Below are 56,151 nucleotides of genomic sequence, written 5' to 3' on the forward strand. Positions count from 1 at the left end.
CGTGACGGGGGCGGAGATAGCCATCAACGGCGGCCAACACATGCGTTAGGTCGTTTCAAAAAGCCCGTGGCGTCGTTTTCGCTGCGCCTCGCGGCGCAGCCGCCTCGCCGTGCCAGCGCACTGCCTTCGTCGCCACGCCTAGCCACAGTCATTTTGAAACAACCTTTGTAGGGTTAGCGGTGGGGTTTTTCCTCGCGCGTCTGGCAGGCGATGCACAGGCGCGCTTCCGGGCGTGCGTTCAGGCGCGAGTAGCCGATCGGATCGCCGCATGATTCGCACAGGCCATAGCTGCCGTCGTCGAATTTGGCCAGCGCGTGACGCACCACTTGCAAGTGGCGCGCCGTGTGTTCGGCCGCCTCATGCACCAATTCATTGAGCGTGCGGTTGCTGGCGTTGTCGGCCGGCGACGCTTCCACTTCCAGCACGGGCGGCGCCAGCACGTCGGCGCCCGGGTCGAGGTCGTCGGCCAACTGGCTCAGCAGGTCCAACCGGGCTTGCTCAAGCCGGGTTTGCAAGGCCTTGCATTGTTCCTGTTCCAGACCGTTCATGACCGCCTCACTGGCTGATAGACAAGGACGCACCCGCGCAGGGCGCGCAGGATAGCGTTCGGTCCATTGTACTGCAATCGCCGGGCTGCGGCAGGGCGACCGCGCGGCGCGGGCGGCGTGTGGTCAAACCGGTGGCGGGAGCGCCGGATCGCGCAGGTCCGCCAGGTGCTGCTTGATTTTCTCCAATGGCGCGGCCAAGTGCTCGGGCGTGCCGCTGGCGACGGCCGCGCCCAGTTGCAGCAATTCGGAGGTCAGGTCGATCAGGTCGCGCAGGCGGTCCAGCGTGCGGATGCGTTCGGCCGCCTGCGCGGTGAGCGCCAGCAACTGCTGCTGGGCGCCCGCCAGGCCGCCGGCGGCCAGCACGGCCGCGTCCAGGTACAGCCCGTTGGCGCGCTGGCGCAAGGCCACCTCATTTTCGAACAGGGCTTGCGCCGCCCCTTGCGACAGGCCCTGGTCGATGGATGCACCGCGCGCCGGCGGCGTGGCGGCGGGGCCGGAGACGACGGGGGCGGGCGTGGTTGTCGCGGCGCGAATGGCCTTCATCAGGCGCGCATGCAAGGCGTCGGCGCAGGCCGACAGGCGGTCGGCCAGCGCTTCAATGTCGCGCGCGCCGGATGGCGGGGGCAGGGGAGTGGACATGGTGGTTCCTTGCGCGATGGTGGCTGGTTGGCGGGGCGGCTGGTTTGCCGGGCTGGCTGAGCGGCGCTACAGGGGGCGGTGACTCAGGGTGCCCGTGTGGCGGACCAGGCTTCGTCCGCCGCGCGCTGGCTGGCGCGCACCGTGGCGCTGGCTTGGGCCAGGCTGACGACGCTATCGTCGCCAGGCTGGGTCAGCTGGGCCAGCAGCGTCTTGTGGCCGGCCGCGATGGCGTCGATGTTGTGCGCCGTGAGCGTCAGGCGGCGGCCGATCAGCTGGTATTCGCTGCGCAGCGCGCGCAATTGCACCTTGGCCAACGTGGCCAGCAGGCGCTGGTCGGGCGTGTTCTGATAGGGAATGCTCACTTCCAGCAATCCCGTGACGATGGCTTGCTCGTTATCGTTGCTGCCGGCATAGGTGCGCAGCAGGATGCGCATGGCCTCCAGCATTTCCTGCAACGGCGCGTCGCCGGCCTGCACCAGCTCGCGCACGGCCTGTTCCTGGTGGCGCCCGCCAAGCACGTGGACCAGCAGCCGGGTCAGCCCGGCATAGGCGTTCACGTGGCGGTCCTGCAAGCCGCTGTCGGGCCAGGCCTTGATGGCGGTGCTGGCCGATTTGACCTGGTCCTCCAGGTCGTACTGGTTGTCGCCGGCCAGCGTGCCCAGGGTCTGCATGTACAGTTGCACGCTACGGCCGATGCGTACGAAGTCGGCGCTGGCGGCGCGCCGGGCCGCATCCTGCGCGCGCTCGCGGGCGTCCGCCTGCGGACTCAGGTAAGGTTGCTCGCGCGCGTAAGTGTCGCGGTAGCGCTCGGTCAAATCGCTCCAGGCGCCCAGCTTGGCCGACTCGGCCGCCAGGTCGCGCACTTGCGCCATGCGCGCCGTGCTGCTGGCGCAGCCACCCAGCGTGGCGGCCAGCGACAGCGCCAGCAGCAAACGTAACAAACTGAACGGCATGGCCAGGCGCAGCGGTTTCATCGCATCCTTTCGCGGAGGTGTCGGGACTATTGTTGTGCTACAGCTGAGGATTGATTTTGCGGATACGCAAGTTCAACGTCAGGTGGTGAGCGCGTCCCGCCAGCCCAGGCCGCTGGCCGTATCGTTCAGCGGCACGTATTCGCAGCCGATCCAGCCCTGGTAGCCCATGGCGTCGAGCTGCTGGAACAGGAAGCGGTAATTGATCTCGCCCGTGCCTGGCTCGTGGCGGCCCGGCGTGTCGGCCAGTTGCATATGGCCGATCAGGGGCAGGTTGGCGCGGATGGTATTGGCCAGTTCGCCTTCCATGCGCTGCATGTGATAGATGTCGTATTGCAGGAAGATGTTGTCGCAGCCGCTGGCCGCGATCAGCTCGCGCGCCTGCCAGCTGTGGTTGAGGAAATAGGCGGGGATGTCGTAGTGGTTGATCGGCTCGATCATCAGCGCGATGCCGTGCGGGCGGCATCGTTCCGCCGCGTAGCGCAGGTTGTCCAGGTAAGTGTCGCGCGCGCGGGCAGGTTCCAGTCCGGGCGGGACGATGCCGGCCATGCAGTGCAGGCGCGGCGTGCCCAGTTCGACCGCGTATTCGAGGCCCAGCGCCACGCCGGCGCGGAATTCCTCGATCCGGCGCGGATCGCACGCCATGCCGCGGTCGCCTGCCGCCCAGTCGCCGGGCGGCAGGTTGTACAGCACCAGTTGCAGTTGATGGCGGCGCAGGCGCTCGGCGATCTGCTGCGCGTCATAAGCGTAGGGGAACAGGAATTCGATGCCCTCGAAGCCGGCCTCGCGGGCCAGCGCGAAGCGGTCGAGGAACGGCGCTTCGGTAAACAGCATGGTCAGGTTGGCGGCGAACTTAGGCATGAAGACTCCCGGAGACGTGAGCCGCTATCGTAATCGAAAAGCGCCAGGGCCGGCCACCACGGAAAGAAAATCGGGGACAGACCCGAATTTCCGCGATGCGAAAATAAGGGTCTGTCCCCGATTCTGTATTTGCGCCTGAGCTTGTGCGCGAACGTTGGCACTGACTCCGGCGCTTGCTATGCCTGGTGCTTAGCGGCCGCGGCCGCCAGAGCGATGCTGGGCGGCCGAGCGCGAGCTGCCTGGACGGCCAGCGCCGCCACCACCGCCGCCAGCGCCACCACCACCGGCGCCGCGCGGCTTGGCGCCGCCACCGGTCTTGACACGCACCACCTGGCCGCCACCGCCGCCGCCGCCGCTGCGGGCGCCGCCACCGCCACCGCCACTGCGATTGCCGGGATTGCGGTGGCCAGGGCCGCCGCTGCGCAGTTGCACCGGTTGGGCGCGCGCGTTCGGATCAGGCTCGAAGCCAGGAATCACGGCGCGTGGCAGAGTCTGCTTGATGAGCTTTTCGATGTCCTTCAGCATGTCGTGCTCGTCCACGCACACCAGCGACACGGCTTCGCCGGTGGCGCCGGCGCGGCCGGTACGGCCGATACGGTGCACATAGTCTTCCGGAATGTTGGGCAGGTCGTAGTTGACCACGTGCGGCAGCTGGTCGATGTCGATGCCGCGCGCGGCGATATCGGTCGCCACCAGCACTTGCAGCTTGTTGTCCTTGAATTCGGCCAGCGCCTTGGTGCGCGCCGACTGGCTCTTGTTGCCGTGGATGGCCATGGCGCCGATGCCGTCGCCGCCCAGCTGTTCGACCAGCTTGTTGGCGCCGTGCTTGGTGCGCGTGAACACCAGCACCTGGTGCCAGTTGTTGCTCTTGATGAGGTGGGCCAGCATCGGGTGCTTCTTGTCGCGGTCGACGGGGTGGATCTTTTGCGCGATCACTTCCACCGTCGAATTGCGGCGTGCCACTTCGATCGTGGCTGGCTTGTTCAGCAGGCCGTCGGCCAGGGCCTTGATCTCGTCCGAGAAGGTGGCCGAGAACAGCAGGTTCTGGCGCTTGGCCGGCAGCGCGGCCAGTACCTTGCGGATGTCGCGGATGAAGCCCATGTCGAGCATGCGGTCCGCTTCATCGAGGATCAGGATTTCGACTTTCGACAGGTCGACCGTGCGCTGTTCCATGTGGTCCAGCAGGCGGCCCGGGGTGGCGACCAGGATGTCGACGCCATGCTTGAGCTGCTTGATCTGGGGATTGATGCCGACGCCGCCGAAGATCACGGTCGAATTCAACTTGGTGTACTTGCCGTAGATGCGCACGCTTTCCTCGACCTGGGCCGCCAGTTCGCGGGTCGGGGTCAGGATCAGGGCGCGGATCGGGCGCTGCGAGGTGTTGCCGGTCATGGCCGCGCCGTTGGCGTCGGTCGACAGGCGGTGCAGCACGGGCAGGGTGAAACCGGCCGTCTTGCCGGTGCCGGTCTGGGCGCCGGCCAGCAGGTCGCCGCCATTCAATACGGCAGGGATCGCCTGCGCCTGGATCGGAGTCGGGGTGGTGTAACCCGTTTCGGTTACAGCACGGACGATAGCGTCGGACAAACCGAGTTTGGAAAAGGACATGATAACTTTATGTAAAGATCGGCCTGTCGCCACGGATGACGCCAGTCGCAGGCAATCGGATTAGGTAAGACAGCGGCAGAGGACTGGTCAGGGCGCCGCAGGCCGGAGTATAACAGCATCCTTCGCCAATTGTTTCGCCACGGAAATGAAAAAGGGAGCAAATGCTCCCTTTTTTTGTAACAAAACTTCTCTTTCAGCCGCGGGCCGTGCGATCTCAGATAAACGGGGTCAGCAGGCTGACCATCTGGCCGAAGACCTTGGGGCTGGCGGCGATGATGTCGCCCTTGTACAGGTAGTCGGACTCGCCGCTGAACTCGCCGACGATGCCGCCCGCTTCCGTCACCATCAGCGCGCCGGCCGCGATGTCCCAAGGCTTCAAGCCTTTTTCGTAGAAGCCGTCCAGGCGGCCGGCGGCCACGTAGGCCAGGTCCAGCGCGGCGCTGCCGGGGCGGCGCACGCCATGGCAGCGTTCAGCCATGATGCCGTACATCTTCAGGTATTCATCGAGCGCCTTGGCCGAGCCGGCCACGTAGCCGGTCGACAGCAGGGCGTTGGCCAGGCGGTCGAGCTTGGTGACGCGGATACGCTTGTCGTTCAGGTAGGCGCCGGCGCCCTTGGTGGCCGTGAACAGGTCGTTACGTACCGGGTCGTAGATCACGGCCTGGGTGATCACGCCGCGCTGCGACAGCGCGATCGAGATCGAGTACTGGGGGAAGCCGTGCATGAAGTTGGTGGTGCCATCGAGCGGGTCGATGATCCAGGTGAATTCACTCTCGTCGTTGGCGTTCTTGGAAGCGCCCGATTCCTCGGCCAGGAAGGCGTGGTCGGGGTAGGCCTTGGACAGCACTTCAATGATGGCCTGTTCGGCGGCCTGGTCGACATCGGTGACGAAATCGTTATGTTGTTTCTCGGTCACAGTGATGCGATCGAGGTCGAAGGAGGCGCGGTTGATGACGGCGGCGCCGCGGCGGGCGGCTTTGATCGCCGTGTTGAGCATTGGGTGCATGTAAGCTTTTCCGTTAAAAGAACGCCATCACCCGCCCGGACGAAACGATCCCGGCGGCGCAATGGGGTACAAGAATGAATTAAAGAGCGATGCGGCGGCGACAGGGTAAAATCCGGGTCTGCGGGCCGTCATTGCTGACTGGCTTGCAAGATTGAAATTTTTGCATCGATACCGCGCGATAGCGCTATTTTAAATGAACCTGCCCGAAATCAACACGACTCTTTTTCAACGGCTGCGATTTATTCTGGTCCAGACCAGCCGTGCGGGCAATATCGGGGCCGTGGCCAGGGCCATGAAGACCATGGGCTTCACCGAGCTGGTGCTGGTGTCGCCCCGTTTCGACGGCATGCTCGACGACCCGGAAGCGGTGGCCTTCGCCAGCGGCGCGCTCGACATCCTGCAGGGCGCGCGCGTGGTGGACAGCATGGCCGAGGCGCTGGAAGGCATCAACTTCGCGGCCGCCGTGTCGGCCCGGCTGCGCGAGTACTCGCCGCCCGTGCTCACGCCGCGTGAACTGGCCGGCCAACTGGTGGCCAATGGCGAACTGCGCGCGGCCGTCATTTTCGGCAATGAACGTTTCGGCTTGCCCAACGAGGTGGTGGCGCAGTGCAACGTGCTGATCAACATTCCCGCCAATCCCGATTATTCGTCGCTGAACTTATCGCAGGCGGCCCAGGTGCTGGCCTACGAGTGCCGCATGGCGGCGCTGGATGGCCAGCGCGCGGCCACGGAAGTGGGCTTCCAGGGCGAAGCGGCCAGCCTGGCCCAGATCGAGGGCATGTACACCCATCTGGAACAAGCGCTGGTGGAGATCGGCTTTCTCGATGCCAGCAACCCGCGCAAGCTGATGCCGCGCCTGAAACGCTTGTTCTCGCGGGCCGGGCTGGAAACGGAAGAGGTCAACATCTTGCGCGGCATTTCGCGCCGGATGGCGGCTGTGGCGCAGGGCAAGGGCGCGCGCCGCCGCTGAATTACACCACTTCGAATGGCGCGTCCGCGCCGGCATAGATGTTCTCCATCGCTTGCTGTTCGCGGCCGACGATGGTGGTCACGAATTGCTCGGCCTGCTTCATGCGCTTGAAGGCCGTGAAACCGCGCTCCAGAAATTGCTGCAAGTCACCCAGTCCGGCCAGCTTGGCGGGGCCGCGCATCATGTGCAGCGTGGCGTTCAGGAATGGAATTCGCACCAGTTCGCACAAGGACATGCCCAGCGCCCGCACCAGCCCCAGTTGGCGTGCGCGGTCGGGCGCCGTGGTGTGGGCGCGGTAGGCGGCCACGTAATCGTCGAGATCGAATCGGGTGCCCAACTGGCGCGCCATGGCCGTGTCCAGCCGTTCCGACAGGGCGTCGAGCATGATCGCTTCCGTGATGGTCTGCAATGCGTTCACAGGCAACAAGCGTTGCATGGTGGGGATGATGCGTTCCAGGTCCGCATCGCGCTGGCTCAGGTCGTGCGCGCCGTACAGCTCTTCAAGGAAGAACAGCGCCGCCTCGCGTGAATTGGGCGCGGCCAGCAGGTCGGCATGGGTGGCGGCCAGCCGCTGCGACTGGAATTGCTTGAGCGCCGTACGGGCCGCCAGCAGGGCTGGATCGCGCTTGGCGCCTTGTCGTTCCGACTGCACGGCATGCAGTTGCTGTTGCAGCGTCTGTACCAAATCTTCTTTCTTCATGTCACCGTTTTACCAGAAGCCGGTAGACGCGGCACTCTATTTTTCCGCGCAAAATCAAGCTTGCCTTTGACGTACACTAGAAAAATAGGCCATACACCTCATTAAAATAACACCAGAACTGGATGGAGACATGACCACTTCCCGCAGATCGTTCTTGAAGATCGGCATCATCGGCGCGGTGACGCTGGCCGCTGGCGGCGCGCTGTACCGCGCCGTGCAGGGGCCGGCCCAGCCGCACGCGTTCGCGCTGGACGACAACGCGCGTGCCGTGCTGACGGCGCTGATCCCATCCATGCTGGGCCCCGTGCTGCCCACTGCACCCGAGGCGCGCACGGCCGCCGTGGCCAACACGGTGGAGCGCGTGGCCGGCGCCGTGCACGGCTTGCCGCTGGCCACACAGAAGGAAGTGCAGGACCTGTTCGGCCTGCTGTCGCTGGGACCGGCGCGCCGCTTCCTGGCCGGTGTGCCGGCCAGCTGGAACGAGGCCACCCCGGCCCAGATCGACGCTTTCCTGCAAAGCTGGCAGCATCATCGCATCGCCATGCTGGTCACGGCCTACCAGGCCTTGCATGACCTGATCGCCGGTGCCTGGTATTCCGATCCCGCGCATTGGGATGCGATCGGCTATCCCGGCCCGATCAAGGAATTGAGCTGAACTGTCCGCCACCTTTCTGGAAGCTGCAATGATCAAAACGAATATCCCCATCGCGCCCGTCACGGGCCGCATTCCCGATCCCATCCAGGCTGGCCTGGCCGCCGGCTGGGACGTCACTGATTGCGCCCGGCTGGACGGCGACCGCACGCTGGAAGCGGACGTGGTCATCGTCGGCAGCGGCGCCGGCGGCGGTGTCACGGCCGAGATCCTCGCGCTGGCCGGCGTCAAGGTGCTGATCGTGGAGGAGGGCGCGCTCAAGTCGTCCAAGGACTTCAAGATGCGCGAGGCGGACGCCTATCCCGCGCTGTACCAGGAGTCGGGTGCGCGCAAGACGCGCGACAAGGGCATCAACATCCTGCAGGGCCGCACAGTGGGCGGCACCACCGTCGTCAACTGGACCACCAGCTTCCGCACCCCGCCCGGCACGCTCAATTACTGGACCGAACGCTTCGGTTTGAAAAGCTACACGCCGGAAGCGCTGGCGCCGTGGTTCGCCATGATGGAGGAGCGGCTCAGCATCCACGAGTGGAATACGGCGCCCAACGCCAACAACGACTTGCTGCGCCAGGGCGCGGCCAAGCTGGGCATCCCGACTTCCACCATCCACCGCAATGTGAACGGCTGCTGGAATCTCGGTTACTGCGGCATGGGCTGTCCCACCAACGCCAAGCAATCGATGCTGGTGACGACTCTGCCGTCGGCCCTCAAGCGCGGCGCCGTGCTGCTCACCCGTTTGCGCGCGGAGCGCTTCGTGTTCAAGGGCGACCGGGTCGAGCAGCTCGACTGCGTGGCGCTGGACGCTCCCGGCCTGGCCACCACCGGCCGCAAGGTGACGCTGCGCGCCAGACATTTTGTGCTGGCGGGCGGCGCCATCAATTCGCCGGCGCTGCTGATGCGCTCGGCCGCGCCCGATCCCCATGGCCTGCTGGGCAAACGCACCTTCCTCCATCCCACCATCATCTCGGCCGGTTTATTCGAGCAGCGCGTGGATGGCTACGCGGGCGCGCCGCAGTCGGTGTACTCGGATCACTTCCTGCACACCGGCCCCATCGATGGGCCGATCGGCTACAAACTGGAGGCGCCGCCGCTGCACCCACTGCTGCTGTCGTCCACCATGCCCGGCTTTGGCGCCCGGCATGCGGACATGATGCGCCAGTTCCCGCATCTGCAAGGCATGCTGGCGCTGCTGCGCGACGGCTTCCATCCCGAGTCCGTGGGCGGCAGCGTCATGCTCAACAACGGTGCGCCCGTGCTCGATTACCCGATTACTGATTTCCTGTGGGACGGCGTGCGCCGTTCGTTGCTCACCATGGCCGAGATCCAGTTCGCGGCTGGCGCCAAGAGCGTCACGCCGGTGCATGAGCAGGCCGACAGCTACAGCACGCTGGCGGCGGCCAAACAGGCCATCAACAGCTTGCCGTACCAGGTGTTGCAGGCCAAGGTGGTGTCGGCCCACGTGATGGGCGGCTGCACGCTGTCGGACGACGAGCGTCAGGGCGTGGTGGGGGCCGATGGCCGCTACCATGGCGTGGCCAACCTGTCGGTGCATGACGGTTCGCTGTTCCCTACCTCGATCGGCGCCAATCCCCAGCTGTCGATCTACGGCATCACGGCGCGCATGGCCAGCGCGCTGGCGCAGCAACTGACGGGCAAACCGGCGCCGCGCGCCAGCGCGTAGCGTCGCCAGGGAGCGGCGCCAAGGCCGGCGCCGCATTGAGAGCGAGCATGTTGAAACGTATCCTGATCGTGTTGTTGCTGGTGCAGGCCGCCGCCGCGCTGGGCGTGGCGCTGGCCGCGCAACAGGCCTGGGGACTGGGCCTGTGGCCGGCGCTGGCCGTCGGTGTGGGCGCCGTGCTGGTGCTGCGGCTGCTGATCTCGCTGCACAATTTCTACCTGAGCTGGCGCGCCGGCAGCATGGTGCCGCCCGCGTTCAAGGTGACGCCGCTGGGCTGGCTGCGTCTCGTGTTGTATGAATTCCATGCATCTTTAGCCGCTTCTTCCATACATATGCTGCATAGTACGGCGCCCCATGTGGCGGCCGGCACGCAGCAACTGCCCGTGTTGCTGCTGCACGGCTATGCCTGCAACAGCGGCTACTGGACCCAACTGAGCGCCCGGCTGCGCCAGGCCGGCATCAGCCATCTGGCGCCGGACCTGGAACCGCTGGGGGCGGACATCGATCATTACGTGGCACAAGTGCGGGCCGCCATCGAACAACTGTGCGCGGCCACTGGCGCGCGGCAGGTGGTGATCGTGGCCCACAGCATGGGCGGGCTGGTGGCGCGCGCCTATCTGCGCCGCCATGGCGAGGCACGGGTGGCGCGCGTGATCACGCTGGGCACCCCCCACCACGGTACGGCGCTGGCCAGTTGGGGCCTGGGCCGCAACGCGGCGCAAATGCGCCACCGCAGCGCATGGCTGCGGGCGCTGGACGCGGCTGACGCAAATTCGCAACGCGGCTTGATTACTTCCATTTATTCCCATCACGACAACATTGTTGCGCCACAGGACTCCAGCCAGCTGGCCGGCGCGCACCATGTGGCGGTGGGCGCCATCGGCCATGTGGCGCTGGGCCGCCATCCCGCCATCCTGCGCCAGGTGCTGGCGGAAATCGCCGCCGTCCCCTTGGCGGCGCGGCGCGTGGACAGCCCCGGCCAGCTTCGATAGACTGTTGTTGACGCGTGGGCAAAGTCACACTTGTGGTGGCTGCTCAGTTTTTACGGCTGGTGCGTGATTTTCTGTGAGATTTTCGCTTGTGCGTTGCTGTATGGTTAATCCTAAGCAGCGCGGCACGCTGGGTTGCAGGCCGCATGGCTCGCGAGCCGCGACTTCCTTCCCTCCAAGGCGCGACGATGGCAACAGACTTCGGTACCTTGATCCTCAACGAAACGCCAGACGCGGTGATCCTGACCTCGCCCGCGGGAGAGGTGCTGTGCTGGACACCAGGTGCGCAGGCCGTGTTCGGCTACAGCGCCGAGGAGGCCCTCGGCCACCTGCTGCACGAGCTGATCGTGCCGGCCGACCGCGTCAGCGAGGAAACGGCCGTGATGCGGCAGACCCTGGACACTGGCGCGGCTACCTATGAAACCGTGCGCCGGGCCAAGGATGGCACGCTGGTCTACATCGACAGTTCCAGCAAGGTGATTCAGCACCAGGCGGGCGCTGTCCAGTACATTTTGTGGAGCAAAAAAGACGTCACCCAGCTCAAGGTGACGCGCGACGCCAAACTGGTCGAGGCGCGTTTCGGCGGCTTGCTGGAATCCATGCCGGACGCCATCATCATGGCCAACGCCAGCGGCCGCGTGGTGCTGGCCAACCGCCAGGCCGAAACCCTGTTTGGCTACGGCCGCGGCGAATTGCGCGGCACCTTGCTGGAGCAATTGATGCCGGCCCGCTTTCGCGGCAGCCACGTGGGGCACCGCAGCGATTACTTCACCCAGCCCCAGGTACGCCCCATGGGCTCGGGCCGCGACTTGTACGGCTTGCGCAAGGATGGCAAGGAGTTTCCGGTCGAGATCAGCCTGAGCCCGATCGAGACGGGCGAGGGCATGCTGATCATGAGCGCCATCCGCGACAGTAGTGAGCGCCGTCATATCGAACACACTTTGCATGAAAAAAATATTGAGCTGGCCAACGCCAACGCGGCCAAGGACCGTTTTTTGGCCGGCATGTCCCATGAATTGCGCACCCCGCTCAACGCGATCATCGGATTTACGGGTACTATGTTGATGAAGTTGCCTGGCCCCATCAACAGCGAGCAGGAACGCCAGTTGCACACCATCCAGGGCAGCGCCCGTCACTTGCTGTCGCTGATTAACGATCTGCTGGATTTGACCAAGATCGAGTCCGGCAAGGTGGAGCTCAATTTCCTGCCGCTGCAAGGCCGGCCGCTGATCGAGGAAGTGCTGCAGTTGTTCCGCCAGCCGGCCCTGCAAAAGGAGCTGGCGCTGAGCTTCGACAGTGAACCGCACGACGTGGCCTTGATGACGGACCGGCGTGCGTTGCAGCAGATTTTGATGAACCTGATTAACAACGCGATCAAATTCACGGTGCAGGGGGAGGTGGCGGTGCGGCTGGACGTGGTCACGCGCGATGGCGCGGCCTGCGCCCGGGTCAGCGTGCGCGACACGGGGCCGGGCATCGCGCCGGAGCAGCAGGGCCGGCTGTTCCAGGCCTTCGCCCAGCTCGACGCCAGCAACACGCGGCCGCAGGAGGGCACGGGGCTGGGCCTGCACCTGAGCCAGAAGCTGGCCGGCCTGCTGCATGGGCATATTGAATTTGAAAGTCAGTACGGCGTGGGCAGTACCTTCACGCTGGTGTTGCCGCTCGATTGAAGGCGGTGCAACGATGAGGCGGGGTGTGGCTGCCCCGCTGGGCAAGTGGATCAACCTGGAGCGCTAACGTGTCGGCACGCATCCTTATCATTGAAGACAATCCCACCAACATGGAGCTGATGGTGTATCTGTTGCGCGCCTTCGGCTATACCCCGCTCACGGCCAGCGATGGCGAGGCGGGCGTGGCGGCGGCCCGACAGGAATTGCCCGACCTGATCATCTGCGACGTGCACTTGCCCAAGCTCGATGGCTATGGCGTGGTGGCCGCGCTCAAGGGCGACCCGGCCCTGCGCGCCATCCCGACCCTGGCCGTGACGGCGCTGGCCATGGTGGGCGACCGGGAAAAGCTGCTGGCGGCCGGCTTTGACGGCTATATCGGCAAACCGATCGAGCCCGATACCTTCGTGACCCAGCTCGAGTCTTTTTTGCCGGGGGCGTCGGCCCCCGGTAAAAGCGAGGTTGCCACCATCCTGATCGTGGATGACCACGTGCTGAACCGCGAGTTCCTGATGACGCTGCTCGGCTATGGCGGCCACCGGCTGCTGGAGGCGTCCAACGGCGCCGAAGGCTTGAAGATGGTGCATGCCGAGCGTCCCGACCTGGTGATCTCCGACATCCTGATGCCCAATATGGATGGCTACGAGTTCGTCACCCGCATGCACGCCGACCCGGCCACGGCCGACGTGCCCATCATCTTCTACACGGCCACCTACCGCGAGCGCGAGGCGATGGCCGTGGCCCAGTCCTGCGGCGTGCGCTGGGTGCTGCCCAAGCCGTCCGATCCCGACGTGATCCTGCGCACCGTGCACGAGGCGCTGGGCCTGTCGATGGAAGTGGAAACCATGCCCTCGTTCGCGCCGGAACCGCCGTCCGAAGGCCGCTTCCACGGCATCGACCACAAGGTGGCCGAGTACCTCGATGTGCTGGAGGCGAGCAGCCAGCAGATCACGCAACTGGCCAACGCCGGCGACGGCGACGAGCCGGCGCCGGAACATCTGTCGCTGATGACGGCGCGCTTGTCGAGTTCACTATCGAGCTTGCAGGCGGTCAGCTTGCGCCTGACGGCCCTGATCGAACTGGGCATCGAACTGGGCGCCGAACGCGATCCGCAGGCGCTGGTGGAGATCGGCTGCCGGGTGGCGCAGAATATTTGCGTGTCCAAGTACGCTTGCATCGGCGTACTCGACAACGGTGCTGCCGAGCTCAGTTTTTTCGCCGCCTGCGGCACCGGCCAGCAAGTGCGGGTGGTGGCCGGCGCGCCGCGCGCGGGTGTGCTGCGCGGGCTGCTGGAACAGCGCCTGCCGGTCCGCATCAACGACGTCGACGGCGATCCCGGCCGCATCGGGCTGCCGGCCGGCCATCCGCCCGTGCACTCGTTCCTGGGCGTGCCGATCGCCTCGCGCGAACGCACCCACGGCTGGCTGTATCTGGTCGACAAGCTGGGCGCCGATGAATTTTCCGAAGTCGATGAACGGGTGGCCGCCACGGTGGCGGCGCAGATCGCCGTGGCCTACGAAAACCTGCTGCTGTACGATCAGATCAAGCGCCACCACGCCCAGCTCACGCTGGACATGAACGCCCGCATCCGGCTCGACGAGGACTTGCGCCGCTTCCGGCTGGCCATGGACGCCACGGCCGACGCCATCTTCCTGGTGGACCGGGCCGGCATGTGCTTCGTGGACGTGAACGTGACGGCGTGCCGCATGCTCGGCTACAAGCGCGAGGACTTCCTGGAGGTGGGGCCGGACAAGAAGCCGTCCGGCGACCTGAGCCGGCTGGAGGACTTGTATGACAAGCTGCTGGCCGGCGACCAGAGCGGCGCCATGACGGAACTGCTGCTCACGCGCCATGACGGCACGCCGCTGTCGGTGGAAGTGCAGCGCCGCACGCTGCGTTCGGGCCAGAGCTGGATCCTGGTGGCCGTGGCGCGCGACATCACGGAACGCAAGGAGGCCGAACAGCGCCTGCTCAAGCTGGCCCATTTCGACACCTTGACCGGCCTGCCCAACCGCAGCCAGTTCTACGATTCGCTGACCCATTCGCTGCACCAGGCCGGCGAGCACAAATGGGCGCTGGCCGTGCTGTTCCTGGACGTGGACCGCTTCAAGAACGTCAACGACACCCTGGGCCATACCATCGGCGACGAACTGCTGCGCCAGTTCTCCAACCGGCTGGTCGATTGCCTGCGGGTGCGCGATACCATCGGGCGCTTCGGCGGCGACGAGTTCGCGGCCATCCTGATGCTGCCGGAGGGCGCGCAGAACGCCATCGCCGTGGTCGACAAGATCCGCGAAGCGATGCGCCGTCCGTTCGATTTGAAGGGGCATGAAGTGACGGTGACGGCCAGTATCGGCATCTCCGTGTTCCCCGACGACGGCACCGACGCCGACACGCTGATCCAGTACGCCGACACGGCCATGTATCGCGCCAAGGAAGCCGGGCGCGACGCGTTCCGCTTCTTCACGGCCGAGATGAACGCGCAATCGCTGGCGCGGCTGGACCTGGAGAACGCGCTGCGGCGCGCCATCGAGAACGACGAATTCGTGCTGTTCTTCCAGCCCAAGGTGGATATCGGTTCCGGCCGCATCAGCGGCGCCGAGGCACTGATCCGCTGGCAGCGTCCCGGCCACGGCATGGTGTCGCCGGCCCTGTTCATCCCCATCCTGGAGGAGACAGGCTTGATCGTGCGGGTCGGCACCTGGGTGCTCAACGAGGCGTGCCGCAAGATCGCCCAATGGAGCCGCAGCAATATCGGCCCGGTGCATTTGTCCGTCAACGTGTCGGGCATCCAGTTCTTCGTCGGCGGGCTGGAGGAAGAGGTGATGAAGGCGATCAAGGAAAACGACATCGCGCCGGAGTTGCTGGAGCTGGAGCTGACGGAAAGTTCGCTGATGTCGAACGCGGAAGACACCATTACCGTGCTGCAGAACCTGAAGGCGCTGGGGATCCAGATTTCGATCGACGATTTCGGCACCGGTTATTCCAGCCTGGCTTACCTGAAGCGCTTCCCGATCGACAAGCTGAAGATCGACATCGCTTTCGTGCGCGAAGTGACCAGCAATCCGGACGACGCGGCCATCGTGCTGGCCATCATCAACATGGCGCACAGCATGAAGCTGGAAGTGATCGCCGAAGGCGTGGAAAAGGATGCGCAACTGGCCTATCTGCGGCGTCATGGATGTGACGAAATGCAGGGCTATTATTTCAGCCGCCCGTTGCCGGAAGAGGAGTTCGAACAAATGCTCAGCGAAGGAAAATCCCTGCAGGCGCCAGTCGACGAGACGGTGCTCGAGCAGCAGACCTTGCTCATCGTGGACGACGACGCGTTCATGCTGGACGTGCTGACCGACTTCCTGGCCCAGGATGGCTACCGCATCCTGACGGCGCAAACGGCGGCCGAGGGCTTCGACGTGCTGGCGCGGCACCGGGTGCAAGTGATCCTGTGCGACCAGTGCATGCCGCTCATGAGCGGGACGGAATTCATGGAGCGGGTCAAGAACCTGGCGCCGGACACCTTCCGCATCATGCTGTCGGCCTATGCGGACCTGACGCCCATCATGGCCGCCATCAACCATGGCGCCATCGACCGCTTCTACACCAAGCCGTGGAAGGGGGCCGTGCTGCGCGAGAACATCCGCGAAGGCTTCCGCCTGCACGCCCAGCTGCACGGCCCCAGTGCCGTGCTCAGCGGCTGAGCGGCGCCGCTGCCGTGTGCTCGTCTGGCCGGCAGTGCCGGGGAGGGGTTATGCGGCTTGCAGCAGGAATTCCACTTTCACGGCGTCATAGGGGAAGATGATGCCGCCGCCCGGTCCATGTTCGAGCACGCCGGCATGCAGCAGGGCGGTAACGTCGCCATGAACGGCCTTGACGTCGCGTTCGGCACGGCGCGCCGCTTCTCGAATTGAAACCTCCCCGGCGCCGCACAGAATCTTCAGCAATTGCCAGCGCCTGGCGGTCAATACTTGCCACAACAGTTCCGGCGCGGCGAAACTGATGCGGGTGCCGCGTTGCGGCTTGCCCGTATTCCATGCGGTGGTGAAGTCGGCCATGGCGTCGGGCCTGGCGCGCACATCAAGAACGACGGTCTTCATCATTCCACCTCGCTATATCGTGCTGAAAGTCGGCGACCAGCTGTTCCGGGGTGCTGAACGCATAGTCGTATTGCTTACCACGCCAGTGCCGATGGTCGCCTTTGCCGGATTCGTTATCGTATCGTAATACGCATTTTCCGCGAACAACAAAGGCCAGCCGGTATTTGAAGTGATAGGCCGAACCTTGCATGGCTACAGGCAGGCGCCACAGCACCATCTCCGCGAACCGATCAGTGGCGATGACGATACGGGTTCGCGAGATCAGCGTCGCCTTCATGTCGGAAAGGCTAACAACTGCTTAGGGTGTTGTCAATCTTTCCAACATGTCTCGAGATCAGAACTCTTCCCACTCGCTGGCGGCGGCGGCCTTGGCGGGCTGGCGCGCGGCCGGCGCAGGCTTGGGTGCCGGCACCAGTGCGGATGCTGCCGGCGCGGCCGGTGCCGCGCGGCGCGGTGCGGCCGATGCCTGGCGCGCCATGTCGATGGTGAACGCGCTCACCGCTTGCGCCAGGTCGCTGGCCTGGTCCTGCATGTTCTGCGAGGCGGCCGCCGTCTGTTCCACCAGCGCCGCGTTCTGCTGCGTGCCCTGATCCATCTGCGCCACCGCCTCATGCACTTGGGCGATGCCGGAATTCTGCTCCGCCGTGGCCGAGCTGATTTCGGCCACGATGTCCGACACTTGCTGCACGCTCGTCACCACCTGGCCCATGGTGGTGCCGGCCTGTTCCACCAGGCGGGTGCCGCTGTCCACTTTTTCCACCGAATCGTCGATCAGCACCTTGATTTCCTTGGCCGCCGCCGCCGAGCGCTGGGCCAGGCTGCGCACTTCGCCCGCCACCACGGCGAAACCGCGGCCCTGTTCGCCGGCGCGGGCCGCTTCCACGGCCGCGTTCAGGGCCAGGATGTTGGTCTGGAAGGCGATGCCGTCGATCACGCTGATGATGTCGACGATCTTGCGCGACGATTCATTGATCGAGCCCATGGTGACGATCACCTGTTCCACCACGCCGCCGCCATCGGCCGCCACTTGCGAGGCCGATTGGGCCAGCTGGTTGGCCTGGCGCGCGTTGTCGGCGTTCTGGCTGACGGTGGAACGCAACTGGTCCATGCAGGACGCCGTTTCTTCCAGCGCGGCCGCTTGCTGGGCCGTGCGTGAGGCCAGGTCGGCCGTGCCTTCGGCGATCTGCTGCGACGCCAGTTGCACCGCGTCGGCCGAGCTGCGGGCCGTGCCCACCACGCCGGCGATCTGGCGCAGCAAACCGTTGAACGCGTGCGCCGTGTGGCCGATTTCGTCCATCCGTTCGATCCGCACCTGGTGGGTCAGGTCGAGCGACTGGCTGACCTGTTCCAGCGTACCGCGGATATTACCGAGGCTGGCGTTGATGATGCGGTACAACTGCAGGGCCAGCACGGCCGTCACCAGCAGGCCGGCCGCCGTCACCGTGATCAGCAGGCGCACGGCGCTGGTGTAGGCCGCGTCGCTGCTGTTGCGCACTTCCTCGATCAGTTTCTTGTTGAAGGCGATGTGTTCGTCCAGCCCTTTCTTGACGCCGGCCGCCGACAGCGCCAGCGGCGTGCCGGCCAGCAGCGTGGCGCGCACGCCGTCCATGTCGCCCGCGTGCGAGGCCGCCAGGAACGGTACCAGCGCCTGGCGGTAGGCCGCCATATTGGCCTTGTCGGCCTCCAGCAGCTTGCGGTCGGCGTCGTCGTACAGGTGCTCTTTTTCGTAGGTGGCGATCACCTCGTCGAACTTGGCGTGGGCATCGTTGTAGGTCTTGTCGAGCGCCGATTTGTCGTCCAGGTTGGAGAACACGGACAGGCGGTAGCCGGCCAGGCGGCTGTCGGCCAGCGCGCCCTTGGCGTTGTTCAAGCCTTCGATGCTGGGGATCAGGCGGGCCTGGACCATGTCGAGGCGCTGCTGTGCGGCGGACAGTTGCCACAGCCCATTGGCGCCTACGAAGATCAGGGCCAGCAGGGCCACCGACAGAGTCAGGATAAGACGCTTGGAGATAGTCATGGGGAGGTGTGTTTCTTCAGGTTAGGGAGGGTCGTGCGGGGATGCCGGGCGGACGCTGCCAGGAGGATAAGTATTGCAGAATTACATTTGTTGGTGCAAGTTTAATTGCACTGCAATAGCGGACAACGCAACGGTCGGGCAAGCATGGGGTGTGCCCGACCGAAATCCTGTCCTGGACAGGGCTTGCATGGCGGCAAGCTTGCCCGTTCAGCCGAGCAGTGCCACGTCCGGCAGGTTGGCCAGCACCTGGTCGTAGGTGGGGTAGGTTTCCAGCGCGTGGATGACGACGGGCAGCGGTTCCACCCAGATTTCCGGTAAATCGCGCTCCATGGGCGGGCGCACGGCGAAGGCCAGCACCTCGGTGGGCGGCGAAAACCGGGCGGTGACGCCGGGCTTGTTGCCGCGCGCGTCCACGCGGTACCAGCCGAACTGCGGCAGGTGGATGGCGTTCAAACCGTGCAGGCAATAAGGCCCGCCGTCCGTGCCCACCGTCAGGCGCTGGTAGCACAGCCCGGCCGGGATGCCGTTGGCGCGCAGCAGGGCGGCCAGCAGGTGGCTCTTGGCGTAGCAATAGCCGGTCGCATGGCGCAGCACGTCGGACGCCTTGCACGTGACGGGGTTGAGTTTGTAATCGGAACTATGGCGGATCTCGTCGCGCACGAATTCGAAGCAGCGCTGCGCCACGTCCAGCGGCGTGGCCGCGCCCTCGGCGAGCGCGGCGGCCTTGGCGGCCACTTCCGGATGGTCAAAATCGATGTACTTGCTGGCGGCGAGATAGTTTTGCATGAAATGACAAGTTGAAGGTAATGCCAACAATCATACATGGACTCGTGCAGGATTGTTGGCGCTGACCCCGCCGGGGCATTTATACTGGCGAGCCTGACTCCGCCGCAGCATCGCATCCGAACTGACTACCATGACCAAAGCCGCCACCGCCTCTCAGCCAGCCGTGCCCGTACCTGCGGCGCCCACGGCGCCGGCGCGTGCGCGGGTGGCGCGCGCAGGATCCGCTCGCGCGTCCGACCGGGGCGGGCGCACGCGCGAGCAGATCCTGCGCGCCACGCTGGAGATCATCGCGGCCCATGGCCTGTCCGGCGTGAGCCACCGCGCCATCGCGGCCAAGGCCGATGTGCGGCTGTCGCTCACCAGCTATCACTTCGGTTCGCTGGAGGATTTGCTGGAGGCGGCGTTCGATGCCTATCACGCCCACACGGAATTGCGCCGCACGGAACTGGTGGCCCGGGTCGACCAGCAGATGGGGCAGTTGCCCACCCAGCTGACGCCGGCCGTGTTGACGGCCATCGCCGACACCATGTCCGATACGCTGGCGGCCTACATCCATGCCGGCGTGCGCGAGCACCGTACCGACCTGGCCGTGGAGTGCAGCTTCCTGTTCGCGTGGAATCTGTCGCCCACCTTGCGCCACAAGGTCGACCAGCACAGCAAGGGCCTGGTGCAACTGGCCGCCCGCGTGTTCGCCCGGTTGGACAGTCGGGCGCCGGAAGTGGATAGCGCCGTGCTGCTGGCCACCATACGCCAGCTGGAATTCACCCAGGTCTCCACCGGCGTGGTGAGTCCCGTGGCCGACATCAAACTGTCGCTGTTCCGCCTGCTGTTGGGCCTGCTGCTGGCGCGCGACACCATGCCGCCCGCCGCACCCGTCTGATTTTTTCCTGAGCTGATTTGACAACACATCGGTTGACACTGGTTTTAAACAATGTAAATATTGGACGACTGTCCAATTTTTGTGTTGTTCAATACCGGAGCATGGATGCGGAATCAAAAGTCAACCAAGTCGCTGGCCTGCCTGGCGGCGCTGCTGGCCACGCTGCCTGCGCTGCTGGGCCAGGCCGGCGCGGCGGAGCTGAACGCGCGCCAGTCCCAGCTGCTGGCCGCTAACTGCCTGCAATGCCATGCGCGCGCGGGCGTGGGCGCACCGCAAGCGGGCGACGCGGAGGCCTGGAAAAAGTACACGGCCAAGGGCGAGCCGGCCATGCTGGTCAACGTGGTGCAGGGCACGGGCGGCATGCCGCCGCTCGGTTATTGCAGCGCCTGCACCGAGGCGGATTTCCGCGCGCTGATCCGTTTCATGGCCAAGCTGGCGCCACCGGCCGCGGCCAGTGCTGGGAACGCGTCGGGAGCGCCCAAATGAAGCGCCGCACCTTCCTGCAGGCGGCCGCCGGCGCGGGTGTGGCGGCGACGGGCTTGCTGACTGGCTGCGGGCGCAGCGACGCCGTGCCGCAAAGTCCCGTTGAATTCGTGCCCGGCAAAGCCCTGCCGTGGATGAACTGGTCCGGCAACCAAAGCTGCACGCCAGCCTGGCGCGCGGCCCCGGCCAGCGAGGCGGAACTGGTCAATGTGCTGGTGCGTGCCAAGGGCGTGGTGCGCGCCGTGGGTGCCAGCCATTCCTTCAGCGCCGTGGTGCCGACGGATGGCACGCTGGTCGCCACCGACCTGCTGAGCGGCCTGGTGGCGCATGACCCGGCCACGCTGCGCGCGGAAATCCGCGCCGGCACCCGCATGCATGCGCTGGGCGCCATGCTGCACGGCGTGGGCCAGTCGGTGCCCAATATGCCGGACATGGATTACCCGGCCATGGGCGGCGCCATCGTCAACTCCGTGCACGGCACGGGGCAACGCTTCGGTTCCATGTCCTCGTGCGTGACGGCGCTCACGCTGGCCACGCCGTCCGGCCAGTTGATCGACTGTTCGGCCGAGCGCAACGCGGAAGTGTTCCATGCGGCCCGCACTTCGGTCGGCGCGCTGGGCATCATCTCGCGCATGACCTTGCAGAATGTGGCGCCGTTCCGGCTGGTCGAGACGACGAAAATCGAAACCACCGAGGACGTGCTGGCCGAGATCGCCAAGCGCTGCGCCATGCACCGCAATTTCGAATTCATGCCGCTGCCCCATTCCTCGCTGTGCGTGACCATCGCCACCGACGAGGCGGGCCCGCACGACACCCCGGCCGGCGAGGACGATCCGCAAGCCGTCAAGTCGCTGCGTACGCTGTGGCAGGCCGTGGGCTGGATGCCGGGCATGGGCGAGGCGGCCTACGACAAGCTGCTCACCACCTTCATGGCGGGCGAGGGCACACAGGTGCGGGTGGGGCAGTCCTACGACGTGTTCCCGCATGTGCGCGTGGTGCGTTTCCGGGAGATGGAGTACACGGTGCCGGCCGAGGCGGGACCGGACTGTGTGCGCGAGATCCTGCGCACCATCCGCGAGCGGCGTTTGCCGATCGCGTTCCCGCTCGAATACCGTTACGTGAAGGGGGACGATATCTGGCTCTCCATGTTCGAAGGCCGCGATGGCTGCTCGATCTCGGTGCACCAGTATGGCGACACCGACCACCGCGCCTATTTCGCCGAGATCGAACCGATCTTCTGGAAGTACGGCGGCCGGCCCCACTGGGGCAAGATCCACACGCTCGATGCGGCGCGGCTGGCGGCGCTCTATCCGCGCCACTGGCAGGACTTCCACACGGTGCGGCGCAGCCTCGATCCGCAAGGCCGCATGTTGAACCCGCACCTGAAACATATCTTCGGAGCCTGAGATGGTCACACGCCGTACCTTCCTGGCGGCCGGTGGCGCCGCCGCCGTGGCCGCCACCGCCATCGCCCGGCCGCATGATGAAGGCGGGCCATACCCGGCCTATTTCGCCGCCATGAACCGCACGCTGCGCGCGCAGCGCATCGACCGTCCGGTGCTGGTGGTCGACCTGGATAGGCTGGACCGCAACATCGCCCGTGTGCGCCAGTCGGCCGCCGTGGCGCCGGCCAAGACCTACCGCATCGTCGTCAAGTCGCTGCCCAGTCCGGGGCTGATCGACTACGTGGCCAAGGCCGCCGGCACCAATGCCTTCATGGTGTTCCACCGTCCCTTCCTGAGCGCGATGACGGTGCTGCGGCCGGATGCCGATATCCTGCTGGGCAAGCCGATGCCGGTGGATGCGGTGCGCCATTTCTACGCCGACTTGCAAGGCGCCTTCAAGCCCGAGCGCCAGTTGCAATGGCTGATCGACACCAACGCGCGGCTGGCCCAATATCAGCGCCTGGCGCGCGAACTGGGTGTGAAGATGCGCATCAATTTCGAGCTGGACGTGGGCCTGCACCGGGGCGGCTTCGATGATCACGCCGCGCTGGCCCAGGCATTGGCCACCATCGCGGCCGATCCGCAGCACCTGGAGTTCGCCGGCTTCATGGGATACGACGCACACCTGATGGGCTTACCGGATTTTCTGGCCGAGCGCGAATTCCCCAAGGTGCGGGCGCGCTACCAGGCTGCCCTCGATGTGCTCAAGGCCACGCAACCGGCCATGGCGGCCAAGCCCCTTTGCCTGAACGGCGCGGGTAGCCCCACCTTCCGCCGCTACGAAGGCGACGCGCTGTTGAACGACATTTCGGCCGGCACCTGTTTGATGAAACCCAGTCATTACGACTTGCCGATACTGGCTCAATTCGAACCGGCGGCCTACATCGCCACGCCCGTGCTCAAGCGGCTGGCGCATACCCGGCTGCCGTCGCTGGAGTGGACCGCGCCGCTGCTGGAAGGGTGGAATCCGAATATGGCGCAGACCTATTTCATCTACAGCGGCAACTGGCTGGCCGAGCCGGAGGCGCCACCGGGACTGCATCCCCATTTCGCCTACGTCAGCTCGAACCAGCAGGGCTTGAACGGTTCGGCCAAAGTGCCGCTGGAGGTGGACGATTTCGTGTTCCTGCGTCCGCTCCAGAGCGAAGCGGTGCTGCTGCAGTTCGGCGACTTGCTGGCCCTGCGCGGCGACAAGGTGGCGGCCCGCTGGCCGGTGCTGAGCGCGGGGCTGTAGCGCAAGGGATCGTTTCAACCACGGGCATTTGACAGCCAGGTATTCAACCGCCGCCATCGATCAAGAGCGGCGATGCCAGCAAAGATAACAACGACAACAACAACGACAACAACGATACCAACGGAGACCAGTATGCAGAATCGCAATCCTTGGGCAGCCGCCCGTTCCCCATCGTCCGCTGCGCGGGCGCGTCCACTGGCGCTGGCCATCTGGCGCGCGCTGCTGGGCGGCGCATTCGCGGCAGGCGCCTTGCTCGATCCGGCCATGGCGGCCGAAGCGGGCGGCGCGCAACCGGGCGCTCCCTCCGCTCAGGGGGCACAAGGCGAGGACGCCGCCATCGGCATCGTCACCATCACGGCGCAAAGCCGCACCCAGGCCGCGCAGGCCGTGCCGATCGCCATGCAGCTGATTAGCGCCGATCAGATCGGCAAACTGGCCGCGCCCAACCTGTCGGGCATGAACGGCTACATTCCCGGCCTGGCCGTGGACGCGGAACAGCCCACCCAGCCCAAGTACGCGATGCGCGGCATCGGCACCAGCGACTTCGGCATCGGCACCGATTCGCCGGTCGGCGTGTATGTGGATGGCGTCTACACGGGCAAGACGGGCGGCGCGCTGATGAACTTCAACGACACCCAGCGCGTCGAGGTGTTGAAAGGGCCGCAGGGCACACTGTTCGGCCGCAACAGCGCGGGCGGCGCCATTTCCGTCATCACGCGCGAACCGTCGCAGGAGCGCGCGGGCGAGGTGCATCTGCGCGCGGGCAACCACGGTCTGGCCTACATGGACGGCCTGCTGAACGTGCCGCTGAACGATACGATGGCGTTGCGCGTGACGGTGGTGGACCAGTACAGCAAGGGCTGGCTGCGTGACGCGGGCACGGGCGAACGCCTGAACGGCAACAGCGACTGGGGCACGCGCGCCACGCTGCGCTGGAATGCGCCGGAGCAGACCAAGGTGCTGCTGTCGTGGGAACATGAGAAGCTGGATCAGAAGGCGCGTCCCGCCATCGGCCTGGTGGCCTTGCCGGCCGCGCCGGGCGTGCCCACGGTGCCGGTCAATCCGCAAGCGTATCTGGACCCGCGCACGGCGCCCGTCTACAACGACGCCATCGGCAACGCCGAGGCGCGCGATTTCGATGGCGTGACCTTGCGCGTCGAGCGTCCGTTCGGCTGGGGTACCTTTAATTCCACCACGGCCTACCGCCACTTCAAGTCGCGCAATCTGGAGGACAGTGACGGCACCAACCGCGTCAACACCCACCTCGACACCATCAACTACGAGAGCAACGGCAGCTGGCAGCAGGAGTTCAAACTGTCCGGCAAGACGGCGCTGGTGGACTGGGTGGGGGGCGCCAGCTTCTATTACGAGAACGCGCACCAGACCAGCCAGATCGGCATGAACACGGACACGCTGGACACCGTGTTCGGCAACCTGGCCGGCATGCCTGTCTACACGCTGCTGGACGGCGCGGCGCAGCAATTCGGCATCCCGGCCAAATTCTTCGGCAACAGCTGGCAGGAGAGCATGAGCAACCGCAGCCAGTCCAAGGCTTACGCGCTGTTCGCCGACACCATCTGGCACGTGGCGCCGAAAACCAACCTGACGGCCGGTGTGCGCCTGACGCACGACGACAAGCGCTTCTCGTGGTACAGCCCGAACCGCAGCGCGCCGGGGCTGGACGCCACGCTGGCGGCCCTGAACGCGCAAGGCTTCTTCCCCGGCCTGGTGCAGGCGGGCGCGCTGACGCCGGATCAGTTGCAGCAAGTGATGGGCGCGCTGACGCAGAACATCGAGTTCAACAATCCGGCCGCCGCCGATGGGGCATTCACTGCCCACAAGGGGTGGACCGACGTGAGTCCACGCGTGGTGCTGGACTACAAGCTGACGCCGGCCGTGATGGTGTACGGCGCCGTCACCAAGGGCTATCAGGCCGGCGGCTACAACGCGCTGGCCGTGGCGGGCAAGTACGAGCCGGAGACGATCTGGAATTACGAGGCGGGGTTCAAGAGCTATTTCCGCGAGCAGCACTTGCTGGTCAACGCGTCACTGTTCCACTACAAGTTTTCCAACCTGCAGTCACTCAGCCTGATCGGCAACACGGGTTCGGCCATCCCCAGCTACCAGGTCAGCAGCAGCAACCAGGTGGCCACCGGGCTCGACGCGGAAGCGCGCTGGCAGGCCACGCGTGATCTGCGGCTCACTTTCTCGTCCGAGTACATCAACCAGAAGTACCAGCATTTCGTCACGGGCGATGGCGTGGACCTGAGCGACCAGCCGGTGGGCGCGCCCTTGTGGTCGGCGGCGGGCGGCATCGATTACACGTGGCGTAACGCGTTCGGCGGCACGGTCAACGTGAGCGCGCAGCATGCCTACACGGGTGCCACGCGCTGCAACGCGGACGCGCTGCAAGGCGCCTGTCTGCGCACGCCCGCGTTCACGGTGGGTGCGGCGCGCCAGCGCAGCGATTTGCGGCTGGGCTGGGAGGCCGACAGCGGCAACTGGGGTGTGGCGCTGTTCGTCAACAACGTGTTCGACAAGCGCTATGTGCACCGGATCGACAACACCTCGGCCGGCATCATGGGCACGCCATTCGCGACCGTCTCCGAACCGCGCCGGATCGGGGTGGAGTTGCGCGCCAGCTTGTAAGGCGAGAAGAGGCGGCTGCTCGGCGGCCGCCGCCATCCAACCGCATTGACGGTTTCCTGCCTTGGAGTTGCGCGGCGCAGTTCGCCCCCTCCAACTCACGACACGCCGCTTCCCAGCGGCGTGTTCACGTCATCACGGCAGTCGACGTCTCGTTCAATACGGTACGGCGTAGACGCCGATAAAACAACGGAAAATTAATCAATAGAAAATTAGTGCGCGCCTATCGCGGTATTTGTCCGATCAGCGCGCAAGCGGCTCGCATCACACTCTCTTTCGAAGTTCGCTGACCTAGAATCAATCAAGCGATTCCCATCGGCATGTCGCGCTAACCAAGGAGAGACCATTTGACCCCCACGCTTATCCGCCGCAGCCTGTTTGCCTTCGGTCTATGCCTGGCCGGCGCCGCGCTGGCCGCCGAGCCCATCAAGATCGCCACCATCGTCGAGCTGAGCGGCTCCGGCGCCACGGCCGGCACCAATTTCAAGAACGGCATGGACCTGGCGATCAAGGAAATCAACGCCGCCGGCGGCGTGCTGGGCCGGCCGATACTATCGGCCTCCATGGACAGCCAGTCCAGCCCGGCCATGGCCAGGAGCCTGACGCTGAAAGCCATCGACCAGGATGTGTTCACCGTCTTCGGCCCGGTGTTTTCCGGCTCCATCCTGGCCAGCATGGGGGAGACGCGGCGCGCGGAAATCCCCAACTTCACCGGCGGCGAGGCGGCCAACATCACGCAGCAGGGCAATCCCTACATCTTCCGCACCAGCTTCACCCAGGCCGCCGCCATCCCCAAGGTGGCGCGTTACATCAGCCGCATCGCCGGCATCAAGAACCTGGCCGTCCTCTACGTCAACAACGATTTCGGCCGGGGCGGCCATGAGGTCTTGCTGAAGGCGCTCAACCCGGCCAAGACCAATGTGGTGGCCGATATCGCTATCGAACCCGGCCAGGGCGATTTCTCCGCCGCCGTGCTCAAGGTCAAGCAAAGCAATGCGGACGGCGTGTTCGTCTACGTCAACGACGACGAATCGGCGCGTGCGCTGCGCGAATTGCGCAAGCAGGGCTGGAGCAAGCCGGTCATCGGTGAAACCACGCTGATCGGCCAGAAGGTGGTTGACCAGGCTGGAGAAGCGGCCAATGGCGCCGTGGCGCATGTCGGCCTGACGGTCGGTGCGCCCAATCCCGGCGTGCAGGCGTTCCGCGCCAGGTTCGAGAAGGAATACAAATACATGCCCGACCATAACTGCATGAAGGGCTATTCCGGCGTCTTCGTGTTCAAGGCGGCGATCGAGAAAGTGGGTAAGCTGGACCGCAAGGCGGTGGCGGCGGCGCTGCACGGCTTGAAACTCAAGGTGGCCCAGCAGCCCGGCATCCTGATGGACGTCGAATACAACGACAAGGGCGACTTGAATCGCGAAAGCTATATGGTCGAAGTCAAGCACGGCAAGCAGGAGGTCGTGCTGACCTTGCCCATGATCTCGGAATAATCATCCCGCCTGGGATCACAAGAAAGAAAACTGCCTGATCCGCGGTGTTCCAAGGCACCGCCTGAGTTCCGGCCAGCCCCGACCTGGTGTCGCCATGTCTGTTTTCAGTATCGGCGATAAAATGAACGGTGCGCATAGCTGGATTCCACCCTTGAGTTCTAATACAAGAGGCGTCCATGAAAACAAGTCTATGATAATTGCAACCTCCCTGGAGCATGACGGATGCGGATTCGTGGTTTACTGATGATACTGGCGACGTGCTGGGCCCAGGCCACGGCCGCCAAGCTCCAGGCGGATTGCCCCAAGGTAGTGGTGTCCGCTGATCCCGACTATCCACCGCTGCACTGGTACGACGGCAAGGAATTGCGCGGCCCCAGTATCGAGCTCGCCACGCATATCCTGGCCGACCTGAAGATCCCGTATGAAGTGCGCTATGTCGGTCCGTGGAAGCGGGTGCTGGCCAATGCCGCGATCGGCAAGATCGACCTGGTGGCGACCCTGAAAATCCAGCCGGAGCGCGAACGCTACCTGGATTTTGTGCGCACGCCGGCATTCCCCAATCCGGTGGCGGTATTTGTTCCGCGCGAGCGCGCCTTCGTCTTCAATACCTGGCAGGACCTGGCCAGCCACAAGGGCGGCATCGCGCTGGGCAATACCTTCGGCCAGGAATTTTCGGAGTTTGCCGCCGCCCATTTGCGGCTGGAGGAATCCGGCACGGCGGACAGCAACTTCCGCAAGCTGGGCCTGGGCCGCATCGACTATTTCGTGGTCGGCCTGTTCGCTGGCGAAGCCTGGCTGGCCCGCCATGGCCGCAGCGCGCAGATTGTGGCGATACGTCCTTTCCTGGCGGATGACAAGAACTACTACGCCTTCTCCAAGTACAGCCCCTGCACCCGCTATCTCGATGCGTTTGAAGCGCGGCTCAAGGAGCTGGTAGCCAACAAGACCAACATCGCCATGCTGAACGCCAGCCTGCAAGGCTTCGATATCAAGCTCGACAGCACAACGCTGGGCCACAGATAGCCCAGGAAGGGAGTGAGACCATTGGCCTATTGCGGCAGCGCGAGCTTGTGGCTGGCAGGCATTTCAGGTACGCCGCCCAGCGCCATATAGCTGTCAGTGTTTGACGGTGCTTGCTGTTCACGTGGCGACGATAGCACGGTGGATATCGCATGTTCCCGGGCTTGATCAATACTGCGTGCCGATAAAAAACGCCGGCCCACCGCTGGTGCCGGCGTTTCTGTTAAACCCTGCCGCGACTTAGAAGTGCACCCCGCGCAGCAGTTGTTGCATGGCGATCTGTTCGGACGACAGTTGCGGCGCCTTTTTGCCGTCGCCGCCTTTGGCCGCGTCGGAATCAGGGAACATGCGGAAGGTCGTGTTGAGCACGATCTGCGCCACGCGCGGCATCAGCGCGTGCAGCACCTGGCCGAAGATGCCGACCCGGGTGGCGATGCGCACCGGCTTGTAGACGATGGCCTGGCCGATCATGTCGGCCGCTTCGTCCGGCGACAGGGTGGGCACGTTCTGGTAGATCTTGGTCGGCGCGATCATCGGCGTGCGTACCAGCGGCATGTTGATGGTCGTGAACTTGATACCCACGTCCGACAGTTCGGACGAGGCGCAGCGGGTCCACGCTTCCAGCGCCGCCTTCGAAGCTACATAGGCCGAGAAACGGGGCGCGTTGGTCAGCACGCCGATCGAGGAGATGTTGATGATATGGCCGCTCTTCTTGGCGATCATCGATGGCAGCAGGCCCATGGTCAAACGCAGGCAGCCGAAGTAGTTGAGCTGCATGGTGCGTTCGAAATCGTGGAAGCGGTCGTAGCTCGATTCGATGGCGCGCCGGATGGAACGGCCAGCGTTGTTGACCAGCACATCCACGCCGCCGTGGTTCTCGATCAGCAGTTGCACGAAGCGGTCGCAATCGGCCATGTCGGCCACGTCGGCCTGGTAGGTGATCAGTGCATGGCCGCGCGCTTCCACTTCCGCCTTGGCTTCGGCCAGCTTGTCCAGGTCGCGGCCGCAGATGATGGTGATGGCGCCTGCCTCGGCCAGCTTGTGTGCGGTGGCCAGGCCGATGCCGGATGAGCCGCCCGTCACCAGCACCACCTTGCCGGCCACCTGGCCGCGCAAGGTGTGGTCGATCTGCAGGGCCGGGTCCAGGTTGCGTTCCCAGTAATCCCAGATCGGCGCGGCGTAGCTGTCCAGCGGCGGGCAGCTGATGCCGCTGCCTTTCAGGGCGGCGGCCGCGTCGCGGTTGTCGAAGCGGGTAGGGTAGTTGATGAAGCGCATCAGATCGTCCGGGAAGCCCAGGTCCTTCATGATGGCGGCGCGCAGGCGGCGCACCGGCGTCAGCGCGAACACGCCCTTGCGGATCGAGCTCGGGATGAAGCCGAACAGGGCCGCGTTGATGCGCAGGCTCATGGTGGGCGCGTGCGCGGCGCGGCAGAAGGTGTTGAGCACTTCGCCCACACGCTTGGGATCGGGGTCGGTCAGGTGGAAGGCGCGGCCGTCCAGCTTGGGCAGGTGGGAGATGTGGTCCATCGCGTTGACCACATAGTCGACCGGGACGATGTTGATGCGGCCGCCTTCGAGGCCGATGGTGGGCATCCACGGCGGCAGCAACTGGCGGATGCGCTGGATCAGTTTGAAGAAGTAGTAGGGGCCGTCGATCTTGTCCATCTCGCCCGTCTTGGAATCGCCCACCACCATGCCGGGACGGTACACGCGCCATGGCGTCTTGCATTCGTCGCGCACGATTTTTTCCGACTCATGCTTGGAGGCGAAGTAGGGATGGTCCAGTCCTTCAGCCTCGTCGAACATGTCCTCGCGGAAGATGCCTTCGAACATGCCGGCGGCCGCGATGGAGCTCACATGGTGGAAGGTGCCGGCCTGGATCGCGTTGGCGAACTCGACCGTGTTGCGGGTGCCGCCGATGTTGGTGGCCATTTCTTCTTCTGGATCGGCCGCCATGTCGTAGATGGCCGCCAGATGGTAGAAATGATCGATATTTTTCGCCAGATCCTTGATTTCTTCCTTGGACACGCCCAGCTTGGGTTTGCGCAGATCACCATATACCGGGATGGCACGGGTCTTGGTCGTGCCCCAATATTCGAGCAGGTCGGGCAGCTTGTCACGGCTGCTTTCCCGCATCAGGAAATAGACGACACTGCCTTTGCGCGCCAGCAGCTTCTTTACCAACCGTTTGCCGATGAATCCAGTTGCCCCTGTTACAAAATACTGCATTCGACTTCTCCTTTTGTGTTTTTGGTAACCCGCTGCAGCATCATTACAGGCCCGCTTATGATTGGCAAGTGCCGTGTTTTAAGGGCGAGACACATTAGAACGGCGGCTCTACCGCATTAGTATCACCGCTCTAGTTTTGCTGTCTAAAATGAAATTATGTAAATCCGAATCAATCAAAAACAGACAGGAGCAGACCATGGTAAAGAAACTGAAGACTCTGGCAAAAGACGACGACAAACAACTGGCTAACGCCGTGCGCAATTCGGCTCAGCAAATCTGGCAAGCCGGCCTGGGCGCTTTCGCCAAGGCGCAGGAAGAAGGCGGCCGTGTGTTCGCCAAGCTGGTCAAGGAAGGCACTGAGCTGCAAAAGCGTACCCGCAGCCTGGCCGAGGAAAAAGTATCGGACGTGCGTGACACCGTCAGCGGCCTGGCCGATGGCATGGGCAAGCAAGCGGCCGGTTCGTGGGACAAGCTGGAGCAAGTGTTCGAAGAGCGCGTGGCCCGCGCCCTGAGCTCGATCGGCGTGCCTACCCACAAAGATGTGCAAACCCTGAGCAAGCGCGTGGAACAGCTGAGCAAGGCCGTTGAACAGCTGACCGGCAAGAAGCTGCCAGCCGCCAAGGCCGAGCCGAAAGCGGCCGCCGCCAAGAAGCCAGCCGCCAAAGCCGCCGCCAAGCCAGCCGCAAAAGCTGCCGCCAAGCCTGCCGCCAAAGCCGCGCCGAAAGCAGCCAAGCCTGCCGTGAAAGCCGCCGCGAAACCAGCCGCCAAGACCGCAGCCAAGCCAGCCGCGAAAGCCAAGCCAGCCGCCAAGGCCAAGCCAGCCGCCAAGGCCGCCATCAGCTTCCCGACCGTCGCTTCCGTGAAAGCGGCAGCCGAAGCCAAGAAGCCTGTCGTGGCAGTGAACGCGGTGGCAACGGACACGCCAGCAGCCTGAGCAAGCGGACGCGGCGCCGATTCCCCTCGGTCCTCACCCCGGCCTGTGCACGGGCCGGGTCTGAGGGGAACGCGAACGTAGCAATATCCGGGCTTGTGCGGTGCGCAGGCCTTTTTTTTGTCCAGTATCGTCCTCACACTTGTGGCATAGAAACACGCCACCAGCACGTATCGCCGGTAACAGCTGAAGAAATGTAGTACTGCCATGCCCAAGATTGACGCACCACCCAGCAAGTCCGCCCGCCGCGCCGGCGCCACCGTATCGCGCCGGGCATCCCGCGCAGCGGCGCCCAAGCCCCGTATTGGTCTGGCGCTGGCTGGCGGTGGACCGCTGGCCGCCGTGTACGAGATCGGCGCGCTGGCCGCGCTGGAAGAGGCGGTCGAAGGGCTGGACCTGAACCAAGCCAAGATTTATGTGGGTGTGAGCGCGGGCGGCATCATCGCCGCCGGCCTGGCCAATGGCGTCACGCCGCACCAGATGTGCAGGTTGTTTATTGAAAGCGATGTGGACGCCGTCGATGGCGCCATCCTGTTTAAACCGGAAACGCTGCTGCGTCCGGCGTTGCGGGAGTTCGGCAAGCGCGTGAGCGCCGCGCCTGGTCTGTTCGCGGGTGCGCTGTTCCATTACGTGAGCCGGCGCGGTACGCTGGCCTCGTCGTTCGAACGCATGAAGGAATTGCTGCCGGCTGGTTTCTTCTCGGGCGACGCGATCGGTGATTTCCTGGCCGCCACCTTTTCCCAGGCTGGCCGCAGCAACGACTTCCGCAAGCTGCGCCGCAAGCTGGTAATCGTGGCCACCGACCTGGACACGGGCAAGGCCGTCCGTTTCGGCACGCCGGGCTGGGACAGCACGCCGATCTCGGTGGCCGTGCAAGCCAGTTCCGCCGTGCCTGGCCTGTTTCCGCCGGTGGAGGTGGATGGCCACCATTTTGTGGACGGCGCGCTGCGCAAGACCATGCACGCCTCGATCGCGCTGGAAGAGGGCGTGGACCTGCTGCTGTGCGTGAATCCCATCGTGCCGTACAACGCGCGCTTCCAGGCGGGCGCGCGCAAGCTGGCCAATGGCGGTTTGCTCGATGTGTTGTCGCAGACGCTGCGCTCGATCCTGCATTCGCGATTGGAGACGGGCCTGGCCAGTTACCAGATCAGCCATCCGGATGTCGACATCCTGCTGTTCCAGCCCAGCGAGGATGACGCGGAGCTGTTTTTCACCAACATTTTCAGCTACAACAACCGGCGCAGGATGTGCGAGCAAGCCTATCAGAACACCCGCATGATGTTGTGGGAACAACGCGAACAACTGGCGCCGCGCCTGGCGCGTCACGGCATGCGCCTCAAGTTGTCCGTGCTGAGCGACACCAGCCTGACCCTGGTGAGCCAGAAACCGGCGCGCAGGGCCACCACGCGGCTGGACAATGTACTCAACGACCTTGAACGGTATTTAAAAGTAGTCCATGGCCATCCAACGCACGGCAGTTTCTAAATTGGCAGCTTCGGTGTTATGCTTGCAGGAGAATAAAGAGAGATCGCCTGCTATGCTACAAAAAGCTCCCCGCCGCACCCGAGAACGCATCCTGGAATTATCCCTGCGCTTATTTAACGAATTTGGCGAACCGAATATCACGACCACCGTGATAGCCGAGGAGATGAATATCTCGCCGGGAAATCTGTACTACCACTTCCGCAACAAGGACGACATCGTCAATTCGATCTTCGCGCAATTCGAGGCGGAAATCGAACGCATTCTGACGGTGCCCGATGGCCGCCGCTCGAATATCGAGGACGTGTGGCTGTATCTGCACCTGATGTTTGAATTGATCTGGCGTTACCGGTTCTTTTACCGCGACCTGAATGACCTGTTGTCGCGCAACCGCAAGCTGGAACTGCATTTCAAGCAGATCCTGGCGCACAAGATCAAGGTGGCCAAGCAGCTGTGCGAAGACTTGCGCAGCGAACAGTCGATGGAGGCGAGCGACGTGGCCATCGACGCCATGGCCACCAATATGGTGGTGGTGGCCACTTATTGGCTGTCCTACGAATACGTGCGCAATCCCCGTAAATACACGGAGCAGCAATCGATGGCGGACGCGCTGGCGCGCGGCTGCTACCAGGTGTTGTCGCAGATCGGCCCTTACCTGCGCGGTGAAACCAGCGTGCTGTTCCAGAAGTTGTCTGAAGAATATTTGAAAAAGTTGAAATAACCAATTGAAATAACTCTCGGAGAAAACTATGGCATGGAGTAAATTCCCGCATCCCGACGATGCTTATGTGTACACGGCGGCCAGCCTGAAGAAGGCCTGGCCCCGCCTGCACGTGGGCGATGCGGAACCGTTCCCGAAAGACGCGCGCCTGGTCGAGGCGTGGATCGCCTTCCATGCGGGCGATTTCGAGCGCGCCACCAAGCTGGGCCTGGATGTCGGTGTGGATGGTTACTCCGTGGCGCACAAGGCCACCTGCATGTACGCCACCTATCTGGAAAAGAACGAGAAGAAAAAGATCGCCACCTTCGAGGAAGTGGCCGAGCGCTGCGAGCGCCAGCAGCAGGAGCAGCCCGACAACGCGGCCGGTTACTACTGGCATGCTTATGCGCTGGGCCGCTACGCCCAGGGCATCTCCGTGGTCAAGGCGCTGGCCCAGGGCGTGGGCGCCAAGGTCAAGCACAGCCTGGATATGACCCTCAAGCTGGCCCCCAAACATGCGGATGCGCACATCGCGCTGGGCGCCTATCACAGCGAGATCATCGACAAGGTGGGCGCCATGATCGGCGGCCTGACCTATGGCGTGAAGAAGGAAGAGGGCTACAAGCACTTCAAGCAGTCGCTGGAACTTAATCCCGACTCGGCCATCGCCCGCATCGAGTATGCTAACGCCTTGGTCATGCTCGACGGCAAAAAGAAGATGGACGAAGCCGTCGCCCTGTACGAGGCTGCGGCCGGCTGCGAACCGCGCGATGCGATGGAACGGCTGGACGTGGAATTGGCGAAAGAAGAATTAGAGGATTAATCCGCTGTGACGAAAGCGATCTGTGTGTACTGCGGCGCCAACCCCGGCGCCAGCCCCCGTTATGCGGACGCGGCCCGCGCGCTGGGCCGCGCGCTGGTGGAAGACAATATCGCGCTGGTGTACGGCGGCGGCAATGTGGGCCTGATGGGCATCATCGCCGACGAAGTGCTGCGCCTGGGCGGCGATGTCACCGGCGTGATCCCGACCGCGCTGATGGAGCGCGAAGTGGGCCACATGGGATTGACGCGCCAATTCATCGTCAAGGACATGCACGAGCGCAAAGCCATGATGGCCAAGCTGGCCGATGGCTTCATCGCCATGCCCGGCGGCATGGGCACGCTGGAGGAATTGTTCGAGATGTTGACCTGGTCGCAGCTGGGCATCCATGCCAAGCCGGTCGGCCTGCTCAACGTGGACGGCTTCTATGACAGCCTGATGGGCTTCATCGGCCATGCCAGCGGCGAAGGTTTCATCCGCCCGCAGCACGCGGCCCTGATGATGGTGGAGTCCGATCCACAAGCGCTGGTGCAACGCCTGCGCTCACGCCCTGCCGAGGTTTAAGACCAGAGCCGCTGGCCCGCCGTATCGAGCTGGGTCAGGTACAGCCGCAAGTCGAACTCGTACTGGTGGTAGTTCGGTTCCATGTAGGTGCACAGCTTGTAGAACGCCTTGTCGTGCTGCTTTTCCTTCACGTGCGCCAGTTCATGGACGGCGATCATGCGCAGGAATTCCAGCGGCACTTCCTTGAACACGGTGGCCACACGGATCTCGTGCTTGGCCTTGAGCTTGCCACCCTGCACCCGCGAGATGGACGTGTGCAAGCCCAGCGCGTGGTTGATCACATGGATCTTGCTGTCGAACTCCACCTTGTTGATCGGCTCGGCGTTGCGCAAGTGTTCAGTTTTTAAATCCTGCACGTACTGGTACAGCGCCTTGTCGGTGCGGATGTCGTGCGCCTTCGGGTAGCGCTTGAGCAGCACTTCGCCCAGGCGGTTTTGCGCGACCAGCTGCGACACCTGTTGCTGGGTCTGTTCGGAATAGGCGCTGAGGTACTTGAGGGCGGACATGATGGAAAGGCAAGAGCGAGCCGGGCAGGGGAGGCGGAAATATACCACAGCCGTTCAAAACGCCGTATGATGAGGCCGTGTCCCCGCTGCTCAGATTGCCCCGCTCTTTCTTCTCATGCGTACCCACGTCAATTCCCTGGGCCTGCTGATCCATGGCGATCCCGTCATTCCCTTCGTCTATCCCGAACATATCGACCGCGCCAGCCTCGATGCGCTGCCGTCCCAGGCCGGCATCTACATTTTCCGTGACGACGCTGGCGAGCCGCTGTATGTGGGCAAGAGTGTCAATATCCGCCAGCGCGTGCTGAGCCACCTGCGTACGCCCGAGGAAGGACGGATGCTGCAATGCGCGCGCCGGGTGGATTTCGAATGCACGGGCGGTGAGATCGGTGCGCTGCTGCGCGAGTCGCAACTGATCAAGCAGTGGCAGCCGCCGTTCAACCAGAAACTGCGCGGCTTGCGCGAGATGTGCTCGCTGCGCATGGCGGGCGACCTGCCTGAGGTGGTCTTTTCCAGCGCGGTGGACTTCGCCCGCACGCCAGGTTTGTATGGCCTGTTCGGCACCCGCGCCAGCGCGTTGGAAACGCTGCGTAACGTGGCCGACAGCGCCGGCCTGTGCTGCGCCACGCTGCGGCTGGAAAAAGTGGCGCGCGGCCGGCCATGCTTCGCGCGCCAGCTGGGCCGTTGCGGCGGCGTCTGCGTCGGCGCCGAGAGCGCCCAGGTGCACGGCGAGCGGGTGCGGGCGGCGCTGGAGCCGCTGCATATCGCGCCGTGGCCGTTCGCGGGCGCCATCGGCATCGTCGAGCTGGCGGATGGGGTGCGGCAGGTGCATGTGGTCGATCACTGGTGCTACCTGGGGCCGCGTGCCAAGGGACGGCGCCGCGCCAGGCCCCCGCTGGCCCAGTTTGATTTCGACGTCTACCAGATCCTCGTCAGGCCGCTGTCGCAAGGTGGCTTGACGCTGGAACTGCCCTAGGCCTATTCCTGTTCCATGCCCGCTTTAAGCCGTAGGGCGTCTAGCCATTTCGGTGTACAGCGGGAAACGATATTGCGCTATATAATCCCGTATATTGCGAAATTGGCCACCTTGGAAAGGAATAGGTATGGTGCGGAGATTCAGTGTAGTTGCGGCGCTGCTGTTGCTGGCTGCGACCGGGACGGCTGGCGCAGCCGATATCACGGTGTCGGCGGCGGCCAGCCTGACCAATGCGTTCAAGGATATCGCCCAGGCTTACCAGCAGGCCAACGTGGGCGACCGGGTGCAATTGAACTTCGGCGGCTCCGATGCGCTCGTGCAGCAGATCGCCAAGGGCGCGCCGGTGGACGTGTTGGCATCGGCCGACCAGGAGGCGATGGACAAGGCCGAGAGCCAGCGATTGTTGCAGTTGGCGAGCCGCGTCAATTTCGCCAGCAACCGCGTGGTGCTGATCGTGCCGGCCAGCGGTGGGCCGGAGGTGCATGGCCTTGGTGATTTATTGCACTCAGGCGTCAAGCGCATCACGCTCGGCAATCCGGCCAGCGTGCCCATCGGCCGCTACGCCAAGCATGCGTTGGAACAGGCGCGGCTGTGGACGGACGTGGAGCCCAAGGCCATTTACGCCACCTCCGTGCGCCAGAGCCTGGATTACGTGGCGCGCGGCGAGGCGGACGCCGGTTTCGTCTACGCCACCGACGTGGCGGTCCAAAAGGACAAGGTGAAAGTGGTGGCCAACGTCGCCACCGATACGCCGGTCAGCTATCCGATCGCCGTGACGGCCGGCAGCACGGCGCCCGAGGCCGGACGCCGCTTCGTCACGTTCGTGCTGTCCCCGGTTGGGCAGGCTATTTTGGGCAAGTACGGTTTCGGCCGTCCTTGAGCGCGCGCTGACATGATGGATAACCCGGCCTGGATCGCGCTCGCGCTGTCGCTCAAAGTGGCGGGCTGGGCCACGGCCATCGATTTGCTGCTGGGCCTGGCGCTGGGCTATCTGCTGGCGCGCTGCCGCTTTCCCGGCCGCGAGTTGCTGGACGCCATGTTGACCTTGCCGATGGTGATGCCGCCTACCGTGCTCGGCTATTACTTGCTGGTGCTGATCGGCCGTAACGGCTGGCTCGGCGGCTGGCTGCAGCGCAGCTTTGGCATCAACCTGATTTTTACCTGGCAGGCGGCCGTGATCGCGGCCGCCGTGGTGGCGTTCCCGCTGGTGCTCAAGGCGGCCCGCTCCGCGTTCGAAACGGTGGACCGCCAGCTGGAGCAGGCCGCCCATGTGCTCGGCGTGTCATCGTTCGGCGTGTTCCTGCGCGTGACCATGCCGCTGGCCTGGCGCGGCGTGCTGGCTGGCGCCTTGCTGGCGTTCGCCCGCTCCATGGGCGAGTTCGGCGCCACGCTGATGGTGGCCGGCAGCATCCCCGGCAAAACGCAGACGCTGTCCATCGCCGTGTACGAAGCCGTGCAGGCGGGGCAGGACGACAGCGCCAACGCCCTGGTGCTGGTCACTTCCGTCACCTGCATCGTGGTGCTGGTGCTGGCCAGCAAACTGACGCCCAAGCGTCTCGTGAACGATTGAACCGCCATGCAGATCCAGGTCGACATCCGTAAAACCCTGCGCTCGGGCAGCCGCACGTTCACGCTGGACGCGCAGTTCGCGTCGGACAGCCAGCGCATCGTCATCTATGGCCCATCGGGCGCCGGCAAGAGCCAGCTGATGAAAGCCGTGGCCGGGCTGATGACGCCGGACGCGGGCCGCATCGCGCTCGATGGCCGCTGCCTGTTCGACCGCGAGGGCGGCGTGGATCTGGCGCCGCAGCGGCGCCAGGTGGGCTATCTGTTCCAGGACTACGCGCTGTTCCCCCATTTGAACGTGCGGCAGAATATCGCCTTTGGTTTGGCGCGCGGTTGGTTCAATCCGCGTGCGCGGGCCGACAGCGCGGCCGTGCGCTACTGGCTGCAAGCGTTCGAGCTGGAACATGTGGCGCACCAGTTTCCGCACGAATTGTCGGGTGGGCAGCGGCAGCGCGTGGCGCTGGCGCGGGCGCTGGTGGCTGATCCGCAAGCCTTGCTGCTGGATGAGCCGTTCGCGGCGCTGGACCCCAGCCTGCGCGCGCGCATGCGCTCGGAGTTGGACGCGCTGCAACGCCGGCTGGCCATCCCCATGATTTTGATCACGCACGACCCGGACGACGCGCGCGCGTTCGGCGAGCATATCCTGCGCATGGAAGACGGCAGGATCACGCCGGTGCGCACTTTCGATTTTTCTGAGATGAACGATGGCACACGACAAACTGCAAGCTGAATCGCTGGCCTTCGCCGCGCCCGCCGAGGCGCACGACATGGGACAAGGCGTGGAGCAAGACATGGAACAAGACCTCGCGCAAGGCATGGCGCCCGCGCTGGCGCTGGAAGGTGATGTATGGATGACGGTGGGCGGCGCGAAGCTGGGCGGCCCGGACCGGGTGGCGCTGTTGGCGGCCATCGCCGAGACGGGTTCCATCACGGGCGCGGCCAAGGCCGTCAAGATGAGCTACAAGGGCGCGTGGGACGCCATCGACGCCATGAACAACCTGGCCGGCGCCACGCTGGTCGAGCGCGTGGCCGGCGGCAAGGGCGGCGGTGGCACGCGGCTGACGGCGCGCGGCGCGCAACTGGTGGCCAATTTCCGCCAGATCGCGGCCGAACATGAAAAATTCATCGCTCACCTGAGCAGCCAGTCCCACGGCCTGGCCGACGATTTTTTATTGATACGGAAGATGCAGATGCAAACCAGCGCACGTAACCAGTTCAGCGGCACCGTCATCGCCGTGCAGCGCGGCGCCGTGAATGATGAGGTGGTATTGGAAATCATGGGCGGCCAGCAGGTGGTGGCCACCATCACGCGCGACAGTTGCGACAGCCTGGGCTTGCAGGTGGGGACGGCCGCGTTCGCACTGGTCAAGGCTTCGTCCATCATCGTTATGACGGACGCGAGCGGCGCGCGTTTGTCGGCCCGCAATCAGCTGGCCGGCACGGTGGTGCGCTTGCAGCCTGGCGCCGTCAATTCGGAAGTGAGCATCGCGCTGCCGGGCGGCGGCACCGTCGCCGCCATCATCACGCGCGACAGCGCCGATGCGCTGGGCCTGGCCGTGGGCGCGCCGGCCACGGCCATCTTCAAAGCCTCCAGCGTCATCCTCGGCACGGCCGGCTGACGCATCACCACTGGGGGTGGCTAGACCTGGCCCCAAGGCAAGAACTTGGCGGGCGTGGTGCCCAGGGTGCGGCGGAACAGGGCGATGAAACTGCTCACGCTGTCATAGCCCAGGTTCATGGCCACCGTGGTCACGGATTCGCCCGCCGTCAGCAGTTCCATGCCTTTCTGCAGGCGCGCGATCTGGCGCCATTCCACCAGCGACATTCCGGTTTCATTGCGGAAGTGGCGCGTTACGCTGCGCCGCGACAGGCCGATGCGTTCCGCCCAGCCGTCGAGATCCGTTTCGTCGGCCGGGTTTTCCGCGATGCTGGTCGCCATGCTCAACAGGCGCGGGTGGCGCGGCATGATCAGGCGCAGCGGGTCCGGCTCGGCGCGGCCTATTTCATCGAGGAACACCATCATCAAACGGTGCTCGGCCGCGTCGGTGGGCGCGCCTTGCGGCCAGCCGCGCATGCGCTCGAACAGGGCGTGGGCCACGGGCGACAGGCGCAGCACCTGGGGCTGGGCCGGCAGCGCCTCGCACAGCGACGGCGCCAGGTGCAGCGTGTAACCGGCCAGGCCGGGGCGCAACTTGCTGCCGTGGACGCTGGCGCCGTGCGCCATCTGCGGCGGCACCCAGCCCAGCCGTCCCGGCGGCAGCACGGTGCGATTGCCGCCCGCTTCCAGCACGATCAATCCTTGCAGGGCGATGTACATCTGGCCTTCCGGATGACGGTGGACGTGTTTGCCGCTTTCTGTCCCGGACAGGTCGGCATGGGTGGGCATGAGCCGCATGGGAAAGTCGGCCGACAGCCGGCGTTCTTCAAAGGGAGGAGGGTGTAAATGCATATTGTGGCCCGATCGCGTTATCTCTTGTCTGGCGCCAGTTAGCCGGACGACGGCGCTGCTGGCATGCTAGGACTTTCATTTATAGCAAGGATTTAACATGACTGCAATCGATACCGAGGAGGTGCTCGCCTTGTTGCGGACCGTGGGCGCATCCTTGTGTGACACTTTCTGGCAATTGGAACCGGTGGTGGAGCTGGATGAGATGGCGGCCGCCTTCCAGCGCATCGACGGTGCGGCGTCGGCCGCGTTGCGCTGCGGGCTGGCCGAACTGTATCCGCGCATCGGCTGGATGGAAGGGGAATTCGAAGGCGCCGACAGCGACGACGAGGAAGCCATCGCCTTGCTGGCGCGGGGCGAATACTGGATCTGCGACGCGATCGATGGCGCGCCCCAGTTCCTGCGCGCGTTGCCGAACTGGGCCATGTCGCTGACGCTGGTGCGCGAAGGCGTGCCCGTGTTCGTGGCCGTGTTCGACGCGGCCCATGACGAGATGTTCCATGCCGTATGGGGCGCTGGCGCCTGGTGCAACGGCAAGCCGGTGCGGGTGAACGAGCGCGAGAGCCACTACAACGGCGTGGTGGCCACCAGCCAGCCGCCGTTCGCCGTCAAACAGCCGCGCGCGGTGAGCAGGGCCGGCCATGCCCTGAGCGCCATGTTGCCGGACGTGGCGGCCGTGCACAACCTGGGCTGCACGTCGCTGCAACTGGCCTATGTGGCTTGCGGCCGCCTCGATGCGTTCTGGGAATTTGGCGAGGACGGCTTCAACTGCCTGGGCCCGGCGTTGCTGGTGCGCGAGGCGGGTGGCATGGTGACGCAGGTCGATGGCGCGCCTTATCGCCTGCTGTCAGCCGATATCGCGGCCGCGCCACCGCGGGTGCACGCATCCATGCTGCTGCGATTGCGGGAAGTGCTGGCGGCATAGCGGCCGCCGCCAGCGCGAAGGCGGCACTTAGCTGCCGTCTTCCTTGTCGCCTTGTCTGGCGCCGCTCTTGTCTTGTTGTTGCGAGCTGGCGCTGGCGCGCGCCTTGCCGTTCTGGCGCGCGGCCAGTTGCCGGTTCTCGCCGCCCTTGCGGCCGATTTCCGCCATGTGTTCCCGGTCGCGGCTGACCGCTTCGCCGCCTTTCTGGCCGGCGCGGCGCGCTTCCTCCGAATCGAACTCGTGCGCCGTGCCTTTCTGATGCGCGGCCTGGCCGCCCTTGCTGGCAATTTCGCGCTGCTGCGCTTCGCTCATGGCGGCAAAGCCGCGTTTGGCCGTGCCTTTTTGCGTGCCGCTCTTGCCTTGATCGCTACCGTGATTGCTGGCCATATCGACCTCCTTGGTCTTGGGTGAGTTGTGGTTCGCTGAGCACCGCGCCGCCCGCGAGGCGCGCACGTTCGGGCTGCTCTGCGTGGTTAGAGGCGGGACGCCGGCGGAAGTTCCAGTTCCTTGCGGCGCGGGCCACCGTTCAATGGGGCCGCTGGTCGGCGGGCTCGCCCGCATGACCGTCGCCGCCATGCATGCCGGCGTGCATCTGCTGCATCGTCTCCTGCTGGCGTTCGGTGGCCCTGGCCGCTTCCTCCGAGGCGCGGCGCATGGTGTCTTCGGCCACGGCCGTGGCCGAACGGCTCAGTTTGGGCATATGGGTTTCCGTGGCGCGCGCCAGGTCGTCGCAGGCGTGGGCCATGGTGTCGGCCAGCTTGCGCTGGTAGTCGCGCAGCGGGCCGTTGGCTGGGTTGAGCTTGCCGCCTAGCGCCGCGCCCAGTTCTGCCGCGTTGCCGCCGCTCAGTGTGCGCTGGTATATCTGCCCCAGGTCGCCCAGCATGTCGCGTGCCAGTTGTAAATTCAGTTCGCCGACCTTGTGCAGCGTGTCGAGCATGTGCTGGCTGACGTCGGTGGAATAGGTGATCAGGGCATCGCAATGCGAGCGTAATGCGGGAGTGACGAAGGTGTCCATGGCATATCCTCAAGCTGGCGGGTGCAAAGGTCCGGCGGCGCCGGACGGCAAATGCAGACTTGGGATAGACGGCGGCCGAGAACGGAAGTTCCGTGGCCGCGAAAAAAAAGAGGGGAGGGACGCCGCACCGCGCGTGCTGGCGGTGGTGCGGCGCCGGGGCGTGGGCTTAGTCCTGCGCCACCTGCAGCACCAGCTTGCCGAAGTTCTTGCCTTCAAACAGCATGTTGAGTGCTTGCGGGAATTGTTCGATGCCTTGCACGATGTCTTCCTTGCTCTTGATCTTGCCTTGCTTGAGCCACTGGCCCAGCGCGGCCACGCCCAGGTGGTAGCGGTCGGCGTAATCGAAGACGACGATGCCTTCCATGCGCGCCCGGTTGACCAGCAGCGACAGGTAGTTGGCCGGCCCTTTCACGGCGTCCGTGTTGTTGTACTGCGAGATGGCGCCGCAGATAACGATGCGGGCCTTCAGGTTGATACGGGTCAGCACCGTATCCAGGATGTCGCCGCCCACGTTGTCGAAATACACGTCCACGCCTTGCGGACAATGCTGCTTGAGTCCATCGCGCACGGAACCGCCCTTGTAGTCGATGCAGGCGTCGAAGCCCAGTTCATTGACGACGAAATCGCATTTCTCCTTGCCGCCGGCGATACCCACCACGCGGCAGCCCAGTTGCTTGGCCACCTGGCCCACGGTCTGGCCCACGGCGCCGGCCGCGCCCGACACCACCACCGTCTCGCCGGCCTTGGGCTGGCCCGATTCGAGCAGGCCGAAATAGGCCGTCATGCCGGGCATGCCCAGCGTGTTGAGGTAAGTGGTCAACGGCGCCAGCGCCGGATCGACCTTGTAGAAGGCGCCCGCCTTGTCGTCGGCCGCGCCGATCCAGTAGCGCTGCACGCCCATGCCGCCCGACACGTGGTCGCCCACGGCGAATTTGGGCGAGCGCGAGGCCAGCACCACGCCCACGCCGCCGGCCCGCATCACTTCACCGATGGCCACCGGGCGGATGTAGGACTTGGCGTCGTTCATCCAGCCGCGCATGGCCGGGTCCAGCGACAGGTACAGCACCTTGACCAGGATTTCGCCCTCGGCCAGTTCGCGCACCGGTTCCACCACCTGCTGCCAGTCGCTGGCCTTGACCATGCCCACCGGGCGGGCGGCGAGGCGGAATTGCAGGTTCTCCAAGACGTTCGTTGTCATTTTTTCTTCCTCTGTAAGGGTAGGTGGCGTCCACTATACCGCATAAATGCACGACCGTGCTATTTCCTGTTTTGTGACGCGAGCTTGTCCGCGGTCATGCTAATTTACCCACTTTTTTACGGCAGGGCCTCAGGCATGCGACAATATCGCCCTTGTTCAGATAACCAATCATTGCCCAAACGCAGCCATGACCCACCCCGAATACATTTTGACTCTCTCCTGCCTGGACCAGCGCGGTATCGTTCATCGCGTATCGGGCTTCCTGGCCGCTCACGGCTGCAACATCATCGACTCGGCCCAGTTCGGCGATGGCGAGTCGCGCCTGTTCTTCATGCGCGTGCACTTCGCGCTGGAGGACAGCGCCGTGGGCGACGCGCTGCTGCGCGCCGATTTCACCGTGCTGGCGGCCGAGATGGGCCTGAACTGGGAACTGCGCGACGCCCGCTACAAGCCGCGCGTGATGCTGATGGTGTCCAAGATCGGCCACTGCCTGAACGACCTGCTGTTCCGCTACAAGAGCGGCCTGCTGCCGGTGGAGATTCCGGCCATCGTGTCCAACCACATGGACTTCTACCAGCTGGCGGCCAGCTACAACATCCCGTTCCACCACCTGCCGCTGGCCACCGGCGCGCCCAAGGAAGCCAAGGCCGCGCAGGAAGCGAAAATCATCGAGCTGATGGACACCCACGGCGTCGACCTGGTGGTGCTGGCGCGCTACATGCAGATCCTGTCGCCGGAACTGTGCGCGGCCCTGAAGGGCAAGGCGATCAACATCCACCATTCCTTCCTGCCCAGCTTCAAGGGCGCCAAGCCGTATGCGCAAGCCCACAACCGCGGCGTGAAGCTGATCGGCGCCACCGCTCACTTCGTGACGGGCGACCTGGATGAAGGCCCTATCATCGAGCAGGACGTGGAGCGGGTCGACCATTCGATGGATGCCGAGACGCTGTCGGCCATCGGCCGCGACGTGGAATGCGTGGTGCTGGCGCGCGCCGTCAAGTGGTTCGTCGAGCACCGCATCCTGCAAAACGGCGACAAGACCGTCGTTTTCAAGTAATCGTTTATATCACTACAAAGATTCACAAGATGGCCCTCAAAGCGACAATCTACAAAGCCGATCTGCAAATCGCGGACATGGACCGCAACTTCTACGAAGGCCAGGTGCTGACGCTGGCCCGTCATCCGTCCGAGACGGACGAGCGCATGATGGTGCGGTTGCTGGCCTTCGCCATCCACGCCAATGAGGCGCTGACCTTCACCAAGGGCTTGTTCGACGTGGAGGAGCCGGACCTGTGGCAGAAGGACCTGACGGGCGCCATCCAGCTGTGGATCGAAGTGGGCCAGCCGGACGAGAAGAAGCTGCTCAAGGCCTGTGGCCGTTCCGAGCACGTGGTGGTGTACAGCTACAGCGCCACCAGCCATATCTGGTGGAAGCAGCTGGCCAACAAGGTTGAACGGTGCAAGAACCTGACCGTGATTAACCTGCCGTCGGACGCCATGGCCGAGCTGGAAAAGATGGCCCAGCGCACCATGCAGCTGCAATGTACGATCCAGGATGGCCAGATCTGGCTGACGGATGGCACCACGACGGTGGAAATCGGCCGCGAAACCTTCAAGGGCGAACGCTGATCTATTCCTGAAAAGGACAGCATAAATCAAGTTCATCCAAGCTCGCCGCGTGGGGGAAATCCACGCTCGGCTATAATCGACCCATGTCCAGGAAAACGAATCTACGCGCGCTGCACATCTGGATCGCATGTCTTGCGATCCTCATGAACGCGCTCGCGCCTTCGATTTCCCATGCCGTCGCCTTCATGCAGGGCCAGCCCGCCACCTGGGAAATCTGCCGCACCACCATGCAGGCCGCACCGGCCGGCGATGTGGTCCAGGCCATGCTGGCCGATGGCGCCGACCAACAGCAGGCGCCGCACAAGGCCATGTTCAGCATGGACGATTGCGGCTATTGCACACCGCACGCCGGCAGCTACGGCCTGCTGCCCACGCTCGTTTCCGGGCTGGGCCTGTTCAGCACCCACTCGATCCAACCTTTCCTGTTCTACCGCTCGCCCGCGCCGCTGACGGCGTGGTCGGCCTCCCGTCCGCGCGGTCCGCCCGCGGCCTGATCGCGGCCGCGCCCTGCGCGCCGCCGCTCCTCTCCCGTACCCGATTACCCTGGGCGCCTGATCGTCGATCGCCGCGCCTGAAATAGTGCCGCCCCCGTGCGGCTCCGCGCGTACCGCCGTCGTGCGCTCGCCGCTGTCCGCCCCAGGACACGCAGGCCCAGCACCGCGCACCGGCCCGTGCCGCCACTTGAAGAGAGAATGAACATGAAAAAGCAAATGCTGACCTTCCTCGCGTCGATGACGCTCGCCTCCTGCGCCATGGCCCAGGTCACCGTGAAGGATGCCTGGATCCGCGCCACCGTCCCCACCGCCAAGGCCACCGGCGCGTTCATGCAGTTGCAGTCGGCACGCGACGCGCGCCTGGTTGAAGTGCGCTCCAGCGCGGCCGGCGTGGTCGAGATCCACGAAATGGCGATGGAAGGCCAGATGATGCGCATGCACGCCGTCGCGGGCCTCGATCTGCCGGCCGGCAAAGCGGTGAACCTGGCCTCGGGCAGTTACCACGTGATGCTGCTGGACTTGAAGCGCCAGTTGAAGGAGGGCGACACGGTGCCCATGACGCTGGTGATCCAGAACCAGGACAAGAAGACGGAAACGGTGTCGTTGTCGGTCCCGGTCAAGGCGCTCAACTACGCCGCGCCTAAACACTAAGCCGACGGAGCCTGCCATGACACATCGCATCCAGGTCAAACCGCTGGTCCTGTTATTGTCCCTGCTGGGCGCCGGCCATGCCGTGGCCGACGAAGCCCAGCCGATGACGGTGATCGCCATCAACGGCGGCCGTCCCAGCTCGCTGCCGACCCAGATTCCCACCACCATCGAAGGCATCACCGGCCCGCAGATCGAGGAGCGCATCAACGCCCTCGACAGCGAGGACGCCCTCAAATACCTGCCCAGCCTGAACGTGCGCAAACGCTACGTGGGCGATTACGACCACGCCGTGCTGGCCAGCCGCGCTTCCGGCACCGGCAACAGCGCCCGTTCCATGGTGTACGCGGACGGCATCCTGCTGTCCAACTTGCTGGGCAACGGCGCCACCTACACGCCGCGCTGGGGCCTGGTTACGCCCGAGGAAATCGAACGGGTGGACGTGCTCTATGGTCCATTCTCGGCCGCCTACGCGGGCAATTCCGTCGGCGCCGTGGTCGACTTCATGACCCGCATGCCGACCCGCTTCGAAGCCCACTTCAAGCTGTCCGGCTTCGGCCAGGCGTTCAGGCAGTACGGCACCGACGCCCATTACGTGGGCAAGCAGGGCAGCGCCTCCATCGGCGACCGCCAAGGCGCGTGGTCGTGGTGGCTGGACCTGTCGCGGCTGGACAGCAATGGCCAGCCCATCGCCTTCGCCAATAAACTGGTGAGCAAGGGCGTGCCCGGCAGCGCCGGCCTGCCCGTGACGGGCGCGCTGGCCGACCGCAATCCCATCAACCAGGATTGGCTGATTTTGGGCGCCACCAACCAGATCCACACCATCCAGGATCACGCCAAGGTCAAGCTGGCCTACGATGTGACGCCTGTGCTGCGGGCCAGCTACACGCTGGGCTGGTGGAAGAACGACGCCGAGCGCCACTCCGATTCCTACCTGCGTGATGCGGCCGGCAACGCCGTCTACACGGGCGACGACAAGAACCGCATCAACTTCGGCGGCAAGACCTACACCTTGCTGGCCTCCGACTTCGCGCCCAGCATGGGCGACCTGGAACACATGATGCACGGCCTGTCGCTCAAGAGCCATAGCAAGGGCGTGTTCGACTGGGAACTGGCGGCCAGCCTGTACGACTACCACCGCGACCTGGTGCGCACCCCGACCGTGCTGGTGGCGAATGCGCAAACCAATGGCCAGGGCAATATCACCGATATGGGCGGCAGCGGCTGGAATACGCTGGCGCTGAAAGGCACGTGGCGCCCGGACGGCATGGCTGGCGCCCACATCGTCGATTTCGGCCTGCAGCGCGACAGCGCCAAACTGCGCACCCACGTGTTCAGCAGCGGCGACTTGCTGCACGCGGTGGACGGCACGCCGGTGTCCGACTTCAATGGCGACACCCGCCTGGAAAGCCTGTTCGGGCAGGATACCTGGCGTATCGCACCGCTGTGGAAAGCCACGCTGGGCGCGCGGCTGGAGCGCTGGCAGGCGTTCGATGGCCAGGTCGGCGCCAAAGGCAAGCTGTTGCCGTTCACTGACCGCAGTGAAACGGCCTGGTCGCCCAAGGCGGCGCTGGCCTGGAACGCCACGGACGAATGGACCATGAAAGCCTCCACCGGCCGCGCCGTGCGCAATCCGACGGCGGCCGAGATGTTCCAGGGTTCTATCGTGGACGGCGATCTGCTCTATTCCAACCCCAACCTGAAGGCGGAAAAATCGTGGACCAGCGAGTTGACGGCCGAGCGCCTGAACGCCGATTCTAGCCTGCGTGCCACGCTGTTCCATGAGGTCACGCGCGATGCCCTGTATTCGCAGCCGCTGACGCCGACCGTCAACACGGTCCAGAACGTGGGCAAGATCCGCACCACGGGCGTGGAGTTCTCGCACCAGGCCGACAATGTGCTGCTGTCCGGCCTGAGCATCACGGACAGCCTGACCTACGCCGATTCGCGCATCGTCGCCAACGACGCCTTCTCGGCCAGCGTGGGCAAGCTGCAACCGCGCGTGCCGCGCTGGCGCGCCAACTTCCTGGCCGCCTACCAGGCCAACGCGCAGTGGAGCGGCACGTACGGTGTGCGCTACAGCGGCAAGCAGTACGGCACGCTGGACAACACCGACCCGAACGGCAATACCTACACGGGCGTGTCGAAGTTCCTGGTGATGGACGTGCGCCTGCGCTACCGGCTGGGCGCGCACTGGACAGCGTCGGCCGGCATCGATAACCTGAACAATGCCAAATACTGGGCCTACCATCCCTACACCCAGCGCACGCTGGTGGCGGAACTGAAGTACGACCTGTAGGAATGGAAATACGACCTGTAAAGCAACATGCCCGGAGCGATCCGGGCATGTTGCTTTCAGGGGGAGGGATTCCCGTGCCATGTGTGTCAATTATCTTTGTCGAGTTAAATATTTTGTATCATGTTTGCGCCGACCGTGCCAGCGGCGTGCCGGCGGCGCCGGTGCAATGAGGTATCATGCCGGCATCGCACCGCTTGGCGGCGCAACGTCACCCTGACCGGCCGCGCCGGTCAATCTCACTGGAATACCATGCTGATCATCACCATCAAACAGGGCAAGGAAAAAAGCTTGCTGGCCGGCGAACCGTGGATTTACGCGTCCGCGATCGAAAAAGTGGACGGGAAGCCGCAGGAAAAAATGAAGCCCGGTTCGACTGCCATCGTGCAGACTTCGTCGCGCCAGTTCCTGGCCCGCGCCGCCTATAACTCGAAATCGCAGATCCGCGCCCGCGTGTGGAGCTTCCGCCAGGATGAGCCGATCGACCACGCGCTGATGAAGCGCCGCGTCAAGGCCGCCATCGAGAAGCGCGCCGCCAGCCTGCGCCAGGCGGCCGCCACGGCCCTGGTGCCGCTGGTGCTGGGCGAGGAGGATGGCTTGCCCGGCCTGCTGGTGGAGAGCTATGGCGGCCCGTCCGGCTACCTGATCTGCCGCTTCCAGGCTGGCGGCGTGGATGCGTGGAAGGTACCTATCGTGCAGGCACTGCTCGCGGAAACGGGTTGCAAGAATGTCTACGAGCGCTGCGACGAGCTGGTGCGCAAGGGCGAAGGCTTGCCACTGTTCTCGGGCGCCCTGGCCGGCGACGCGCCGCCCGACCGGGCCGAGGTGACGGACGCCAACCAGCGCTGGCAGATGGACTTGCGCACCGGTTTCGAATACCCCAAGACCCGCCAGCCACGCTGACGCCAGGCGCCTGTTGCGCCCAAGTTCCATATAGTTAATTTTCTTGTGGCAATCTTTGGCGCTGGTCTTATAATCGCCGTAGCAGTTGGGGACGGTTGCCCAACGGCGCAACGGACCCGGAGAGCAGAGCAAAGATGGAACATCACTTGTCGTCGCAAATACGCACGTTGTCCTATGTGGAGAACGAAGACCATCCCGTGTTTGGCACGCTGGTCGAGCAGATCCTGCACCTGCTGAACTCCAAGCTGATCTTCAGCGACATCCTGATCCACCAGAACAGTCCCTTGCTGCTGCGCCAACCCAAGGGCCTGGTGGCGGTGACGGATTCGCCCATCACGCGCGAGGAGCTGGAGGAGTTCTTCGAAGTGGTGGAGCCCAATTGGTCCGAACGGATCCAGGACCGCGCCTTCGACCGTTCGATCGACCTGCACACGGCCCGCATCCGCGCCAACTGCTTCACCTTCCAGGGCAAGAAGCGGCTGGGCTGCGTGATCCGGCGCTTCCCCAAGGAGCCGATGGCGCTGGGCCAGCTGGGCCTGCGCCAGGACGAGCAGGACTTCGCCAAGCTCGCCAGTGGCCTGGTGCTGATCATCGGCGACACGTGCCAGGGCAAGTCGACCACCATCGCCTCCATGCTCGACGAGATCAACAAGAACCGTTCGGGCCACATCATCACCATTGAAGATCCGGTGGAAACCCTGATCCCGCAGCGCAAATGCGTGATCACCCAGCGCGAGGTGGGCTTCGACGGCGACGTGGAAAGTTTCTACCTGGGCGCGCTGGACGCGTTGCGCGAGCGGCCTGACGTGATCGTGATCGGCGAGATCCGCGACGCCCAGACGGCGCAGGAAGCGCTGGCGCTGGCCGAATCGGGTCCGCTGGTGCTGGCCTCGCTGCACGCCCGTTCCACCGAGCTGGGGTTGCAGAAGATGGTACGCCTGCTGGGTAACACGGAACCGCAATCGCAGGCGCTGGCCCATGCGCTGCGCGGTGTGCTGTGCCAGGCGCTGCTGCCGTCTGTCGAGGGCGAACGCTACCACCTGGCCACGGAATGCCTGACCTCCAATCCGGAAGTGGTGCAGATGATCGCCAGCGGTAATGTGTCGGCCATCCGCGGCTGGATGGAAGGCAAATCGGCGCCCGGTTGCCACACCATGAACGCTTCGCTGCGCGCGCTGCTGGCCGCCGGCAAGGTCAGCCCGGAAGATGCGCGTAACGCCAGCACCAACCGCGTCGGCCTGACCGAGCGCGTTTAACCGGAGGCCGCGCGCGGCCCCCTCCATCTCACCACTTCAATCGAGCGGCACGTTGCGGTAGCGGTTCACGTCCTGGCCCGTGATGGGCGGGGCATTGTTGCCCCACGCGCTGCGCAGGTAGGACACCACGGCCGCCACTTCCGTATCGTTCAAGGCATGGCCGAACGGCGGCATGCCATAGGGGCGCGGATTGCCCGCCGTGCCGGGCGCGAAGCCGCCATTGAGCACGAGACGGATCGGGTTCACGGCTTCCTCCATCGTCAGCGCGCGGTTGCCGGCCAGCGGCGGCACGCCCGGTGGCAAGCCCTTGCCGTTGGCGCCGTGGCAGTCCACGCAATGCTTGTTGTACAGCCGCGCGCCGGCCAGCAGGAATTCCTTGGCCTGGGCCGACGTGTCGCGCTCGTAATTCGATTTCTCCGCCGCGCCCGGCAACGCCCGCAGATAGACCGTCATGGCCTGGATGTCGGCGTCGCTCAGGTGCTGCAGGCTTTGCCGCACCACTTCGGCCATCGGCCCGAACACGGTGGCGCGCGGCGACACGCCCGTCTTCAACAGCGCCGCCACATGTTCCGGCCGCCATTCGCCCAGGCCCGCTTCCGCGTCGGCCGTCAGCGATGGGGCGTACCAGCCCAATACGGGGATCATGCCGCCTGACAGGGTGTCGCTGGTGGCGCCCAGCGTATTGCGTTCGCTGTGGCAGGCGGCGCAATGGCCCAGGCCTTCGACCAGGTAGGCGCCCCGGTTCCAGTCGGCCGATTGGGTGGGCTGGGGGCGGAACACGGCCGGCTTGAAGTACAGCGCGCGCCACGCGGCCAGCATGAATTGCTGGTTGTACGGGAAGCGCAGCTGGTGCGGGCGGTTGGGCTGGCGCGCCGCCGGCACGCTCTGGAAGTAGGCGTACAGCGCATCGGCGTCGTCGCGCGACACCTTGGTGTAGTTGGTGTAGGGGAAGGCCGGATACAGCAGGCGGCCATCTTTCGATTTGCCGTTGTGCAGGGCGCGCCAGAAGTCGTCCGCGCTCCAGGCGCCGATGCCCGTCTCGCGGTCGGCGGTGATGTTGGGCGTGACCATGGTGCCGAACGGCGTGGGCAGCGCCCGCCCGCCCGCGTAAGGCGCGCCGCCGCGCGTGGTGTGGCAGGCCATGCAGTCGCCGGCGCGGGCCAGGTAGGCGCCGCGCGCCACGCGCTCGGCCGGCGCCAGCGCGGCCGTGGTGGTGGGCGGCGGGCCGGCATCGTCGATGGGCCACAGGGCGATGGCGAGCACGGTGGCCAGCAGCGCGCCGGCGCACGCGAGGATCAGGGTGACGGTCTTCATAGGATCATGGGGCCGGCACGCTGCCGCACTTGAGCGGCATCGGCATGGCGATGGTGGTGGCGGGGCGGGCGGCCGGATCGGCCGGCTGGCTGGCCAGCCAGGACGAGACGGCGGCGACGTCGGCGTCCGTCAGGCGGCTGGTGATCTCGGCCATGCAATCGGGCGCGGCGGCGCGTCGTACCTTGTTGCGCCAGGCGCCGAATTGGGCGTTGATGTAATCGTGCGGCAGGCCGATCAGGCCGGGGATGGCGGGCGCCACGCCCGTCAGCGGTTCGCCGTGGCAGGCCACGCAGGCGGGAATTTTCTTCGCCGGATCGCCGTGGCGCACCAGCGTGCGGCCCCGTTCCAGGGTGCCGGCGCTGGCGGTGCTGGTTGCTGGCGGCGGGTAGGGCGGGTGCTGTTCGGAGAAGTATTGCGCGATTTCCCGCAGATAGTCATCGGACAGGTGCTCCACCATGTAGGTCATCATGGGATAGCGGCGCCGTCCCTCGCGGAAATTGAGCAGCTGATTGTACAAGTAGCCGGCCGGCTTGCCGGCGATGCGGGGAAAGAAGGCGTCGCCGCGTTCCTTGATGGCGTGGCAGGCGGTGCAGGCTGCCACGCGCTGTTCCATGGTGTCGGGCAGGGTGGCGGGCGTGGCGGCCCGCGCCGGCAGGGCGCACGATAGCACCAGGGGCAGCGCCAACGTCAGCGTGCGTGCGGTGTGCCGTGCCACGGTCAAGGGTTTGAACATGAGCTATACCGTCTATCAGGAAAACGCGCAGGAAAATGCGCAGGAAAGCAAAGCGCCATTGCATATTTGGCGGTTTGGCAAGCATATACCGTGCTGCTGAATAATGACAGACGGGGTGCTGTTTTTTGCGCGTCGGTTGGATGCGAGCGAGTGGGGGGGCGTTCAGTGCTCGCCGGCCTGATCGTCCGCAGGCGCAGGCGCAGGTGCGGATGCAGGCGCGAGGGTGGATTCGGGGCGGCGCTTGCCTGGCCGGTGCTGGCGCGGCGGCTTGGGGGCCTTGAACGGCGGGATCTTGCCGCCTTGCGCGATCCAGTGGCGGTAGATGCGCAGCGCCACATGGGCGTCGTCTGCCGCGTACAGGATCTGCTTTTCGTTCAGGCGCGGGGTGGCCCAGTTGGTGGTGGAGATTTTTTTCGACTTCTGCAGCTTCTGGCCGAAGAACTTGGCCACCGCCGTCTTGGCGCCCAGGTCGTTGCGCTGGCCCGGCGTGCGCAGCGCAACCGACAGGTCCAGCACGCGGGCGGCCTGGATCTCCAGTTTGGCGTGCAGGCGCTTGACGTCGTCGGACAGGCCGAAGCCCACCTTGATGGTCTGTTCCGACTCCAGGATGGCCTTGAGCACATCGCGCGCGGGATGGGCGCCGACGGGGAACAGGTAGGCGATGCGGTCCGTGGCCAGCTGGATCAGGTGCGGCCCGGTCGATTTTTCACCTTTGAGGAAGGTGGGCTTGGATTCCGTGTCGAAGCCGATGGCGTCCGATGCCAGCAAGTCGGCGCGCGCCTCCTCGGCTTGCGCCGGCGTGCTCACCACGCGCACGTCGCGCAGCGTGATGCCCGGGTAGGGCGGCAGTTCAGGCGCTCCGGGCGCGCCGGCCGGCACGGCTTCCGGCATCAACTCAACCTTTGCGCGAGAATTTCGCGGTCAGCTGATTGAGCTTGTCGGCGCGCACGCGGGCCGCTTCCTCGGCGGCGGCGGCGGCGCGCTCGGCCTTCTTGCGTTCCGCTTCCTTCTTGAAGCGTTCCTGCAGCACCTGGGTGGCGTGGGCGCGGTGGGTATCGGTCACTTCGGCGCCGGCGGTGCCGTCCAGGTCGTAACGCACCTTGGCCTTTTCCATCACTTTCAGGTAGCGCAGCGAACCGGTGTGGATGCCGAGCGCGGTGCGCATGGTCTTGCGGTCCAGGTCGGGCATGCGGGCCAGCAGTTGCTTGTCGATACCGATCGACAGCGGCAGGAAATCGCGGAAGGCCGGGAATTCCGTCTGCAGTTTTTTCAGCAGGCTGCGCGGGGACTGCGCCGGCGCGGCGGCGGTCGAGGCGGTGGTCGAAGCGGCGTTGGCGGGCGTCGTGGCGCCAGTCGTTTCAACGTCGCCGGCTGGCGGCAGGGGGGTGAGGCTAGTGTTCATCGAATCATAGGTTAAAGCGAGAGGCGCCAGCATATCATGCGTGCTCCATCAATGCAGTGCATTTCAAATCACCATGTCATTTCGACCACGTTTTTCAATCGAGCCGGGTAGGTGCTTTTGCGCGCCAAACCTTGTATAATGACTGACGCACCAAATGTAGGGTGGTGCGATTTCAGTTTGGTACAGGAAGATTTAACGGGGCGCTAGCCCTTGTTATGTGGTTTTTGGATAACAGATATTTGATTTATCAATTATCTTGATGTCTCGCGATACGGCATAATTTGCCCTCTCCTCTATTCTTCACTGAAAAATAGATCGAAGCCCGTTGATAGGTAGCGGGCTTTTTTTATTCCGCAGCTTCATCGTCAACTTTTATACAACATTGCTTAGCCAGGCGGACCGCATGCGGTGAGCGCCGGCCAATGGCATTGGGGTATGGACCCATGGGTCTCGCATAGAGAGAATTTTAATGACAAAAACGCCGAAAACTTTAACGTTGTCCGTCAAGGCTGCCCGCACCAGCTCCGCACCGCTGGTGGTGCCAAAGACGACTTTATCTTATGTCATCGAGAATGCGCAAGAGGCAGCGGGCAAAGTAACGGTAGTCAAGAAAAAGAGCTCGCGCCTGGCGGCGGTCGCCGCCGCCGAAGCCGTCACGGCTGAAGCGAGCGTGGCGACCGATGCGTCGGCCAAGGCGCCCACCGTCAAGGTGGCCCGCAAGGCTGGCGCCGCTTCGGCCGCCGTGTCGCTGGCCGCGCCGGCTGGCCCCAAGCCGGCCGCCGCGCCCAAGTCCAAACTGGTCAAGGCCAAGGCCGAGCCGGCCCCGGTGGTGATCGTGACGGCCGGTCCGGCCGTGAGCCAGGTGACCGACGCGGCCACGCTGGCCTCGATCGACACCTCCGGCTACCTGCTGCCGAGCGTGAAAGTGCCGGGCCGCCGTGGCCGTAAGCCGAGCGAATTCACGCCGGAAAACGATGAAGTGGCGGCACTGAACGCCGTTGAACGGGCCGAACTGAAGGCCGTCTCCAAGGCCCGCGAGCGCAAGGCCAAGGGTGGCGCCGCCGACATGCTGGGCCTGGACCCGAAAGCGTCGGCCGAAGACCTGGAACGCCGCCGCCAGCAGATCAAGAACCTGATCAACATGGGTAAGGAGCGCGGCTTCCTGACCTATGCCGAGATCAATGACCAACTGCCGGAAAACATCATCGATCCGGAAGCGATCGAAGGCATCATCGCCACCTTCAACGACATGGGCATCGCCATCTACGAGCGCGCCCCGGACGCTGAATCGCTGCTGCTGACCGATAGCGTGGCCACCGTGACCAGCGACGACGAAGTGGAGGCGGCCGCCGCCACCGCGCTGTCGACCGTCGATTCCGACTTCGGCCGCACCACCGACCCGGTGCGCATGTACATGCGTGAGATGGGCGCCGTGGCGCTGCTGACGCGCGAAGGCGAGATCGAGATCGCCAAGCGCATCGAAGGCGGCTTGAAGGACATGATCCAGGCTATTTCCGCTTGCCCCACCACGATCGCCGAGATCGTCGCGCTGGCCAAGAAGATCGAAGCCGACGAAATGAAGGTCGATGAGGTGGTGGACGGTTTCGTCGACCTCAATGAAGCCAACAACGCGCCCGCCGCCAGTACGGCCGCCGTCGCGTCGGACGACGACGAGGAAGAGGAAGTCGAGGAAGAGGAGGAGGACGGCGACGCCAATGGCGGCGCGGCCGGCTTCTCGAC

The 56,151-nt window shown here is 64.8% G+C and carries 54 protein-coding genes (2 of these 54 only partly in view); 33 read left to right on the plus strand and 21 right to left on the minus strand.

The features are described from left to right. Positions 1-49, plus strand: the 3' portion of a protein-coding gene (gene phbB, locus H3H39_RS06800) for an acetoacetyl-CoA reductase (protein WP_182152624.1). It extends 698 nt beyond the left edge of the window; 49 of the gene's 747 nt are visible here — the last part of the coding sequence; the start codon falls outside the window, past its left edge; the stop codon is at positions 47-49. Positions 50-173: 124 nt separating this feature from the next. On the opposite strand, the gene H3H39_RS06805 is transcribed toward phbB, so the two are convergent. The 6 genes from H3H39_RS06805 to H3H39_RS06830 form a co-directional block, all read right to left on the minus strand. After that, positions 174-548, minus strand: coding sequence for a TraR/DksA family transcriptional regulator (locus H3H39_RS06805; RefSeq protein WP_182152625.1), 375 nt, complete (start codon positions 546-548; stop codon positions 174-176). 123 nt (positions 549-671) lie between these two features. Then, positions 672-1,187 carry a hypothetical protein gene (locus H3H39_RS06810; protein WP_182152626.1) on the minus strand — a complete coding sequence of 172 codons (516 nt, stop codon included), beginning with the start codon at positions 1,185-1,187 and terminating at the stop codon, positions 672-674. Positions 1,188-1,270: 83 nt separating this feature from the next. Beyond that, entirely contained in the window at positions 1,271-2,161 is an 891-nt protein-coding gene (locus H3H39_RS06815; protein ID WP_182152627.1) for a hypothetical protein, read from the minus strand. Between the two features lie 78 nt (positions 2,162-2,239). Continuing rightward, on the minus strand, positions 2,240-3,019 hold the full coding sequence (gene otnI, locus H3H39_RS06820) for a 2-oxo-tetronate isomerase (RefSeq protein ID WP_182152628.1): 780 nt from the start codon (positions 3,017-3,019) through the stop codon (positions 2,240-2,242). Positions 3,020-3,208: 189 nt separating this feature from the next. Then, positions 3,209-4,624 carry a DEAD/DEAH box helicase gene (locus H3H39_RS06825; RefSeq protein ID WP_182152629.1) on the minus strand — a complete coding sequence of 472 codons (1,416 nt, stop codon included), beginning with the start codon at positions 4,622-4,624 and terminating at the stop codon, positions 3,209-3,211. Between the two features lie 214 nt (positions 4,625-4,838). Next, positions 4,839-5,621, minus strand: coding sequence for an inositol monophosphatase family protein (locus H3H39_RS06830; protein ID WP_182153061.1), 783 nt, complete (start codon positions 5,619-5,621; stop codon positions 4,839-4,841). Positions 5,622-5,823: 202 nt separating this feature from the next. Between H3H39_RS06830 and H3H39_RS06835 the strand changes: the two genes are divergently transcribed. After that, positions 5,824-6,600: an RNA methyltransferase gene (locus tag H3H39_RS06835; protein ID WP_182152630.1), complete on the plus strand. Its 777-nt coding sequence runs from the start codon at positions 5,824-5,826 to the stop codon at positions 6,598-6,600. 1 nt (position 6,601) lies between these two features. Here the strand turns inward: H3H39_RS06835 and H3H39_RS06840 are convergent, their stop codons facing one another. Continuing rightward, complete coding sequence (locus H3H39_RS06840) at positions 6,602-7,300, minus strand: DUF8198 family protein (RefSeq protein WP_182152631.1); 699 nt, start codon at positions 7,298-7,300, stop codon at positions 6,602-6,604. Between the two features lie 130 nt (positions 7,301-7,430). Between H3H39_RS06840 and H3H39_RS06845 the strand changes: the two genes are divergently transcribed. The 5 genes from H3H39_RS06845 (at position 7,431) to H3H39_RS06865 (ending at position 15,984) form a co-directional block, all read left to right on the plus strand. Continuing rightward, positions 7,431-7,955: a hypothetical protein gene (locus H3H39_RS06845; RefSeq protein ID WP_182152632.1), complete on the plus strand. Its 525-nt coding sequence runs from the start codon at positions 7,431-7,433 to the stop codon at positions 7,953-7,955. Positions 7,956-7,983: 28 nt separating this feature from the next. Further along, on the plus strand, positions 7,984-9,633 hold the full coding sequence (locus H3H39_RS06850; RefSeq protein ID WP_182152633.1) for a GMC family oxidoreductase: 1,650 nt from the start codon (positions 7,984-7,986) through the stop codon (positions 9,631-9,633). A gap of 47 nt (positions 9,634-9,680) precedes the next feature. Beyond that, positions 9,681-10,622 (plus strand): esterase/lipase family protein, encoded by a 942-nt coding sequence (locus H3H39_RS06855; protein WP_182152634.1) that lies wholly within the window; start codon positions 9,681-9,683, stop codon positions 10,620-10,622. 185 nt (positions 10,623-10,807) lie between these two features. Next, complete coding sequence (locus H3H39_RS06860; protein WP_182152635.1) at positions 10,808-12,289, plus strand: PAS domain-containing sensor histidine kinase; 1,482 nt, start codon at positions 10,808-10,810, stop codon at positions 12,287-12,289. A gap of 68 nt (positions 12,290-12,357) precedes the next feature. Further along, complete coding sequence (locus H3H39_RS06865; protein WP_182152636.1) at positions 12,358-15,984, plus strand: EAL domain-containing protein; 3,627 nt, start codon at positions 12,358-12,360, stop codon at positions 15,982-15,984. Positions 15,985-16,032: 48 nt separating this feature from the next. Here H3H39_RS06865 and H3H39_RS06870 read toward each other — a convergent pair whose 3' ends face one another. The 4 genes from H3H39_RS06870 to H3H39_RS06885 all read right to left on the minus strand — a co-directional run bounded on the left by H3H39_RS06870 (position 16,033) and on the right by H3H39_RS06885 (position 19,183). Next, complete coding sequence (locus H3H39_RS06870; protein ID WP_229217915.1) at positions 16,033-16,383, minus strand: HVO_A0114 family putative DNA-binding protein; 351 nt, start codon at positions 16,381-16,383, stop codon at positions 16,033-16,035. Then, positions 16,361-16,657: a toxin-antitoxin system TumE family protein gene (locus H3H39_RS06875; RefSeq protein WP_182152637.1), complete on the minus strand. Its 297-nt coding sequence runs from the start codon at positions 16,655-16,657 to the stop codon at positions 16,361-16,363. Before H3H39_RS06875 ends, H3H39_RS06870 begins: the two co-directional genes overlap by 23 nt. 57 nt (positions 16,658-16,714) lie before the next feature. Next, positions 16,715-18,397 (minus strand): methyl-accepting chemotaxis protein, encoded by a 1,683-nt coding sequence (locus H3H39_RS06880; protein WP_182152638.1) that lies wholly within the window; start codon positions 18,395-18,397, stop codon positions 16,715-16,717. Between the two features lie 207 nt (positions 18,398-18,604). After that, positions 18,605-19,183, minus strand: coding sequence for a transglutaminase-like domain-containing protein (locus H3H39_RS06885; RefSeq protein ID WP_182152639.1), 579 nt, complete (start codon positions 19,181-19,183; stop codon positions 18,605-18,607). A gap of 130 nt (positions 19,184-19,313) precedes the next feature. Between H3H39_RS06885 and H3H39_RS06890 the strand changes: the two genes are divergently transcribed. From H3H39_RS06890 to H3H39_RS06920, 7 genes are all read left to right on the plus strand, one after another. Continuing rightward, entirely contained in the window at positions 19,314-20,063 is a 750-nt protein-coding gene (locus H3H39_RS06890; protein WP_182152640.1) for a TetR/AcrR family transcriptional regulator, read from the plus strand. A gap of 105 nt (positions 20,064-20,168) precedes the next feature. Next, positions 20,169-20,549, plus strand: coding sequence for a c-type cytochrome (locus H3H39_RS06895; RefSeq protein ID WP_182152641.1), 381 nt, complete (start codon positions 20,169-20,171; stop codon positions 20,547-20,549). Beyond that, complete coding sequence (locus tag H3H39_RS06900; protein WP_182152642.1) at positions 20,546-21,952, plus strand: D-arabinono-1,4-lactone oxidase; 1,407 nt, start codon at positions 20,546-20,548, stop codon at positions 21,950-21,952. Before H3H39_RS06895 ends, H3H39_RS06900 begins: the two co-directional genes overlap by 4 nt. A 1-nt stretch (position 21,953) precedes the next feature. After that, on the plus strand, positions 21,954-23,225 hold the full coding sequence (locus tag H3H39_RS06905; RefSeq protein ID WP_182152643.1) for an alanine racemase: 1,272 nt from the start codon (positions 21,954-21,956) through the stop codon (positions 23,223-23,225). A gap of 132 nt (positions 23,226-23,357) precedes the next feature. Beyond that, positions 23,358-25,874: a TonB-dependent receptor gene (locus tag H3H39_RS06910; RefSeq protein WP_182152644.1), complete on the plus strand. Its 2,517-nt coding sequence runs from the start codon at positions 23,358-23,360 to the stop codon at positions 25,872-25,874. Between the two features lie 344 nt (positions 25,875-26,218). Continuing rightward, positions 26,219-27,361 (plus strand): ABC transporter substrate-binding protein, encoded by a 1,143-nt coding sequence (locus H3H39_RS06915; RefSeq protein ID WP_182152645.1) that lies wholly within the window; start codon positions 26,219-26,221, stop codon positions 27,359-27,361. Positions 27,362-27,604: 243 nt separating this feature from the next. Next, positions 27,605-28,384 carry a substrate-binding periplasmic protein gene (locus tag H3H39_RS06920; RefSeq protein ID WP_182152646.1) on the plus strand — a complete coding sequence of 260 codons (780 nt, stop codon included), beginning with the start codon at positions 27,605-27,607 and terminating at the stop codon, positions 28,382-28,384. Positions 28,385-28,621: 237 nt separating this feature from the next. Here H3H39_RS06920 and H3H39_RS06925 read toward each other — a convergent pair whose 3' ends face one another. Further along, entirely contained in the window at positions 28,622-30,610 is a 1,989-nt protein-coding gene (locus H3H39_RS06925; RefSeq protein ID WP_182152647.1) for an SDR family oxidoreductase, read from the minus strand. Positions 30,611-30,806: 196 nt separating this feature from the next. Between H3H39_RS06925 and H3H39_RS06930 the strand changes: the two genes are divergently transcribed. The 5 genes from H3H39_RS06930 to H3H39_RS06950 all read left to right on the plus strand — a co-directional run bounded on the left by H3H39_RS06930 (position 30,807) and on the right by H3H39_RS06950 (position 35,107). Then, positions 30,807-31,544, plus strand: coding sequence for a phasin family protein (locus tag H3H39_RS06930; RefSeq protein ID WP_182152648.1), 738 nt, complete (start codon positions 30,807-30,809; stop codon positions 31,542-31,544). 204 nt (positions 31,545-31,748) lie between these two features. Next, entirely contained in the window at positions 31,749-33,026 is a 1,278-nt protein-coding gene (locus tag H3H39_RS06935) for a patatin-like phospholipase family protein (RefSeq protein WP_182152649.1), read from the plus strand. 52 nt (positions 33,027-33,078) lie between these two features. Beyond that, positions 33,079-33,744: a TetR/AcrR family transcriptional regulator gene (locus tag H3H39_RS06940; protein ID WP_182152650.1), complete on the plus strand. Its 666-nt coding sequence runs from the start codon at positions 33,079-33,081 to the stop codon at positions 33,742-33,744. Positions 33,745-33,772: 28 nt separating this feature from the next. Next, a complete protein-coding gene (locus tag H3H39_RS06945; protein ID WP_182152651.1) occupies positions 33,773-34,546 on the plus strand; it encodes a tetratricopeptide repeat protein in 774 nt (257 codons plus the stop codon). A 6-nt stretch (positions 34,547-34,552) separates the two neighbouring features. Further along, the gene (locus H3H39_RS06950) at positions 34,553-35,107 is read left to right on the plus strand and encodes an LOG family protein (RefSeq protein WP_182152652.1); all 555 of its coding nucleotides are present in this window, start codon (positions 34,553-34,555) and stop codon (positions 35,105-35,107) included. Here the strand turns inward: H3H39_RS06950 and H3H39_RS06955 are convergent. Next, positions 35,104-35,613, minus strand: coding sequence for a M48 family metallopeptidase (locus H3H39_RS06955; protein WP_182152653.1), 510 nt, complete (start codon positions 35,611-35,613; stop codon positions 35,104-35,106). The two genes, H3H39_RS06950 and H3H39_RS06955, sit on opposite strands and share 4 nt — an antisense overlap. Positions 35,614-35,728: 115 nt before the next feature. On the opposite strand from H3H39_RS06955, the gene H3H39_RS06960 reads away from it, so the two are divergent. The 5 genes from H3H39_RS06960 to H3H39_RS06980 all read left to right on the plus strand — a co-directional run bounded on the left by H3H39_RS06960 (position 35,729) and on the right by H3H39_RS06980 (position 39,774). Then, entirely contained in the window at positions 35,729-36,589 is an 861-nt protein-coding gene (locus H3H39_RS06960; protein WP_182152654.1) for a GIY-YIG nuclease family protein, read from the plus strand. A 127-nt stretch (positions 36,590-36,716) separates the two neighbouring features. Further along, complete coding sequence (gene modA / locus H3H39_RS06965) at positions 36,717-37,469, plus strand: molybdate ABC transporter substrate-binding protein (RefSeq protein ID WP_182152655.1); 753 nt, start codon at positions 36,717-36,719, stop codon at positions 37,467-37,469. Positions 37,470-37,481: 12 nt separating this feature from the next. Then, positions 37,482-38,159 carry a molybdate ABC transporter permease subunit gene (modB, locus tag H3H39_RS06970; protein WP_375540407.1) on the plus strand — a complete coding sequence of 226 codons (678 nt, stop codon included), beginning with the start codon at positions 37,482-37,484 and terminating at the stop codon, positions 38,157-38,159. A 6-nt stretch (positions 38,160-38,165) separates the two neighbouring features. After that, positions 38,166-38,885: an ABC transporter ATP-binding protein gene (locus H3H39_RS06975; RefSeq protein WP_182152656.1), complete on the plus strand. Its 720-nt coding sequence runs from the start codon at positions 38,166-38,168 to the stop codon at positions 38,883-38,885. An 85-nt stretch (positions 38,886-38,970) separates the two neighbouring features. Continuing rightward, positions 38,971-39,774 (plus strand): TOBE domain-containing protein, encoded by an 804-nt coding sequence (locus H3H39_RS06980; RefSeq protein WP_182153064.1) that lies wholly within the window; start codon positions 38,971-38,973, stop codon positions 39,772-39,774. Positions 39,775-39,794: 20 nt separating this feature from the next. Here the strand turns inward: H3H39_RS06980 and H3H39_RS06985 are convergent, their stop codons facing one another. Beyond that, positions 39,795-40,604 (minus strand): helix-turn-helix transcriptional regulator, encoded by an 810-nt coding sequence (locus H3H39_RS06985; RefSeq protein WP_182152657.1) that lies wholly within the window; start codon positions 40,602-40,604, stop codon positions 39,795-39,797. A 97-nt stretch (positions 40,605-40,701) separates the two neighbouring features. Between H3H39_RS06985 and H3H39_RS06990 the strand changes: the two genes are divergently transcribed. Next, positions 40,702-41,526: an inositol monophosphatase family protein gene (locus H3H39_RS06990; protein WP_182152658.1), complete on the plus strand. Its 825-nt coding sequence runs from the start codon at positions 40,702-40,704 to the stop codon at positions 41,524-41,526. Between the two features lie 27 nt (positions 41,527-41,553). Here the strand turns inward: H3H39_RS06990 and H3H39_RS06995 are convergent, their stop codons facing one another. The 3 genes from H3H39_RS06995 to H3H39_RS07005 all read right to left on the minus strand — a co-directional run bounded on the left by H3H39_RS06995 (position 41,554) and on the right by H3H39_RS07005 (position 43,736). After that, positions 41,554-41,910: a KGG domain-containing protein gene (locus tag H3H39_RS06995; protein ID WP_182152659.1), complete on the minus strand. Its 357-nt coding sequence runs from the start codon at positions 41,908-41,910 to the stop codon at positions 41,554-41,556. A gap of 139 nt (positions 41,911-42,049) precedes the next feature. Continuing rightward, positions 42,050-42,538, minus strand: coding sequence for a hypothetical protein (locus tag H3H39_RS07000; protein ID WP_182152660.1), 489 nt, complete (start codon positions 42,536-42,538; stop codon positions 42,050-42,052). Between the two features lie 166 nt (positions 42,539-42,704). Beyond that, positions 42,705-43,736 carry an NADP-dependent oxidoreductase gene (locus H3H39_RS07005; RefSeq protein ID WP_182152661.1) on the minus strand — a complete coding sequence of 344 codons (1,032 nt, stop codon included), beginning with the start codon at positions 43,734-43,736 and terminating at the stop codon, positions 42,705-42,707. 187 nt (positions 43,737-43,923) lie between these two features. Between H3H39_RS07005 and purU the strand changes: the two genes are divergently transcribed. The 7 genes from purU to H3H39_RS07040 all read left to right on the plus strand — a co-directional run bounded on the left by purU (position 43,924) and on the right by H3H39_RS07040 (position 50,962). After that, positions 43,924-44,793 (plus strand): formyltetrahydrofolate deformylase, encoded by an 870-nt coding sequence (gene purU, locus H3H39_RS07010; RefSeq protein ID WP_182152662.1) that lies wholly within the window; start codon positions 43,924-43,926, stop codon positions 44,791-44,793. Between the two features lie 29 nt (positions 44,794-44,822). Continuing rightward, a complete protein-coding gene (locus H3H39_RS07015; protein WP_182152663.1) occupies positions 44,823-45,365 on the plus strand; it encodes a YaeQ family protein in 543 nt (180 codons plus the stop codon). Positions 45,366-45,448: 83 nt separating this feature from the next. Next, positions 45,449-45,859 (plus strand): DUF2946 domain-containing protein, encoded by a 411-nt coding sequence (locus H3H39_RS07020; protein WP_255462438.1) that lies wholly within the window; start codon positions 45,449-45,451, stop codon positions 45,857-45,859. Between the two features lie 204 nt (positions 45,860-46,063). Next, positions 46,064-46,510, plus strand: a complete 447-nt coding sequence (locus H3H39_RS07025; RefSeq protein ID WP_182152665.1) for a copper chaperone PCu(A)C — start codon at positions 46,064-46,066, stop codon at positions 46,508-46,510. A 16-nt stretch (positions 46,511-46,526) separates the two neighbouring features. After that, complete coding sequence (locus H3H39_RS07030; protein WP_182152666.1) at positions 46,527-48,806, plus strand: TonB-dependent receptor; 2,280 nt, start codon at positions 46,527-46,529, stop codon at positions 48,804-48,806. Between the two features lie 249 nt (positions 48,807-49,055). After that, positions 49,056-49,706: a class I SAM-dependent rRNA methyltransferase gene (locus H3H39_RS07035; RefSeq protein ID WP_182152667.1), complete on the plus strand. Its 651-nt coding sequence runs from the start codon at positions 49,056-49,058 to the stop codon at positions 49,704-49,706. A gap of 134 nt (positions 49,707-49,840) precedes the next feature. Further along, the gene (locus H3H39_RS07040; RefSeq protein ID WP_182152668.1) at positions 49,841-50,962 is read left to right on the plus strand and encodes a type IV pilus twitching motility protein PilT; all 1,122 of its coding nucleotides are present in this window, start codon (positions 49,841-49,843) and stop codon (positions 50,960-50,962) included. A 36-nt stretch (positions 50,963-50,998) separates the two neighbouring features. On the opposite strand, the gene H3H39_RS07045 is transcribed toward H3H39_RS07040, so the two are convergent. The 4 genes from H3H39_RS07045 to H3H39_RS07060 form a co-directional block, all read right to left on the minus strand. Further along, on the minus strand, positions 50,999-52,276 hold the full coding sequence (locus H3H39_RS07045) for a c-type cytochrome (protein WP_182152669.1): 1,278 nt from the start codon (positions 52,274-52,276) through the stop codon (positions 50,999-51,001). A 4-nt stretch (positions 52,277-52,280) separates the two neighbouring features. After that, a complete protein-coding gene (locus H3H39_RS07050; protein WP_182152670.1) occupies positions 52,281-53,009 on the minus strand; it encodes a c-type cytochrome in 729 nt (242 codons plus the stop codon). A gap of 162 nt (positions 53,010-53,171) precedes the next feature. Then, positions 53,172-53,900 carry a 3'-5' exonuclease gene (locus H3H39_RS07055; protein WP_182152671.1) on the minus strand — a complete coding sequence of 243 codons (729 nt, stop codon included), beginning with the start codon at positions 53,898-53,900 and terminating at the stop codon, positions 53,172-53,174. 4 nt (positions 53,901-53,904) lie between these two features. Continuing rightward, positions 53,905-54,411: a ProQ/FINO family protein gene (locus H3H39_RS07060; RefSeq protein ID WP_182152672.1), complete on the minus strand. Its 507-nt coding sequence runs from the start codon at positions 54,409-54,411 to the stop codon at positions 53,905-53,907. A 469-nt stretch (positions 54,412-54,880) separates the two neighbouring features. On the opposite strand from H3H39_RS07060, the gene rpoD reads away from it, so the two are divergent. After that, positions 54,881-56,151 carry the 5' portion of an RNA polymerase sigma factor RpoD gene (gene rpoD / locus H3H39_RS07065; protein ID WP_182152673.1) on the plus strand. Its footprint extends 1,219 nt past the window's final position, so 1,271 of the gene's 2,490 nt are visible here — the first part of the coding sequence; it begins with the start codon at positions 54,881-54,883; the stop codon falls past the right edge of the window.

Source organism: Rugamonas apoptosis, assembly GCF_014042355.1.
Taxonomy (GTDB): Bacteria; Pseudomonadota; Gammaproteobacteria; order Burkholderiales; family Burkholderiaceae_D; genus Rugamonas; species Rugamonas apoptosis.

What these genes read in the sequence shown, in the direction of transcription:
- H3H39_RS06805 (WP_182152625.1), bottom strand. Translation starts at nt 548, where the DNA reads ATGAACGGTCTGGAACAGGAACAATGCAAGGCCTTGCAAACCCGGCTT.
- H3H39_RS06810 (WP_182152626.1), bottom strand. Translation starts at nt 1,187, where the DNA reads ATGTCCACTCCCCTGCCCCCGCCATCCGGCGCGCGCGACATTGAAGCG.
- H3H39_RS06815 (WP_182152627.1), bottom strand. Translation starts at nt 2,161, where the DNA reads ATGAAACCGCTGCGCCTGGCCATGCCGTTCAGTTTGTTACGTTTGCTG.
- otnI (WP_182152628.1), bottom strand. Translation starts at nt 3,019, where the DNA reads ATGCCTAAGTTCGCCGCCAACCTGACCATGCTGTTTACCGAAGCGCCG.
- H3H39_RS06825 (WP_182152629.1), bottom strand. Translation starts at nt 4,624, where the DNA reads ATGTCCTTTTCCAAACTCGGTTTGTCCGACGCTATCGTCCGTGCTGTA.
- H3H39_RS06830 (WP_182153061.1), bottom strand. Translation starts at nt 5,621, where the DNA reads ATGCTCAACACGGCGATCAAAGCCGCCCGCCGCGGCGCCGCCGTCATC.
- H3H39_RS06835 (WP_182152630.1), top strand. Translation starts at nt 5,824, where the DNA reads ATGAACCTGCCCGAAATCAACACGACTCTTTTTCAACGGCTGCGATTT.
- H3H39_RS06840 (WP_182152631.1), bottom strand. Translation starts at nt 7,300, where the DNA reads ATGAAGAAAGAAGATTTGGTACAGACGCTGCAACAGCAACTGCATGCC.
- H3H39_RS06845 (WP_182152632.1), top strand. Translation starts at nt 7,431, where the DNA reads ATGACCACTTCCCGCAGATCGTTCTTGAAGATCGGCATCATCGGCGCG.
- H3H39_RS06850 (WP_182152633.1), top strand. Translation starts at nt 7,984, where the DNA reads ATGATCAAAACGAATATCCCCATCGCGCCCGTCACGGGCCGCATTCCC.
- H3H39_RS06855 (WP_182152634.1), top strand. Translation starts at nt 9,681, where the DNA reads ATGTTGAAACGTATCCTGATCGTGTTGTTGCTGGTGCAGGCCGCCGCC.
- H3H39_RS06860 (WP_182152635.1), top strand. Translation starts at nt 10,808, where the DNA reads ATGGCAACAGACTTCGGTACCTTGATCCTCAACGAAACGCCAGACGCG.
- H3H39_RS06870 (WP_229217915.1), bottom strand. Translation starts at nt 16,383, where the DNA reads ATGATGAAGACCGTCGTTCTTGATGTGCGCGCCAGGCCCGACGCCATG.
- H3H39_RS06875 (WP_182152637.1), bottom strand. Translation starts at nt 16,657, where the DNA reads ATGAAGGCGACGCTGATCTCGCGAACCCGTATCGTCATCGCCACTGAT.
- H3H39_RS06880 (WP_182152638.1), bottom strand. Translation starts at nt 18,397, where the DNA reads ATGACTATCTCCAAGCGTCTTATCCTGACTCTGTCGGTGGCCCTGCTG.
- H3H39_RS06885 (WP_182152639.1), bottom strand. Translation starts at nt 19,183, where the DNA reads ATGCAAAACTATCTCGCCGCCAGCAAGTACATCGATTTTGACCATCCG.
- H3H39_RS06890 (WP_182152640.1), top strand. Translation starts at nt 19,314, where the DNA reads ATGACCAAAGCCGCCACCGCCTCTCAGCCAGCCGTGCCCGTACCTGCG.
- H3H39_RS06895 (WP_182152641.1), top strand. Translation starts at nt 20,169, where the DNA reads ATGCGGAATCAAAAGTCAACCAAGTCGCTGGCCTGCCTGGCGGCGCTG.
- H3H39_RS06900 (WP_182152642.1), top strand. Translation starts at nt 20,546, where the DNA reads ATGAAGCGCCGCACCTTCCTGCAGGCGGCCGCCGGCGCGGGTGTGGCG.
- H3H39_RS06905 (WP_182152643.1), top strand. Translation starts at nt 21,954, where the DNA reads ATGGTCACACGCCGTACCTTCCTGGCGGCCGGTGGCGCCGCCGCCGTG.
- H3H39_RS06910 (WP_182152644.1), top strand. Translation starts at nt 23,358, where the DNA reads ATGCAGAATCGCAATCCTTGGGCAGCCGCCCGTTCCCCATCGTCCGCT.
- H3H39_RS06920 (WP_182152646.1), top strand. Translation starts at nt 27,605, where the DNA reads ATGATACTGGCGACGTGCTGGGCCCAGGCCACGGCCGCCAAGCTCCAG.
- H3H39_RS06925 (WP_182152647.1), bottom strand. Translation starts at nt 30,610, where the DNA reads ATGCAGTATTTTGTAACAGGGGCAACTGGATTCATCGGCAAACGGTTG.
- H3H39_RS06930 (WP_182152648.1), top strand. Translation starts at nt 30,807, where the DNA reads ATGGTAAAGAAACTGAAGACTCTGGCAAAAGACGACGACAAACAACTG.
- H3H39_RS06935 (WP_182152649.1), top strand. Translation starts at nt 31,749, where the DNA reads ATGCCCAAGATTGACGCACCACCCAGCAAGTCCGCCCGCCGCGCCGGC.
- H3H39_RS06940 (WP_182152650.1), top strand. Translation starts at nt 33,079, where the DNA reads ATGCTACAAAAAGCTCCCCGCCGCACCCGAGAACGCATCCTGGAATTA.
- H3H39_RS06945 (WP_182152651.1), top strand. Translation starts at nt 33,773, where the DNA reads ATGGCATGGAGTAAATTCCCGCATCCCGACGATGCTTATGTGTACACG.
- H3H39_RS06955 (WP_182152653.1), bottom strand. Translation starts at nt 35,613, where the DNA reads ATGTCCGCCCTCAAGTACCTCAGCGCCTATTCCGAACAGACCCAGCAA.
- H3H39_RS06960 (WP_182152654.1), top strand. Translation starts at nt 35,729, where the DNA reads ATGCGTACCCACGTCAATTCCCTGGGCCTGCTGATCCATGGCGATCCC.
- modA (WP_182152655.1), top strand. Translation starts at nt 36,717, where the DNA reads ATGGTGCGGAGATTCAGTGTAGTTGCGGCGCTGCTGTTGCTGGCTGCG.
- modB (WP_375540407.1), top strand. Translation starts at nt 37,482, where the DNA reads ATGATGGATAACCCGGCCTGGATCGCGCTCGCGCTGTCGCTCAAAGTG.
- H3H39_RS06975 (WP_182152656.1), top strand. Translation starts at nt 38,166, where the DNA reads ATGCAGATCCAGGTCGACATCCGTAAAACCCTGCGCTCGGGCAGCCGC.
- H3H39_RS06980 (WP_182153064.1), top strand. Translation starts at nt 38,971, where the DNA reads ATGGCGCCCGCGCTGGCGCTGGAAGGTGATGTATGGATGACGGTGGGC.
- H3H39_RS06985 (WP_182152657.1), bottom strand. Translation starts at nt 40,604, where the DNA reads ATGCATTTACACCCTCCTCCCTTTGAAGAACGCCGGCTGTCGGCCGAC.
- H3H39_RS06990 (WP_182152658.1), top strand. Translation starts at nt 40,702, where the DNA reads ATGACTGCAATCGATACCGAGGAGGTGCTCGCCTTGTTGCGGACCGTG.
- H3H39_RS06995 (WP_182152659.1), bottom strand. Translation starts at nt 41,910, where the DNA reads ATGGCCAGCAATCACGGTAGCGATCAAGGCAAGAGCGGCACGCAAAAA.
- H3H39_RS07000 (WP_182152660.1), bottom strand. Translation starts at nt 42,538, where the DNA reads ATGGACACCTTCGTCACTCCCGCATTACGCTCGCATTGCGATGCCCTG.
- H3H39_RS07005 (WP_182152661.1), bottom strand. Translation starts at nt 43,736, where the DNA reads ATGACAACGAACGTCTTGGAGAACCTGCAATTCCGCCTCGCCGCCCGC.
- purU (WP_182152662.1), top strand. Translation starts at nt 43,924, where the DNA reads ATGACCCACCCCGAATACATTTTGACTCTCTCCTGCCTGGACCAGCGC.
- H3H39_RS07015 (WP_182152663.1), top strand. Translation starts at nt 44,823, where the DNA reads ATGGCCCTCAAAGCGACAATCTACAAAGCCGATCTGCAAATCGCGGAC.
- H3H39_RS07020 (WP_255462438.1), top strand. Translation starts at nt 45,449, where the DNA reads ATGTCCAGGAAAACGAATCTACGCGCGCTGCACATCTGGATCGCATGT.
- H3H39_RS07025 (WP_182152665.1), top strand. Translation starts at nt 46,064, where the DNA reads ATGAAAAAGCAAATGCTGACCTTCCTCGCGTCGATGACGCTCGCCTCC.
- H3H39_RS07030 (WP_182152666.1), top strand. Translation starts at nt 46,527, where the DNA reads ATGACACATCGCATCCAGGTCAAACCGCTGGTCCTGTTATTGTCCCTG.
- H3H39_RS07035 (WP_182152667.1), top strand. Translation starts at nt 49,056, where the DNA reads ATGCTGATCATCACCATCAAACAGGGCAAGGAAAAAAGCTTGCTGGCC.
- H3H39_RS07040 (WP_182152668.1), top strand. Translation starts at nt 49,841, where the DNA reads ATGGAACATCACTTGTCGTCGCAAATACGCACGTTGTCCTATGTGGAG.
- H3H39_RS07045 (WP_182152669.1), bottom strand. Translation starts at nt 52,276, where the DNA reads ATGAAGACCGTCACCCTGATCCTCGCGTGCGCCGGCGCGCTGCTGGCC.
- H3H39_RS07050 (WP_182152670.1), bottom strand. Translation starts at nt 53,009, where the DNA reads ATGTTCAAACCCTTGACCGTGGCACGGCACACCGCACGCACGCTGACG.
- H3H39_RS07055 (WP_182152671.1), bottom strand. Translation starts at nt 53,900, where the DNA reads ATGCCGGAAGCCGTGCCGGCCGGCGCGCCCGGAGCGCCTGAACTGCCG.
- H3H39_RS07060 (WP_182152672.1), bottom strand. Translation starts at nt 54,411, where the DNA reads ATGAACACTAGCCTCACCCCCCTGCCGCCAGCCGGCGACGTTGAAACG.